This is a genomic window from Streptomyces resistomycificus (genome assembly GCF_001514265.1).
GTDB lineage: Bacteria > Actinomycetota > Actinomycetes > Streptomycetales > Streptomycetaceae > Streptomyces > Streptomyces resistomycificus.
Window position 1 is genome coordinate 56,652 of record NZ_KQ949002.1, and the last position, 57,671, is coordinate 114,322.

At 70.8% G+C, this 57,671-nt stretch carries 47 protein-coding genes and 2 pseudogenes (2 of these 49 cut by a window edge); 23 read left to right on the top strand and 26 right to left on the bottom strand.

Annotated features, from left to right (window positions below; translation table 11 throughout):
- The 8 genes from AQJ84_RS34245 to AQJ84_RS34275 all read right to left on the bottom strand — a co-directional run.
- Positions 1-233, bottom strand: partial view of a type II secretion system F family protein gene (locus AQJ84_RS34245; protein ID WP_030041907.1) — the beginning only. It extends 712 nt beyond the left edge of the window; the window shows 233 of its 945 coding nt (coding positions 1-233); the start codon lies at positions 231-233; the stop codon falls past the left edge of the window.
- Positions 234-243: 10 nt separating this feature from the next.
- On the bottom strand, positions 244-1,581 hold the full coding sequence (locus tag AQJ84_RS34250) for a CpaF family protein (protein ID WP_053192138.1): 1,338 nt from the start codon (positions 1,579-1,581) through the stop codon (positions 244-246).
- Between the two features lie 10 nt (positions 1,582-1,591).
- Positions 1,592-1,882: a TadE/TadG family type IV pilus assembly protein gene (locus tag AQJ84_RS44500; protein WP_225877310.1), complete on the bottom strand. Its 291-nt coding sequence runs from the start codon at positions 1,880-1,882 to the stop codon at positions 1,592-1,594.
- A 20-nt stretch (positions 1,883-1,902) separates the two neighbouring features.
- Entirely contained in the window at positions 1,903-2,064 is a 162-nt protein-coding gene (locus AQJ84_RS44505; RefSeq protein ID WP_225889231.1) for a hypothetical protein, read from the bottom strand.
- A gap of 32 nt (positions 2,065-2,096) precedes the next feature.
- Complete coding sequence (locus AQJ84_RS34260) at positions 2,097-2,474, bottom strand: TadE/TadG family type IV pilus assembly protein (RefSeq protein ID WP_030041905.1); 378 nt, start codon at positions 2,472-2,474, stop codon at positions 2,097-2,099.
- Positions 2,475-2,476: 2 nt separating this feature from the next.
- Complete coding sequence (locus AQJ84_RS34265) at positions 2,477-3,736, bottom strand: AAA family ATPase (protein ID WP_030041904.1); 1,260 nt, start codon at positions 3,734-3,736, stop codon at positions 2,477-2,479.
- 9 nt (positions 3,737-3,745) lie between these two features.
- On the bottom strand, positions 3,746-4,453 hold the full coding sequence (gene cpaB, locus AQJ84_RS34270; RefSeq protein ID WP_030041903.1) for a Flp pilus assembly protein CpaB: 708 nt from the start codon (positions 4,451-4,453) through the stop codon (positions 3,746-3,748).
- 109 nt (positions 4,454-4,562) lie between these two features.
- Positions 4,563-5,384 (bottom strand): hypothetical protein, encoded by an 822-nt coding sequence (locus tag AQJ84_RS34275; protein WP_225877309.1) that lies wholly within the window; start codon positions 5,382-5,384, stop codon positions 4,563-4,565.
- 362 nt (positions 5,385-5,746) lie between these two features.
- Here AQJ84_RS34275 and AQJ84_RS34280 point away from each other — a divergent pair, with 362 nt between their 5' ends.
- Positions 5,747-7,465 carry a chitinase gene (locus AQJ84_RS34280; RefSeq protein WP_030041901.1) on the top strand — a complete coding sequence of 573 codons (1,719 nt, stop codon included), beginning with the start codon at positions 5,747-5,749 and terminating at the stop codon, positions 7,463-7,465.
- Between the two features lie 126 nt (positions 7,466-7,591).
- Here the strand turns inward: AQJ84_RS34280 and AQJ84_RS34285 are convergent, their stop codons facing one another.
- Positions 7,592-8,137: an LppU/SCO3897 family protein gene (locus AQJ84_RS34285; RefSeq protein ID WP_225877306.1), complete on the bottom strand. Its 546-nt coding sequence runs from the start codon at positions 8,135-8,137 to the stop codon at positions 7,592-7,594.
- Between the two features lie 498 nt (positions 8,138-8,635).
- Here AQJ84_RS34285 and AQJ84_RS34290 point away from each other — a divergent pair, with 498 nt between their 5' ends.
- The 8 genes and pseudogenes from AQJ84_RS34290 to AQJ84_RS34315 all read left to right on the top strand — a co-directional run bounded on the left by AQJ84_RS34290 (position 8,636) and on the right by AQJ84_RS34315 (position 16,621).
- Positions 8,636-9,142 (top strand): hypothetical protein, encoded by a 507-nt coding sequence (locus AQJ84_RS34290; protein WP_225877308.1) that lies wholly within the window; start codon positions 8,636-8,638, stop codon positions 9,140-9,142.
- Positions 9,139-9,822, top strand: a complete 684-nt coding sequence (locus AQJ84_RS34295; protein ID WP_030041898.1) for a hypothetical protein — start codon at positions 9,139-9,141, stop codon at positions 9,820-9,822. The genes AQJ84_RS34290 and AQJ84_RS34295 overlap by 4 nt, the downstream gene beginning before the upstream one ends.
- Positions 9,822-14,381, top strand: a complete 4,560-nt coding sequence (locus tag AQJ84_RS34300; RefSeq protein ID WP_079022705.1) for a putative T7SS-secreted protein — start codon at positions 9,822-9,824, stop codon at positions 14,379-14,381. Before AQJ84_RS34295 ends, AQJ84_RS34300 begins: the two co-directional genes overlap by 1 nt.
- A 32-nt stretch (positions 14,382-14,413) precedes the next feature.
- On the top strand, positions 14,414-14,701 hold the full coding sequence (locus tag AQJ84_RS43270) for a hypothetical protein (RefSeq protein WP_128092308.1): 288 nt from the start codon (positions 14,414-14,416) through the stop codon (positions 14,699-14,701).
- A gap of 308 nt (positions 14,702-15,009) precedes the next feature.
- Positions 15,010-15,297, top strand: coding sequence for a hypothetical protein (locus tag AQJ84_RS34305; RefSeq protein ID WP_225877305.1), 288 nt, complete (start codon positions 15,010-15,012; stop codon positions 15,295-15,297).
- A gap of 379 nt (positions 15,298-15,676) precedes the next feature.
- A complete protein-coding gene (locus AQJ84_RS41620; RefSeq protein WP_078632070.1) occupies positions 15,677-15,967 on the top strand; it encodes a hypothetical protein in 291 nt (96 codons plus the stop codon).
- A 271-nt stretch (positions 15,968-16,238) separates the two neighbouring features.
- Positions 16,239-16,418: pseudogene (locus tag AQJ84_RS34310) on the top strand (Scr1 family TA system antitoxin-like transcriptional regulator); the annotation flags it as partial.
- An 11-nt stretch (positions 16,419-16,429) separates the two neighbouring features.
- The gene (locus tag AQJ84_RS34315; protein ID WP_030041893.1) at positions 16,430-16,621 is read left to right on the top strand and encodes a hypothetical protein; all 192 of its coding nucleotides are present in this window, start codon (positions 16,430-16,432) and stop codon (positions 16,619-16,621) included.
- A gap of 27 nt (positions 16,622-16,648) precedes the next feature.
- Here AQJ84_RS34315 and AQJ84_RS34320 read toward each other — a convergent pair whose 3' ends face one another.
- The gene (locus AQJ84_RS34320) at positions 16,649-17,086 is read right to left on the bottom strand and encodes a hypothetical protein (protein WP_059198894.1); all 438 of its coding nucleotides are present in this window, start codon (positions 17,084-17,086) and stop codon (positions 16,649-16,651) included.
- 141 nt (positions 17,087-17,227) lie between these two features.
- Between AQJ84_RS34320 and AQJ84_RS34325 the strand changes: the two genes are divergently transcribed.
- Positions 17,228-17,737 (top strand): SigE family RNA polymerase sigma factor, encoded by a 510-nt coding sequence (locus AQJ84_RS34325; protein ID WP_030045836.1) that lies wholly within the window; start codon positions 17,228-17,230, stop codon positions 17,735-17,737.
- Positions 17,738-17,794: 57 nt separating this feature from the next.
- Positions 17,795-19,057 carry a hypothetical protein gene (locus AQJ84_RS34330; RefSeq protein ID WP_030045834.1) on the top strand — a complete coding sequence of 421 codons (1,263 nt, stop codon included), beginning with the start codon at positions 17,795-17,797 and terminating at the stop codon, positions 19,055-19,057.
- 16 nt (positions 19,058-19,073) lie between these two features.
- Here the strand turns inward: AQJ84_RS34330 and AQJ84_RS34335 are convergent, their stop codons facing one another.
- The 4 genes from AQJ84_RS34335 to AQJ84_RS34350 form a co-directional block, all read right to left on the bottom strand.
- Positions 19,074-20,459 carry an Nramp family divalent metal transporter gene (locus AQJ84_RS34335; RefSeq protein WP_030045833.1) on the bottom strand — a complete coding sequence of 462 codons (1,386 nt, stop codon included), beginning with the start codon at positions 20,457-20,459 and terminating at the stop codon, positions 19,074-19,076.
- A gap of 173 nt (positions 20,460-20,632) precedes the next feature.
- Positions 20,633-21,115: an ATP-binding protein gene (locus tag AQJ84_RS34340; RefSeq protein ID WP_030045832.1), complete on the bottom strand. Its 483-nt coding sequence runs from the start codon at positions 21,113-21,115 to the stop codon at positions 20,633-20,635.
- A gap of 94 nt (positions 21,116-21,209) precedes the next feature.
- Positions 21,210-22,100, bottom strand: coding sequence for an MEDS domain-containing protein (locus AQJ84_RS34345; protein ID WP_053190430.1), 891 nt, complete (start codon positions 22,098-22,100; stop codon positions 21,210-21,212).
- Positions 22,101-22,645: 545 nt separating this feature from the next.
- Positions 22,646-25,132, bottom strand: coding sequence for an ATP-binding protein (locus AQJ84_RS34350; protein ID WP_059198895.1), 2,487 nt, complete (start codon positions 25,130-25,132; stop codon positions 22,646-22,648).
- Between the two features lie 305 nt (positions 25,133-25,437).
- On the opposite strand from AQJ84_RS34350, the gene AQJ84_RS34355 reads away from it, so the two are divergent.
- A complete protein-coding gene (locus AQJ84_RS34355; RefSeq protein WP_030044092.1) occupies positions 25,438-26,778 on the top strand; it encodes a M14 family metallopeptidase in 1,341 nt (446 codons plus the stop codon).
- A gap of 69 nt (positions 26,779-26,847) precedes the next feature.
- On the opposite strand, the gene AQJ84_RS34360 is transcribed toward AQJ84_RS34355, so the two are convergent.
- The 4 genes from AQJ84_RS34360 to AQJ84_RS34375 form a co-directional block, all read right to left on the bottom strand.
- Positions 26,848-27,432, bottom strand: a complete 585-nt coding sequence (locus AQJ84_RS34360) for a hypothetical protein (RefSeq protein WP_030044093.1) — start codon at positions 27,430-27,432, stop codon at positions 26,848-26,850.
- Between the two features lie 265 nt (positions 27,433-27,697).
- Complete coding sequence (locus AQJ84_RS34365; protein WP_030044094.1) at positions 27,698-28,108, bottom strand: RidA family protein; 411 nt, start codon at positions 28,106-28,108, stop codon at positions 27,698-27,700.
- The gene (locus AQJ84_RS34370) at positions 28,105-28,869 is read right to left on the bottom strand and encodes an IclR family transcriptional regulator (protein ID WP_030044095.1); all 765 of its coding nucleotides are present in this window, start codon (positions 28,867-28,869) and stop codon (positions 28,105-28,107) included. Before AQJ84_RS34370 ends, AQJ84_RS34365 begins: the two co-directional genes overlap by 4 nt.
- On the bottom strand, positions 28,866-30,011 hold the full coding sequence (locus AQJ84_RS34375) for a sugar kinase (protein ID WP_030044096.1): 1,146 nt from the start codon (positions 30,009-30,011) through the stop codon (positions 28,866-28,868). Before AQJ84_RS34375 ends, AQJ84_RS34370 begins: the two co-directional genes overlap by 4 nt.
- 134 nt (positions 30,012-30,145) lie before the next feature.
- Here AQJ84_RS34375 and AQJ84_RS34380 point away from each other — a divergent pair, with 134 nt between their 5' ends.
- The gene (locus AQJ84_RS34380; RefSeq protein WP_030044097.1) at positions 30,146-31,423 is read left to right on the top strand and encodes an amino acid deaminase; all 1,278 of its coding nucleotides are present in this window, start codon (positions 30,146-30,148) and stop codon (positions 31,421-31,423) included.
- A 20-nt stretch (positions 31,424-31,443) separates the two neighbouring features.
- Entirely contained in the window at positions 31,444-33,051 is a 1,608-nt protein-coding gene (locus AQJ84_RS34385) for an N-acyl-D-amino-acid deacylase family protein (RefSeq protein ID WP_053190421.1), read from the top strand.
- Positions 33,052-33,063: 12 nt separating this feature from the next.
- Here the strand turns inward: AQJ84_RS34385 and AQJ84_RS34390 are convergent, their stop codons facing one another.
- Together AQJ84_RS34390 and AQJ84_RS34395 are read right to left on the bottom strand one after the other, a co-directional pair.
- Entirely contained in the window at positions 33,064-33,954 is an 891-nt protein-coding gene (locus AQJ84_RS34390) for a S1 family peptidase (RefSeq protein WP_030044099.1), read from the bottom strand.
- 607 nt (positions 33,955-34,561) lie between these two features.
- The gene (locus tag AQJ84_RS34395; RefSeq protein ID WP_059198896.1) at positions 34,562-35,257 is read right to left on the bottom strand and encodes a hypothetical protein; all 696 of its coding nucleotides are present in this window, start codon (positions 35,255-35,257) and stop codon (positions 34,562-34,564) included.
- A 125-nt stretch (positions 35,258-35,382) separates the two neighbouring features.
- On the opposite strand from AQJ84_RS34395, the gene AQJ84_RS34400 reads away from it, so the two are divergent.
- Both AQJ84_RS34400 and AQJ84_RS34405 read left to right on the top strand, forming a co-directional pair.
- Positions 35,383-36,594: a pyridoxal phosphate-dependent aminotransferase gene (locus AQJ84_RS34400; RefSeq protein ID WP_030044101.1), complete on the top strand. Its 1,212-nt coding sequence runs from the start codon at positions 35,383-35,385 to the stop codon at positions 36,592-36,594.
- Between the two features lie 89 nt (positions 36,595-36,683).
- Positions 36,684-37,106 carry an SCO4983 family protein gene (locus AQJ84_RS34405; protein WP_030044102.1) on the top strand — a complete coding sequence of 141 codons (423 nt, stop codon included), beginning with the start codon at positions 36,684-36,686 and terminating at the stop codon, positions 37,104-37,106.
- 328 nt (positions 37,107-37,434) lie between these two features.
- On the opposite strand, the gene AQJ84_RS34410 is transcribed toward AQJ84_RS34405, so the two are convergent.
- Positions 37,435-39,258, bottom strand: a complete 1,824-nt coding sequence (locus AQJ84_RS34410; protein WP_030044103.1) for a phosphoenolpyruvate carboxykinase (GTP) — start codon at positions 39,256-39,258, stop codon at positions 37,435-37,437.
- Positions 39,259-39,538: 280 nt separating this feature from the next.
- Between AQJ84_RS34410 and trhA the strand changes: the two genes are divergently transcribed.
- The 5 genes and pseudogenes from trhA to AQJ84_RS34435 all read left to right on the top strand — a co-directional run bounded on the left by trhA (position 39,539) and on the right by AQJ84_RS34435 (position 43,421).
- Positions 39,539-40,252 (top strand): PAQR family membrane homeostasis protein TrhA, encoded by a 714-nt coding sequence (gene trhA, locus AQJ84_RS34415; protein WP_030044104.1) that lies wholly within the window; start codon positions 39,539-39,541, stop codon positions 40,250-40,252.
- 102 nt (positions 40,253-40,354) lie between these two features.
- A pseudogene (locus tag AQJ84_RS34420) lies at positions 40,355-41,527 on the top strand (MFS transporter); the annotation flags it as partial.
- Between the two features lie 130 nt (positions 41,528-41,657).
- Positions 41,658-42,287, top strand: coding sequence for a TetR/AcrR family transcriptional regulator (locus tag AQJ84_RS34425; protein WP_053192241.1), 630 nt, complete (start codon positions 41,658-41,660; stop codon positions 42,285-42,287).
- A gap of 33 nt (positions 42,288-42,320) precedes the next feature.
- Complete coding sequence (locus tag AQJ84_RS34430; protein WP_030044106.1) at positions 42,321-43,052, top strand: Mut7-C RNAse domain-containing protein; 732 nt, start codon at positions 42,321-42,323, stop codon at positions 43,050-43,052.
- Positions 43,053-43,100: 48 nt separating this feature from the next.
- Positions 43,101-43,421 carry a hypothetical protein gene (locus AQJ84_RS34435; RefSeq protein WP_051870201.1) on the top strand — a complete coding sequence of 107 codons (321 nt, stop codon included), beginning with the start codon at positions 43,101-43,103 and terminating at the stop codon, positions 43,419-43,421.
- Here AQJ84_RS34435 and AQJ84_RS34440 read toward each other — a convergent pair.
- From AQJ84_RS34440 to AQJ84_RS34460, 5 genes are all read right to left on the bottom strand, one after another.
- Entirely contained in the window at positions 43,408-45,810 is a 2,403-nt protein-coding gene (locus tag AQJ84_RS34440) for a galactose oxidase-like domain-containing protein (protein ID WP_030044108.1), read from the bottom strand. The genes AQJ84_RS34435 and AQJ84_RS34440 overlap by 14 nt on opposite strands.
- Before the next feature lie 11 nt (positions 45,811-45,821).
- Positions 45,822-47,024 carry a glycosyltransferase gene (locus AQJ84_RS34445; RefSeq protein ID WP_030044109.1) on the bottom strand — a complete coding sequence of 401 codons (1,203 nt, stop codon included), beginning with the start codon at positions 47,022-47,024 and terminating at the stop codon, positions 45,822-45,824.
- Positions 47,021-48,670 (bottom strand): ArnT family glycosyltransferase, encoded by a 1,650-nt coding sequence (locus AQJ84_RS34450; RefSeq protein ID WP_030044110.1) that lies wholly within the window; start codon positions 48,668-48,670, stop codon positions 47,021-47,023. The genes AQJ84_RS34445 and AQJ84_RS34450 overlap by 4 nt, the downstream gene beginning before the upstream one ends.
- Positions 48,667-49,935 carry a glycosyltransferase gene (locus AQJ84_RS34455; RefSeq protein WP_030044111.1) on the bottom strand — a complete coding sequence of 423 codons (1,269 nt, stop codon included), beginning with the start codon at positions 49,933-49,935 and terminating at the stop codon, positions 48,667-48,669. Before AQJ84_RS34455 ends, AQJ84_RS34450 begins: the two co-directional genes overlap by 4 nt.
- Positions 49,936-50,132: 197 nt before the next feature.
- Positions 50,133-52,166 (bottom strand): thioredoxin domain-containing protein, encoded by a 2,034-nt coding sequence (locus tag AQJ84_RS34460; protein ID WP_053192239.1) that lies wholly within the window; start codon positions 52,164-52,166, stop codon positions 50,133-50,135.
- A gap of 180 nt (positions 52,167-52,346) precedes the next feature.
- On the opposite strand from AQJ84_RS34460, the gene AQJ84_RS34465 reads away from it, so the two are divergent.
- Both AQJ84_RS34465 and AQJ84_RS34470 read left to right on the top strand, forming a co-directional pair.
- Positions 52,347-55,547 (top strand): tetratricopeptide repeat protein, encoded by a 3,201-nt coding sequence (locus AQJ84_RS34465; RefSeq protein ID WP_053192245.1) that lies wholly within the window; start codon positions 52,347-52,349, stop codon positions 55,545-55,547.
- 44 nt (positions 55,548-55,591) lie between these two features.
- A protein-coding gene (locus AQJ84_RS34470; RefSeq protein ID WP_157874993.1) for an adenylate kinase family protein crosses the window boundary here: on the top strand, positions 55,592-57,671 show its 5' portion. 413 nt of this gene lie beyond the right edge of the window; the window shows 2,080 of its 2,493 coding nt (coding positions 1-2,080); its start codon is at positions 55,592-55,594; its stop codon lies beyond the right edge, outside the window.

Genomic DNA, 57,671 nt, shown 5'->3' on the forward strand with positions numbered 1-57,671 from the left:
GCCAGGCGGAGTTCGAGTTTGCGGCCGAGGCTGGTGCCGCGCAGCCGGCGGTCCAGGTGGCGGAAGCGGCGTCGGCGGCCGGTGAACGGTATCTGGCCGGCGGCGGAGAGACGCTCGACGAGTGCGGCGCGCTGCGCCCTGCCCTTGGCGTAGGTGTGGACGCCGACGACGGCCAGGACACAGGTCAGCAGCGCGACACCGGTGGTGAGCGTGACGAGGGTCTGGAGATCCATGGGGGTGGTCCTACCTGGCTTCTCGGATGGCTAGCTGGTCTGCGGACTGGGCCACGCCGAAGGCCTGGGGCGTGGGCTGGCTCGCCATGTAGAGGCGGTCGACGGCGCGGCGCGGCAGCGGGTGGTACTCGAAGCGGCCGTAGATCCGGCCGTCGGGCGCCATCGGCTGGGCGTTGAAGCGGGCGACCGTGGCGATCCGGTACGGCTCGCTGCCGTGGCTGTCGAGCAGGGCGATCTCGGTGATGCGGCGGGCGCCGTCGGCGAACCGGGTCAGCTGGATGATCACGTCGATCGCGCTGTTGATCTGGTCGTGCAGCGCCTCGAAGGGGATCTCGACCTCGGACATCGACGCCAGGGTCTTGAGTCGCATCAGCGCGTCCTCCGCGCTGTTGGCGTGCACGGTGGCGAGGGAGCCGTCGTGGCCGGTGGACATCGCCTGGAGCATGTCGAGGGACTCGCCGCCGCGGACCTCACCGACCACGATGCGGTCGGGGCGCATCCGCAGCGAGTTGCGGACCAGGTCGCGGATGGTGACCCGGCCCTGGCCCTCCACGTTCGGCGGACGCGACTCCAGCCGCACCACGTGCCGCTGCTGGAGCTGGAGTTCGGCCGAGTCCTCGATGGTGATGATGCGGTCGCCCTCGGGGATCAGACCCGACAGCGCGTTCAGGAGGGTCGTCTTCCCGGTGCCCGTTGCGCCCGACACGATGATGTTGAAGCGTGCCTGCACCAGCCCGGCCAGCAGGTACAGCATGTGCTCGTCCAACGAGCCGAAGCCGGCCAGTTCCTGGAGTGTGAAGGAGCGCGGGAAGCGGCGGATGGTGAGGGTGGCGCCGGTGAGGGAGAGCGGCGGGATGATCACGTTCACGCGCTCGCCGGAGGGCAGCCGGGCGTCCACCATCGGGTTGGACTCGTCCACCCGCCGGTTGACCGTCGAGACGATCCGCTCGATGGTCTGCATCAGCTGGTCGTGGGAGGGGAAGCGCAACGGCAACTGCTCGACCCGGCCGCCCCGTTCGACGAAGATCGCGTCCGGGCCGTTCACCATGATCTCCGTGATCGAGGCGTCCTCGAGGAGTGGTTCCAGGATGCCCAGGCCGAGCGCCTCGTCGACCACCCTGCGGATCAGCTGGGAGCGCTCCACCGTCGACAGGACCGGTCCCTCGCGGCTGATGATGTGCCCGAGCACCCGCTCGAGCCGTGCCCGGCGCTCGGCCGCCGCCAGCGAACTCATCTCCGCGAGGTCGATCTCCTCCAGCAGCTTGGCCCGGTAGGAGGAGACCAGGTGGCCGTCCTCGCCCCGGCTGCCGTTCTCCTCGGGGGTGTTGATGCGTGACCGCAGGCTCATGGGTGCTTCCTCAGTGGTCTAGCGGCATGGTGGCGGTCTTCTGGGCGGTGCCGAAGTCCCAGCCGGGGACGATGGACGGGATGTCGACGGTGGCGGTGACGGTGACCTCTTCGGCGCCCTCGGCCGCGGAACACCCGACGGACAGCCAGTCGCTGATCGCGTTGACGCAGCCGTCCTGCGCGCTCTCCTGGAGCGAGGCGGCCCGCGCCCCCGACCGGGCCGCCGTACCGGCCTGTTGGGCGGTGTACGCGATCAGCCCGATCTGGATGCCCGCCATCGCGACGAGGATCAGGACAGGGATGAACCCGAGGTATTCGAGGGCTACTTGTCCGCGGTCACGGCGATCTCGGCGGCCGCGGTGGTCACGGCCGTCACGGCATTCACGGCCGTCATGGCCGTCGCGGCGGTCACGGCCGTCATGGCCGTCGCGGCGGTCACGGCCGTCGCGGCGGTCACGGCCGTCATGGCCGTCGCGGCGGTCACGGCCGTCGCGTCCTTTACCGTCGTACGCCATCTCAGTCCTTCACCTCCTCCACGGCACCGGCGTGGCCCTTCACGTCGAAGGGGAAGCCGATCGAGCCCGGGAAGAGGACGGGAACGTGGAGCGTGACGGTGGCTTTGACGTAGCCGCCCTCGGTCCCGCACTCCACCTCACCGCTCCACGCGTCCGGTAGCTTGTCCAGGCCCGCCTGCTGACACGCCCCCTGCCGCTGGCCCGGGGGCACCGCCGTCCCCGCCCGTACCGCCTCGTCCGCAGCATTCCCCGCGAGCGTGTACGTGTATCCCAGCAGCACGCACTGCCACATCAGCACCAGCGTCAGGATGATCAGCGGGGTCATGCCGAGGAACTCGATGGTGACCTGTCCGTCGTCCCTCCGCCCAGGCAGGCGCATTGCTACCTCCCGAGCTCTCGTCGGCGGCGGAACCCGATCGCCGACCGGTCGCCGCCCTTGAGTTTTCCGGCGCGGTGGCCGGGTCCCTCGGACCCCTTGAGCAGCCCCAGTTCGGCGGCCAGGCCCCACAGTGCCTGTCGCACCGTGCTGCGGCCGTCGAGGTCGTGGACGCGGCCGGCGTCCACCGCGCCCTGGAGTTCCTTGAAGTTGGCGGGGATCACGGTGCCGGCGACGGCGGTGCCGGTGATCTTCTGGATGAGCGGGGGCTGGATCTCCGTACCGCGGCTGTGGCGGTTGACGACGACCGTGGTCTCCTCGGCCTTGCGGATCTGCAGCCGGTCCCACATGCGTACGGTCCGCTTGGCACCCCGGACGGCGACCACGTCCGGCGTGGTGACCAGCAACGCGGTGTCGGCCATCTCCACGGCGGCCGCGCCGGCGCCGCCGATCTGGGCGCCGCAGTCGACGACGACCACCTCGTAGCGGGAGCGCAGGGCGCTGACGATCTGGCGGGCGGCGCGGTCGGTGACCTCCTCGCCGCGTTCGCCCTCGCCGGGGGCGAGCAGCAGGGCGACGCCGGTGTCGTGGGGGAAGACGGCGTCGGCCAGGACCCGGGGCGAGATGTCGGTGATGGCGGCCAGGTCGACGACCGAGCGGCGGAACTGGACGTCCAGGAACGAGGCGATGTCCCCGGCCTGGAGGTCCAGGTCGAGCAGCGCGGTGCTGCGGCCGGAGGCCTGGGCGGCGAGGGCGAGCTGGATGGACGTGAGGGTGGCGCCCACGCCGCCCTTGGCACCGCTGACGGTGACGACGGTCCCGCCGACGCCGGTGAACACGTCGCCGCCGGCGCCGAGGTGACGCCGTACGCCCACCGACCACTGGGCGACCGCCTGGACGCGGACCGCCAGCTCCTCGTACCCGAGCGGGAGGGCGACCAGGCCGCGGGCGCCGTAGTCCATGGCGGCCTGGAAGAGGCCGGGGCTGGCGTCGGAGGTGACGAGGATGACGCCCACGGCCGGGAAGCGGAGCGCGACTTCCCGGATGAGCTCCAGGGCCGGTACAGGGCCGATCCGCTCGTGCACCACCACGACCTCGGGCAGTTCGTCGATCGACTCGGCGGCGAGGCGGGCGAGGGTGTCGATGAGCTGCGTGGAGTCCACCACCGGGGGCACCGGCTCGGCGTCGGGGAGCTGGCTGAGGAGGGTGGTGATGGACCGGGCCGCGTCCGCGTCGCCGACAGCCGGGAGGATCCTCGTGGGCATGGCGGCCTCTCACTTGTCCTTGGCGAGTTCGTAGGTGCGGTCCTGCTCCGGGACGGTGGTGTCGGTGCCGGGCGCCACCAGGGCGAGACGGACCTCCTCGGCGAACGACTCCGCGTACGTGACGCGCTGGGCGTCGACGGTGGAGAGCGCGAAGGTGATCGGGACGGCTTCGGTGTCCTGCCGGGTGTTGTCGTCCTCGTCGGGCCTGAGGGCGGTCAGCTTGCCGACGTCGAGGACCCGGGCGTTGGTCACGATGATCTTGGACTGGGCGGGGTCGCCCTCCCGCTGGCCCTCGAAGGTGGCGTAGACGTTGACCGTCGCGCCCGGCGTGATCTTTCCCGCGACGCCGGTCGCCGCGTCGATCATGATGGCGACCTCCTGCTGCCCCGGCCGCAGGGCGGGCTGGTCGACGATCATGTCGCTCTGCAGGAGGGAGCCCTGCCGGAGGGTGGTCACGGCGATCTTGCCGCGGATGTCCTTGAGGTCGGTGACGGCGTTGTCCGACAGCCACCGCTCCGGCATCTCGATCTTCTCGAACTGGGCTGCGCCGAGGCTGGTGTAGGGCGCCACGTCCGACTTCACCCGGTACGCCGCGACCTCGGGGCCGACCTTGGACTTCACGTCGTTGATGACGGACAGCACGCCGGCGAACGCGCCGAGGGCGCACAGGACCGACAGGAGCAGGAGTATCACGCCGCGGCGCTGACGGGAGTTCATGAACCGTGCAACCTCATTGGGGGTTCGGTCGAGCGGAGTCGGTGGGAGCGGACGGCCCGGTCGGGGTTCGGTCCGGCGCGGTCGCCGGGAGGGAGCACCCCTCGCGGGCTCATCCGGCGGGCAGTTGGTTCTCGTGGACGGATGACACGGACGGCGCGGTGGCGGAGCAGAAGACGCAGCGGTCGCCGATCACGTCGATGCCGCACCAGTGACACCTGTTCTGCCGCACCGAGGTGACCAGTTGGTAGAGCACCGAGAGGTCGGGCAGGAAGGTGCAGAACTCGATCAGCCTGCCGGTCCCCCACCACCGCGCCGACTCGGCGGGCAGTGGACACTCACGCAGACCCCGCACGCTCCACGCCTTGGCCAGCGTGCCGGTGACCCAGTCGCTCTGGAGCTGCCCTCGGGCGACCAGCAGGGAGGTCGCGAACTCCGGGCCTTCGAGGGTGGCACCGGGCCCGATCCGCACCAGCTGCGGCTGCGGGTGCGCGAGCACGCCGAACTGGCTGCCCGGCACCCAGGACTTGGCGTGCGACTTCAGGTTCACGGGGACGCGGTCGAGCTTGGCCACCGAGCCGAGGAGGGCTCCGGCGTGGACGTAGTGGGTGAGCAGCCGGCCGGCCGAGGCGAGCACTCCCGGGCTGAGGTCGCAGGAGGCGAGCTGTCTCAGCTGGCGGGCCAGGACCGCCAGCCCGAGCGGGGGCAGGTCGGGAGAGAACAGGGCGATCCTGTCGCTCTCCAGCAGGGACCGTACAGTGTGCAGTCGCCGCCGGGTGGCCTGCGCGACGCCCTGCGAGCACACGACGATCACGTGTCCGTGCTGGTCGGTCAGCGCCTGCAGGGCGGCGAGCGACCGGTCGAGCGGCTCACGGTCGAGGTCCGGCAGAACCACGGCGGGCATGGTCCGTTCGTCCTGCGACGGCAGCGCCATGTCGGCACTGGTCACGGCGATGGCAGTTGGCACAGCAGCTCCCCGATTCCCATGCCCGACGGCCCGCCCGGCCCTACCCCGGCGCACCCAGTCGACTTCACTGCGTGACTTCCTGAGCACTGTATCCACGCCCCTGTGACCGGAGAACAGCGTTTCTGTGACTTCCTGCTGCCCTAGGGAGTGCAAAAGGGGGCTATTTCAGTCCAGATGGGGTGCATGTGCCACGAGATCATCCACCACGCGGGCGAGTTGGGACCGCCTTGGACTCACCCCCTTGACAGGCGTATTGGTCTGGACCAACTTGTACGTGCAGCGGTGGCCACCGTCGTCCTCGTCGTCCCTCTCCCCCACCGGAGGCCCCAGTGGACCGCGCACCAGGCATACCCAGACGTTCCCGATCCCGATCCCGTTCCCGGCTGTTGCTGCCGGGCGCCCTCGCCGCCGCGCTCGCCCTGGGGATGACGGCTGCGTCCCCAGCATCCGCCGCGGACGTCAACAACGCGAGGAACGCCGGCTTCGAGTCGGCACTCACCCACTGGACCTGTTCCGCGAGCAGCGGTACGACCGTCTCCTCCCCGGTCCACGGCGGCTCGGCCGCGCTGAAGGCGACGCCGGCCGGGCAGGACAACGCACGGTGCACCCAGGCGGTCGCCGTGAAGCCGAACTCGACGTACACGCTGAGCGCTTGGGTGCGGGGCGGGTACGCGTATCTGGGCGCGACGGGCACGGGCACGACGGACGTGTCGACCTGGACGCCGGACTCCTCGTCCTGGAAGCAGCTGACGACGTCCTTCACGACGGGTGCGTCGACCACCTCGGTGACGGTGTACACGCACGGGTGGTACGGGCAGGCGGCGTACTTCGCGGACGACGTGTCGGTGTTCGGTCCCGACGGGGGCGGGGGCGGCGACCCGGATCCGGTGGTCCCGGGTGTGCCCGCCGGGGTGTCGGTGACCGGCACTTCCACGTCGTCGGTGTCACTCGCATGGAGCCCCGTCTCGGGCGCGACGGGCTACAACATCTACCGCGACGGCACGAAGGTCACGGCGGTGACGGGAACATCGGCGACGGTGACGGGGCTGGCGGCCTCCACCTCGTACTCCTTCCAGGTCACGGCGACGAACGCGGCGGGCGAGTCCGTGAGGTCGACGGCCGTGACGGGGACGACGTCCGCGACGGGCGGAGGCGGGGGTTCCGTCCCGAAGCACGCGGTGACCGGGTACTGGCAGAACTTCGACAACGGAGCGACGGTCCAGAAGCTCGCGGCTGTCCAGTCCCAGTACGACATCATCGCCGTGGCCTTCGCCGACGCGACGGCCACTCCCGGCGCGGTGACCTTCAACCTGGACTCCGCGGGCCTGGGCGGCTACACGGTCGACCAGTTCAAGGCGGACGTGAAGGCCAAGCAGGCCGCCGGGAAGAAGGTCATCATCTCGATCGGCGGCGAGAAGGGGACCGTGTCGGTCAACGACTCCGCCTCGGCGACGAACTTCGCGAACTCGGTGTACGGGCTGATGCAGACGTACGGCTTCGACGGCGTCGACATCGACCTGGAGAACGGACTCAACGCGACGTACATGACGCAGGCGCTGCGGTCCCTGTCGGCGAAGGCGGGCCCCTCGATGGTCCTCACGATGGCTCCGCAGACCATCGACATGCAGTCGACCTCGAACTCCTACTTCCGGACCGCCCTGAACGTGAAGGACATCCTCACGGTCGTCAACATGCAGTACTACAACAGCGGTTCCATGCTGGGCTGCGACGGCAAGGTGTACAGCCAGGGCTCGGTCGACTTCCTGACCGCCCTGGCCTGCATCCAACTGGAGGGCGGCCTGTCCCCGTCCCAGGTGGGCCTGGGCCTCCCCGCTTCGCCGAGCGGGGCGGGCAGCGGCTACGTGTCGCCCTCGGTGGTGAACAACGCGCTGGACTGCCTGACGAAGGGCACGGGGTGCGGGTCCTTCAAGCCGGCTCGGACGTATCCGGAGCTGCGAGGGGCGATGACGTGGTCGACGAACTGGGATGCGGCTGCGGGGAACGCCTGGTCCAACGCTGTTGGGCCGCATGTGCACGGGTTGCCGTAGAAGGGGCGCCTCGCACTGGAAATACGTGACGAACAGCCCCTGCCCACGGTGACGTGGGTGGGGGTGTTCACGTCTACGCTCCGTGCGAGTTCGGGCTTCTGTGCGTGGGCCGGAAGCCGGACTCGCTCACCGCCCCACAGGATGCAGACACAGCGTCGTCGCACCGTCCGCGCTGTACTCCAGGTCTGCGAGGTAGTCCCCCGTCGCGCACCCTTCCGCCCCCGGTTCCGTCACCTCGAACTCCGCGTCGGGCGAACCGCAGGGCTCCTGCCGCAGATCCTGCGCGCTCCACGAACCGTCGTTGCGCGCACACGACCCGACCGTGAGCTTCTGCGGCGCCTCGTCTCCGACGAACAACCCGATGACGAGCAGCACCGGTATCGCCAGCAGCGCACATGCCACCGCGGCCAGCGGCACCGCGGCGACGAGACCGGCCGGTCGTCGCATCACCGGCTTACCGGGGTCGAGGGGCGGCCGCCAGCCCCAGGTGGTGGGCTCGGGCAGGCCGCGCAGGGCGGATCGCGCGCTGAGGTTCACCAGCAGGACGAAGGGCGTGATGAACACCGACAGCAGGCCCCACCAGCCCTGCAGCATGGTGTCCGCCTGCATCTCGCGGAAGAGGGCCGTACCGCAGGGACGACAGAACGCTCCCCGCCGACGCAGGGTGCGCATGATCACGATCATGCCCTGATGCCCACGGATGGTGACGGTCGCGGCGGGTGCGGCTCCGCACACCTCGCACGCGGGCCCGAACCCGGGCCCGGGCCCACCGGCCACGGCTCCCGCAGGCGCCGGCCCGGCGTACGCCTGGGAGTGCGGCGGCGTCGAGTGCGTGTACGCCGGGTGCGGGCCTGGAGGTTGCTGTTGATACGGCCACGGAGGCTGCTGTTGGTAAGGGGGTGTGGGCGGCGGTGTGTTCACGAAGTCTCCGTCGACGATCAATCGGCCGCTGGCACCTTACCGACACGCCGAACTGCCCCTCCCGACACCTGCGTCCAGCCAACACCCCCGTACCCACTGGTCGACAACCGGCCATCCTGAACGCGGCACCGCGTGTCCGCGTTGCGACCCACAAGATCCCGATGTGAAGATCCCGCCGTGGCGGATCCCGGGGGAAGCGAATCGACGGCGGGGCAGGTACCCAGGTCCCGCCTGTCCGACTACGCCGAGATGACGGCTCCGGACGCAGGAGGCGAGAGTCGCCCACTGGCAGACCCTTCTCCGGTGGACCAGCCGCCGCCCCCTCACGTCCCCGCCGGGCCGTCCATCAGCGGCGGTCTCACTCCATCAGAGGCTGATGAAGTGGCGCACAGGCGAGGTGAGTTCGCGGCGCTGCTCGGTGAGTTTCGTCGTTCCGCCGTGCTCGTACCGGTCACCGAGGACGAGATTCCACTGACCGCAGACCAGGGCGGAATCCGTTGGATCTACGCCTTCTCCGACGAGTCGGCGTTGGCTCGCTTCGCCGTCGCAAGGGGTGAAGGCGGGCGGGAGTGGGCGTACCGCCGTGTCCTGGGAGCCCGCCTGTTGGATGCCGCGATCCCGGCGGCGGGTGTCCCGTGTGGGGTGGCCCTGGATGTGGGGAGCGAGCGTGACGGCGTGTTGTTTCCGCCGGTTGTGGGGGTGGTGCCGGATGCGGTGGCGGTGGATGCGCAGGTGAGTGAGGGGGAGTCCCGGTGAGTAAGGACGCGGGCGGGGGCGGCGGCGGGGATCTGCGGGCTGCAGGGCTCGGTGAGATCGCCAAGGGCATCACGCTGACCTTGGAGGAGCTCAGGGAGCTGGGCATCGACAGCCTCGCCGGAGTCGGGCGCGGATTCTCGGAACTGCAGTTGTCGGGGCTGAAGTTGGGGCATGGCGACCTGACGTCGGCCTACACGTCGTTCTGTGAGCGGTGGGAGTGGGGCGTGCGCGCGCTGGTTGCCGAGGGGAACAACTTCGCGGAGGGCGTGCAGCTTTCAGCCGGTACCTACTACGAGACGGACCAGTACGTCGAGGGCGCGATGAAGATCGTCGTCAACTCGGCGGCGGGCAACCCGTACGCCGGTGAGGACGAGATCGCGCGGATGAGCTGGGGAGAGCTGCGGCACAACCATCCGTACGCGAACCCGGACTTCAGTGCGGAGTCCTTCGAGCAGGCGCGGGAGAACAGCGGGCAGGGCTGGAAGGACGCCGGCCGGGACGTGATGACCTCGCAGACGCTCGGTCCGGTTCCGGGGCTGACGCCGGAGAACCTGCGCGGTGTGGCAGGGGTGGGTGACGGCGAGTACGAGCAGGGGCTCGACGAGTCGTTCGGGCCGTCTGCTGAAGAGCGGGGACAGGCAGCCGAAGAGGGTTCTGGGCAGGGCGGGCACGCCGGCTGATGGGGTTTGGTGACTTCGTCGATTCCGGCCTCGGCAAGCTGGAGGACGGTCTCGATGCGGGTAAGAAGCTCGTCGGCGAGGGTGTCGACCGGGGCGCGAACGCGGTAAGCGGGGGCCTGGACGGCATCGGCGCCCATGACTGGGCCGACGCCGTGGACGTCGTGGGCGACGCCGTCGCCTCCGACCTCGGTGCGACCCCGGGTGAGCAGCAGCTCGGCCAGACCGGGCAGCCCGTCCTGTTGGTCCATGGTGACTCGGTCGGTATCCGGAAGGCGGCCGGCCATCTGAGGGACTTCCGCACCGCGTTCGACACGGTGGGTCAGGGCATGCGGAAGCTGGACTCCTCGAGCTGGAAGGGCGCGGCTGCCGAGACCTTCCGCGAGAAGTTCGCCATGCACCCCACCAAGTGGCTGCACGCGGCGGACGCCTGCGACCGGGCGGCCACTGCCCTGTCGGCCTACGCGGACACCGTCGAGTGGGCGCAGGGCCAGGCCCTGGATGCCATCAACCTCTACAGAGCGGGCAAGGCCGCCGACGACAAAGCTGCCGTCAAACGCGCCCAGGAGATCCTCGACGAGGCGCGCCGCCAGCGCGACGCCGCCGCGGGCACGGCGGCCGTGTCGGTCCGTGCCGCTCTGGCCCACGCTCCCGCCGAGCCGCCCCCTCTCAAGCGGCTGAAGTCCAACTGGGACGACGGCCTCGGCGCTGTCGGGACCGAACTCACCCACGTCGTGGGCGGCGTGGCCAAGGGCACTGCGGGCCTGGTCAACTTCGCCCGCGGCCTGAATCCGACCGACCCCTACAACGTCACTCACCCGGCCGCCTTCGCTCAGAACGTCAGCATGACGCTGTCGGGGCTGGTGTCCTCGGCCGCGCATCCGGAGCGGGCGGTGACGTCGGCGTGGGAGGGGTTCAGGAAGGACCCGGCGGAGGGCCTTGGCCGGTTGCTGCCGGAAGCGGTGGGCACCAAGGGGTTGGGGCTGGGCAGGGGCGGGCTGCGGGCCATGGTGAAGGAGGGACTGGAAGAAGCGGCGGAACGGGGAGCCCGCAACGACGGGAAGGGGGGCGTCGAGAATCCCGCCACGGACACCGCGAGAACCCGCCCGGAAGAACACGACACCGCCCATCCCAGCGAACAGGTCAAGAAGGACCCCACGGACCCGGTGGACCTCACCACCGGCAAGATGTACCTGCCGCAGACGGACGTGACGCTGCCGGGCGCTCTCCCTCTCGTCTTCAAACGCCGTGTGGAGTCGGGTTGCCACCACGGCCGCTGGTTCGGCCCCTCCTGGACCTCGACGCTCGACCAGCGCCTGGAAGTCGACGCCGAAGGAGTCGTCTTCGTCACCGAGGACGGCCTGCTCCTCGCGTACCCGCACCCGGCGCCCGGCCTCCCCACTCTCCCGAGCCACGGCCCGCGATGGCCGCTGGACCGCGAGGACGGCGGCTACACGGTCACCGACCCCCAGACCCGCCGCGTCTGGCACTTCGCCGACCGCGGCGACGACCGCGCGGTCCTGGAACAGATCGACGACCGCAACGGCAACTGGATCACCTTCGAGTACGACAGCGAGGGCGTCCCGCTCGGCATCGTCTCCAGCGCCGGCTACGACGTCCGCGTCTCCACAGCGGAGGGCAGGGTCACGGCCCTCCACCTCGGTGCTGCCGACCAGGTGCTGATGCGCTACGGCTACACCGACGGTCATCTCACCGAGGTCGTCAACTCCTCGGGCCTTCCACTGCGTTTCTCGTATGACGAGGCCGGCCGCGTCACCTCCTGGACGGACACGAACGACCGCGGCTACACGTACGAGTACGACGACCAAGACCGTTGCGTCGCTGAGGGCGGCACACACGGGCACATGGCCCTGCACCTCTCCTACGGCGAGAGAGACCCGGACACCGGCTTACGCGTCACCACCGCGACCACTGCCGAAGGCCACACTCGCCGCTACTTCGTCAACGACGCCTGCCAAGTCGTCACCGAGGCCGACCCGCTGGGTGGGGAATCCCGCTTCGAACGCGACCGCTACAACCGCCTGCTGTCCCGAACCGACCCGCTCGGCCACCGGACCACGTTCCGCTACGACGAGACCGGCAACCTCCTCGCGCTGACTCGCCCCGACGGGCGCGAGGCGAGGGCCGAGTACAACGAACTCGGCCTGCCGGTCAAGGTGGTGAACCCGGACGGGACGGTCGTCCGCCAGACGTACGACGAACGCGGCAATCGCACGTCCGTGACCATCCCTTCCGGTCAGACCACCGGGTTCACCTACAACGAGGCGGGCCACCTGACCTCGGTGACCGACCCGCTGGGCCACACGACAACAGTCGTATGCGACCGCGCGGGGCTGCCCCTCCAGATCACGAACCCCCTCGGCGCGGTCACCAGCTACGAACGCGACGCATTCGGGCGCCCCACCGCGATCACGGACCCGACGGGCGCGGTGACCCGCCTGGAGTGGACGACCGAGGGCCACCTGTCCCGCCGCACGGCACCGGACGGCACAACCGAAACCTGGACGTACGACGGCGAGGGCAACTGCACCAGCCACACGGACCCGATGGGCGGCGTCTCGGCCTTCGAGTACACCCACTTCGACCTCCTGACGGCCCGCACAGGCCCAGACGGCGTCCGCTACGAGTTCGACCACGACCTGGAACTACGGCTCACGAAGGTCACCAACCCACAGGGCCTGACCTGGACCTACGACTACGACGCGGCCGGACGCCTGGCCAGGGAAACGGACTTCGACGACCGCACGCTCACCTACACCTACGACGCGGCAGACCGTCTCGCCTCCCGCACGAACGCACTCGGCGAGGTGATGACCTTCGAGCGCGACGAACTGGGCCGCGCCGTACGCAAGGACGCCGCCGGCCAGGTCACCACGTACGCGTACGACATGACCGACCAACTCGCCCAGGCGACGGGCCCGGACGGCACCACACTGACGCTGCTGCGAGACCGCTTCGGACGGGTCCGCTCGGAGACCGTCGACGGCCGCCAACTGACGTACACGTATGACGAGCTGAGCCGTCGAACGGGTCGTACGACGCCGACCGGCGCGACGACGACATGGTCGTACGACGCGGCCGGCCGCCGCACCGGGATGGTGGCGTCCGGCAGAGCCATCGACTTCACCTACGACGTCGCCGGCCGCGAACTCGCACGCCACATCGGAGACACGGTCACCCTTGAACACGACTTCGACGAACTCGGCCGCCTGACAACCCAGTCGGTGAGGGGCGCGGGTGACCACACGGTCCAGCACCGCACGTACACCTACCGCGCCGACGGCAGCCTGACCGGCATCGACGACCTTCTGTCCGGCACCCGCCGCTTCGACCTGGACGCGGTGGGGCGGGTGACGGCCGTGCACGCCGCGAACTGGACGGAAACGTACGCCTACGACTCCGCCGGCAACCAGACCTCGGCATCCTGGCCGTCGAGCCATCCCGGCGGGGAGGCAACAGGCACACGCGTATACGTGGGCACCCGTATCACCCATGCGGGCAGCGTCCGCTACGAACACGACGCCCTCGGCCGCATCACTCTGCGCCAGAAGACCCGCCTGTCCCGCAAACCCGACACCTGGCGCTACGAATGGGACACCGAGGACCGCCTCACCTCCGTGACAACCCCGGACGGCACCCGCTGGCGCTACACCTACGACCCCCTGGGCCGCCGCACGGCGAAACTCCGCCTGGCCGCCGACGGCGAACCCGTCGCTGAACAAGTGGACTTCACCTGGGACGGCACGACCCTGTGCGAACAGACCACCACGTCCCCCGACCTACCGAACCCGGTCACCCTCACCTGGGACCACCAGGGCCTACGCCCCATCACCCAGACCGAACGCATCACATCGGCCGAAGCCCCGCAGGCCGAAATCGACTCCCGCTTCTTCGCCATCGTCACCGACCTCATCGGCACGCCAAATGAACTCATCGACGAACAGGGCGAGATCGCCTGGCACACCCGCAGCACCCTGTGGGGCACCACCGCCTGGTCGGCCAACAGCAGCGCCTACACACCCCTACGCTTCCCAGGCCAGTACTACGACCCCGAAACCGGCCTCCACTACAACTACTTCCGCCACTACGACCCCGAAACCGCCCGCTACCTCACCCCCGACCCCCTCGGCCTCGCCCCCGCACCCAACCCCGCTACTTACGTCCACAATCCACAGGCGGCCACAGATCATCTGGGACTTGCTCCCGGTGACTGCCCACCTGATGTTCCTCAGCGAGAACCGTCTGACAAGAACGGACCCATTGCTGTAATCGGAAGACGACCGGATACTAAAGCTGCCCTCGACTGGGAGGGGCACGATGTTCTCAACATGCCCGACAAACTCTGGAGGGAGGAAATTAACGACACATGGGTGCAGAATATTATTGACAACCGAAGAGATGTCTACTTGGCATCCGACCCGATCCCAAAAAATCGGCTCAATAAAGCAGGACTGCCAAATGTCTTCGATCGCGAGTTGATTCAACTAGAAAAGGCTGGATATATCCAATCCGGACACTATCTACTCTCTCCGGAGAGTTAGCCGAACTTGCAAGTTTACGTAAGGGGTATCTCGTGGAACTAACACCGCGCGTCAAGCGGAGAATCGCAAGGGATTACGCCGAGAAGGACCGAAAAGCCGTCGAGGAAGTTCTAGTTGAGCTCATGGAAAGCCTGGAAGGGGGTGGCGGCGAGGAAAGGATCGTAGCGGCTGCCATTCTATTCAGTCATGGGCAAGTTGATAAACTTCTGACTGCCGTGGAGGTAGCCCTTGAAGACTGGCGAGATATTTTGATGATTTCGGGACTGCAGCACGGAGACTGGCCCGAACGTTTGGATTCAGAGTTCGGCACAGATTCCTGAGGGTGTCCCCATGCCTTTCGGTCCTCCGCCCGCCGACTTCGGGTTTCCCGTATCGCCTCCCTGGATCGCACCGACCTAGATCGAGCAGGGCCTGTTCGAGGCCAGGCCCGTGGTGACTGGCTCGCCTACTACGGCGTGCTCCCCGGGGTTCGGCTTTACTATCGGGCGGCGCGTGAAGACCTTGACAAGGAACCGGAGAAGAATCCTCGGCTGTTCTTCCGTGATCCCCATACACACGCCTGGCGGTGGGAGCTGTTCACCGACGTAGTCGGAAGGCGACCCGATGCAAGATTGGCGAGGAAGGATCAATGATGGGACTGACCCCTCGCATCAAACGGCGAATCGCCCAGGATTACACTGGCGAAGATCGACAAGCGGTCGAGGAAATTCTCCACGAGCTCGTAAACGATCTGACGGGAGGCGCCGAGGAAAGGATCGTAGCGGCTACCCTCATTCGTAGCCAGGCGAAGGTGGAGAGGTTCCTGCTTGCAGTGCAGATTGCCCGTGATGACTCGCGAGGCATCCTGATGAGTTCTGGGCTGGAGCATGAGGACTGGCGTGAACGCCTGGATGCAGAGTTCGGTACAGATTCCTGAGGGTGTCCCCATGTCTTTCGGTCCTCCGCCCGCCGACTTCGGGTCTCCCGTATCGCCTCCATAAATCGCACCGACTGAGATCGAGCAGGCACTGTTCGAGGCCAAGCCCCGTGGCACTGGCTCGCTTACTACGGCAAATGTGCCGGATGAGCTCTACAGTAGAAAGCTCGACTACGAGTGGGTGCAAAATGTCATCACCGATCGCAGGGATGTTTACGTAGCTTCTAATGCGACGCCCGACCGACAATCTATTCAACGAGGTCGGGTCACCGAGACCTTTCAAGCGTGAAATTGATCAACTTGAAAGCGCCGGATATGTTCGCGTGGGGGACTACCTACTCTCCCCCCATCAATAGCAGCAACAAGAAAAGGATCAACAGTGGAGCTGACCCCTCGCATCAAACGGCGAATCGCCCAGGATTACACCGGTGGAGATCGAGAAGCTGTCGAGGGAATCCTTTTCGAGGTAGTGAACGATTACGACCGGGGAGTTGATGGTTCGGAAAGGGTCGCAGCGGCCACACTTATTCACGGCCAGGGTAAAGTAGACAGGTTTTTGCTGGCGGCACAGATCGCCCGCGAGGACTTTCGAGATATTTTGATGGATTCCGGGCTGGAGCATGAAGACTGGCGCGAACGCCTGGATGCAGAGTTCGGTACAGATTCCTGAGGGTGTTCCTATGTCTTTCGGTCCTCCGCCCGCCGATTTCGGGCTTCCGGTATCGCCTCCCTGGATCGCCCCGACCGAGGTTGAGCAGGCCCTGTTCGAGGCCAAGGCCCGTGGTGACTGGACGCGGAGGGCCGCGCGGCGCCGGGTGTCGCAGGCCGTGGCGAGGTGGGGTTGGGTGTGGCGCGGGTGGCTGTCGTAGGCGATCAGGCGGAGGGTGGAGCAGCGGTAGTGGAGGGAGAGGTAGAAGTCGGGGGTCTCCGTGAACTGGGCTGCGGAAGGAGCGGTCCCGCAGCTCGACACCGCCCAGATCGACAACTCCCATGGGCCGGAATTTCTGGGCGAGCGGGCGCAGTTGGACAAGTACCGTGCCCATCTGGACTGGATGGAGCGCATCGCCCTGTCTCCTGAGGACTCGCGCGACTTCATCCGGGGCATCGCCAACAGTCTTTGAGGAGGACCCCGATGGAAGAGATCACGTGGGAAGAACCCTTCTGCGGCGAGGGAGCGAGCTGTTTCCGCCTCGGCACCGACCTCGACGGCAACGCCTACATCGCCATATCCGGCTCCGAGGACTCCTACCTCACCGACTCCCGCGAAGCGCTCCGCACGATGATCCTCGACATCAAGGCGGGTAAGGCGGACCATCTCCTCTGACCCCGCCTGTCCCGGGCCGGGTCGGGCCTACCCCATCGGCCGGTAGTACCCCAGCACCGCCGCCAGTTGCCCGAACCACTCCCCCAGCCGCTCCCTCGGCCTCGCGTCCACCACGCACTCGTACATCTGGCCGTCGAGGTGGATGACGGCCATCATCAGGGCCTTGCCCGAGGGGCTCGCCTTGTAGTGGACGCTGCGGACCTCAGGCCAGGGGAACTCCGCGTCGTAGCCGTTGACCTCGAAGGCGACGCCGGACGCGTCGACGACGATGGAGTTGTGGCGGTCGACCGCCATGAACTCCGGGCCGGCGGTGGCGGGGGCCGGGTGGGGCGGGGTCGGGGCGTAGCCGTACTGCGAGGGCGGTGGGCCGAAGCCCGGGGGTGCCGACGGTGGGGGCGGGGGCTGGTTACCGTACGGCGGCTGGTTGCCGTGCGGCGGCTGGTCGCCGTACGCCGCGTGGTTCATGGTCGGTCCGCTCCTCGCGCCGCGCTGGGTGTTCGCTCGCAACCTACCCGGCGAGCCGCCCGGAAGCCGCTGTGAAACATTTCCGGGGGCCCACCGCGTCAATGAGGTGAGGCGGAGCGACAACGCGGGGCAGGGGAGCACATGAGGCAGGTTCTGGCGGATCAGTACGCGGAGTTCGCGGCGGCGCGCGCCGCGCACCTGTACCGGTCCGCCTGTCTGCTCACCGCCGGGGACACGCACCTCGCCGAGGATCTGGTGCAGGAGACCCTCGGGCGGCTCTACATCAGCTGGCACCGGGTGACCCGGGTCGGCAACCCCGCCGGGTACGCGCAGACCGTCCTGACCCGGACCTTCCTCACGCACCAGCGGCGTCGCAGCAGTACCGAGCGGGCCATGGACGTGCTGCCCGACCGGGCCGACGGTGCCGACGGCGACGTCTCGCTGCGGCTGACGCTCCTGGAGGCGCTGGCCCGGCTGCCCGCGAAGGACCGGGCGGTGGTCGTCCTGCGGTACTGGGAGGACCGGTCCGTCGAGGAGACCGCCGACGTGATGAACGCCAGCTCCGCCGCCGTACGGACCCGCTGCACCCGCGCCCTCGGCCGGCTGCGCCAACTGCTGGGCGAGGACCTCGCCGAGTACGTCAGCTCCTGACCACGGACCCCGCCCGGGGCTTCCACACCTTCGACCACGCCGGAACGGTGGTTTGCCATGCCCGTTGACCAGCACAGTGACCCTTTCGAGGACCGGCTCGGCGCCGCACTGCGTCAGACCGGCGACACCTTCGCCCCGGACGGTGCCGCGCTCGCCGCCGCCGGGCGGGCGCGCGGACGCCGGCTGCGGCTGCGCCGCCGGGCCGCCGTCGTGAGCGGGGCGGCGAGCCTCGCGCTCGTCGGCGCGGGCGCGGCGCTCGTGCTGCCCGGCGACGACTCCGCTGAGGCGGGACGCAGTTCCGTGGCCTCCGGGCCGACCGTCGGGTCGAGTCCGACGCCCACCGCCCAGGCGCTGTCCCGGACCGAGATGATCAGTACGCTCCGCACACTGCTTCCCGAGGGTCAGATCAGCGGCGGGGACGCGCGCGGCACGAACGAGGACCTGCCGCCGTACGCACAGGTCGTGTTCGACGACGGCAAGGGCGCCGGGAGCATCTCGCTGGGTCTCGACCGGATCGAGCCGGGCAGCGACCGGGCCCGTGAGGTCGCCGAGTGCCCGGACAAGACGCTGACGTCGTACGACAGTTGCACCTCGACCAGGCTGCCGGACGGCTCGCTGATCAAGATCTTCCGGGGGTACGAGTATCCCGACCGGCGCGAGGACACCAAGCTGTGGACCGCCGACCTCATCACGCCCGCCGGACAGTACGTCACGGTGAGCGAGTGGAACGCCGCCGCCGAGAAGGGCGCGCCGGTCAGCCGGCCCAACCCGCCGCTGTCCGAGGCGCAGTTGGAGAAGCTGGTGTCGGCCGAGGTGTGGCGTCAGGCCGTCGACGCGATGCCCGAGGACGCCGCGAAGACGGAGTCCTCGGCGCCCGTGACCGGTCCGGTCGCCGTCGACGGCGACACCATCGGGCAGACCCTCGCCGGTCTGCTGCCCAAGGGCGTCGAGGTGGTCTCCAAGGGGGGCCAGGACACCGAGTACGCCTATCTCGTCGTCGACGACGGGAAGGGCAGGAGCCTGGTCCAGATCAACGTCCAGCCCGACATGCGGGACGTCGCACACCAGCTCTTCGGCGCCGGCTCCGAGATCCGGCCCGACGGCACCCTGGTGGCCGTCCGGCAGGGGCTCGGCGAGAAGTCAGGCGCGGGGGTCGTCATGTTGACCGCCGACACGATGAGGACGAACGGCATGCGGGTCGTCGTCAGCGCCTTCAACACCGGCGACCAGAACAGCGACGCGACCCGCGCGACCCCCGCCCTCACGGTCGGACAGCTGAAGGAGATCGCCCTCAGCCCGAAGTGGGAGCGGATCGCCTAGCCTCCTCCCCCCGGTCTCAGAAGAAGTCCGCCCACGGCTGGTCCCAGATCTGCTTCACGCACAGCACCAGGAAGAGCAGGCCCGCGACGGCCAGCATGGCGTTGCTCAGCGGGCCGTTGCGCCACTCCCGCGGGGTGCGGGAGGTGTTCAGCAGCCACAGCAGCGTGCCGGCCAGGAACGGGAGGAAGGCGGCGCCGAGCACGCCGTAGAGGATGATGAGGCGGAACGGCTGGCCCTGGAAGATCAGCACGATCGGCGGGAAGGTCAGCCAGAGCAGGTACGCGCGGAAGGGCCACGAGCGCTCCCGCTCGCCGGACGCGACCTTCTCGCCCGAGGCGGCCTCCTCACCGGCAACCGACCGGGCCGCCGACTCCGACCCCGATGCCGATGCCGCCCTGTCCGCGCGGAAGCGGGCCACGAAGTCCGCGAACATCAGGCTCACGCCGTGCCAGACGCCGATCAGGGAGGTGAAGGAGGTGGCGAAGAAACCGATCAGGAAGAACTTGGCGGTCGCCGTCCCGTACTCGTCCTCCAGGATGTCGCTGAGCTGGATCAGACCCTTGTCGCCGCTCGCGATGGCGACATTGGCAGAGTGGAGGAGCTCCGCTCCCACGAAGAGCATCGAGACGACGAAGATGCCCGTGGTGGCGTACGCGACCCGGTTGTCGAGCCGCATGACCTTCATCCAGCCGGTGTTGGTCCAGCCCTTGGCGTTGACCCAGTAGCCGTACGCGGCCAGCGTGATCGTGCCGCCGACGCCGCCGATCAGGCCGAGGGTGTTGAGGACGGAGTCCTTCTCGTCGGGCAGGACCGGGAGGAGGCCGGCGAAGGCGTCGCCCAGGTTCGGGGTGACGCGGATCGCCAGATAGACCGTGACGACGAACATGACGCCCACCAGGACCGTCATGACCTTCTCGAAGACCGCGTACTTGTTGAACCAGACGAAGACCAGGCCGACCAGTCCGCACGCGATGGCCCACCACTTGAGGTCCATCACGTCCGGGAACAGCGCCTGCAGGGGCAGCGCGCTCGACGACATCGCCGCCGCGCCGTAGACGAAGCCCCAGATCACGACGTAGACGACGAAGAACCACGTCGTCCAGCGGCCGAGGCTCGCCCAGCCGTCGAAGAGGGTGCGGCCGGTGGAGAGGTGGTAGCGGCCGGCCGCCTCGGCGAGGGAGATCTTGACCAGGCAGCCGATGACGGCGGCCCACAGGAGGGTGTAGCCGAAGTTGCTGCCGGCGATGAGCGTGGCGACCAGGTCACCTGCGCCGACGCCGGTCGCGGCGACGACGATTCCCGGGCCGATGTACTTCCAACTGGATTTTCGGGGCGTGGAGATCGGGCCGCCCGACGAGTTCGGTGACTCGTTGCTCTTCGTGTTTCCCGTGGTGTCCGCCATGAGGGTCAAGAAAGCCCAAAGCCGCCGGTGGGACAAGAGGGCCTGCGCGGATCTTCACTCGATGTGCCTACCCGGGAGGCGAGGTGACGGGGCCCGTCGGCTGGGCGTGCCGGCGGGCCCCGGGCTGTGGTTCCGGAGCGTGGGTTCGGTGTGATCCGGAACTGGCGGGTGCGCTACGGCTGTCGCCGACCGCAGCCGTCCGACCCGCACGTGCCGAGCTCGAACCAGACGGTCTTGCCCGGCCCGTCCTGGTGGCAGCCCCAGCGCCTGGCGAGCGCATCCACCAGGAACATTCCTCGTCCGCTCTCCGAGGCGCCCGCGGCGAGCACCTGGGGAGTGCGGCGGCCGAAGTCCGCGACCTCGCAGCGCAGCACTCCGTGGGCGGCGGTCAGGGTGAGACGGAAGCGGCTCGCGGAGTGCAGCAGGGCGTTCGTCGCCAGTTCGCTGACCAGGAGCTCCGCCACGTCCAGTACCTCCTCCCGGTCCGCCAGACCCCATCCTTCCAACTGCCTGCGGACCTCGGCGCGGGCCTCGCGGACGGCGGACGGGCGGGGGTCGTACTCGACGCTCAGATGGCCGGCTCCCAGCGGAGGCTGGGGGTAGGTGCCGGTTCCGGGGTCGGGGTCCGGGAGGGCTCCCCCGGAGAGTCGCAGCATGCTGTCAGGGTGCCCTCCCCGGGCTGCCGGGACACGGGGAGGACTACCCGATTCCGTACCTGTACGGCTGGTACGGCTACGGCTGCTGCCGGAGTCACGCGTACTGCAGGCGCACCGTCGATCCGGTGCCGGCGTCACGGATGTCGACGTACGCGCACACCTGGCGGGCGAACCACAGCCCCTGGGCGGGTTCGAGCTCGCCGGTGGGTGGTGGCACGAAGCCCACGAGAGGGTCGTCGACGCGGCGGGCGGTGCGCAGTTCGCAGACGCAGGACGGGGCCTCGCCCCACAGCAGGGTGGCGGTGACCGGGCCGAGGGTGGCCGCCGCCGCGGTGACCGACTCGGCGAACAGCTCGGCGTCGGCGACGGCCAGCCCCCGCGCCCGGGCCCGCTGCCGTACCGGCTCGGCGTCCGGCCGCGCCAGGAGCTCCGCGCCGGGCGGGGGCGGTGGCAGGGGTACGGCGTCCAGCTCGGCCGCGATGCGTGCGGGGTCCTCGTAGACGCCGGTGCCGGGGTGGGTGCGGCGGACCGCGTCGACGACGGCGGAGCCGGCGGTACGGGTGTCGTAGGCGCACAGCGCGGTGGTGGTGAACGGGGCGAAGAGCAGGTTGGCGAGGGCCTCGTAGCGGATCCACTCGGCGGTCTCGCGTGGGGAGCGGCCGGCGCGGCCGTTCCACACGGGCTCCATGAGGAGGTGGACGCGACCGCCGGGGCCGGCGTGCGCTTCGAGATAGCCGGCGCCCTGTGCCACCGCGTTGGCTGCGGATCCGGTGTACCAGTCGGTGTGCGGGATGAGGCCGACGTGCTTGGCGTCGTCGCCGAGGGCGTCGTGCAGGAGGTCCAGCTTGTCCGGGGCGACGATGGCCACGGGCGGGGGTTCGCCCGGTGCGGTCAGGCCCTCGGCGAGGAAGGGGAGGGCGGCGGCGAGGAAGTCGTCGTCGGCGCCGAAGGCTGCCATGCGGTGGTCGAAGGCGGTGTGGGGCATGGGGGTCCCTGATGGTCGGTGGGTTGGGGGGCGGGGCGGTATGGCCAGGGGGTCGGTGGGTCGGTGGGGACGGCGGCTCGGTGGCGCCAGTAGGTCGTTGGGGCCAGTAGGTCGCTGGGGCCAATGGGTCGCTGGGGCCAGTAGGTCGCTGGGGCTAGTAGGTCGGCAGTGGCAAGTGGGGCGGCGGTCGGTGGGGGTGTCTGCGGCCGGGTGGGGGAACGGCGTCGACGGAGCGGAGCGGGGCCGGCTCCGGGGCGGGTTCCGGTGGCCGGGGCGCGGTGGCCCGTAGCCGGGGCGCACTGACCCGTGGCCGGGGCGCAGTGGCCCGTAGCCGGGGCGCACTGACCCGTAGCCGGGGCGCAGTGGCCCGTAGCCGGGGCGCACTGACCCGTAGCCGGGGCGCAGTGGCCCGTAGCCGGGGCGCACTGACCCGTAGCCGGGGCGCGGTGGCCCGTAGCCGGTGTGCGGTGCCCGGTGCCGGTCCAGGGCTGCGGCTTCGGCCCACGGCCGGCGCCTCGGTCTCGGCTCCCGCTTCGGCGTGGCGGTCAGCGTTGGGCCGTTACCCAGGCGGCGATCTGGCTGCGGTTGTTGAGGCCGAGTTTGCTGAGGATGCGTTCCACATGGCCTTCGGCGGTTCGGCGGGCGATCACCAGGCGGTCGGCGATCTGCTGGTTGGCGAGGCCTTCGGCGACCAGTTCGGCGACCTGGGCCTCTCGGCGGGTGAGGCGGATCTCTGCCGGGTCCGGCAACAAGGGGGTGACGGGCGGACGTTCGGGGAGGCCGGGTTCCTGGAGGGCGCAGCCGACGATCTCGGCGAGGGCGAGCCCGGCGCCGCGGTCGTAGGCATGGACGAAGGCGGGCCGGCCGATCGCCTCCAGGGCGCGCTGTTCGCTGTCCCGGCGGGTGGTGCACAGGGCCTGCGAGCCCCAGCGGTTGCGGTCGACGGCGGCCCAGACCCGGTCGGCGCCGCCGAGCAGGACGGCCGCGCGTTCGTGGGCGCCGACGTGGGAGGCGATAAGCGCTGCCAGGTCGAGGGTGAGAGCGATGCCGGTGACGTCGTGGACGGCGAGTTTGAGGCGGAGGGCCTCGCGGGCGTGCCGTTCGGCGCACGGCCAGTCCTGCTTCACGGTGTGGGCGAGGGCGAGCATCCGCAGGACGTAGGAGCGCACCCACTGCTCGCCGTGCTCCTCGCAGAGCCGCAGGGCCTTCTCGCACACCTCTACGGCACGGTCGGCCCGGCCCAGGAAGCCGAGGGCGCAGGCCAGTTCGACCTGGTCGAGGCCGACCAGGCTGAGGTGCTGACCGGGGACGCGGCCCCGGGAGACGCAGGCCTCGAAGTGGGCCAGCGCGGCGGGCAGGTCGTCGGCGAAGAGCCGGATGACACCGATGACGTAGTCCGCGTGGGCGGCCTCGGCAGCGTCACCGAGACGCTGGGCCAACGCCCGGGCGTCCTCGGCCATCCGGCGCCCCCGGGTGAGGTCCTCGGGGCAGCCGGCGAGCAGCCCGGCGCTCCACAGGCCGCGGGCCCGCTCACGGGTCGGCTCGGGGTTGGCGTCGAGGGCGCGGTCGAGCCAGTAACGCCCCTCGCGGGGCGCTCCGCAGGCGTGCCAGTAGAACCAGAGGGTCCCCGCGAGCCGAAGCCCGGCAAGACGGTCCTCCGGCGCCGAGGCCCCCTGACCGGACTCACCGGACCCGCCGGACTCACCGCCCGGCCCGAGCGGCCCCACGGAGGGCGCCACGGACAGCGCGAGCGTATCCGCACCCTTCACGCCCCCGCCCCCGCCCTCGCCCCCGCCTCCGCCTCCGCCCCCACTCCCCTCCGCAAGGCTGAAGTCCAGTGCCGCTCGCAGGTTGTCCTGGTCCGCCCGCAGGCGGGCGACGATCTCGCGTTGGCCCGGGCCGAACCACGCTTGTTCGCAGGCGGTGGCGAGGGTCTGCATGCGGTCGCGGTGGCGGCGGCGGGTGGCGGGTTCCTCGCCCGGGGTCTGTCTCAGGGTGTCCAGGCCGTAGTGGCGGAGGGTCTCCAGGAGGCGGAAGCGGACGCCGTCGGGACCGGGATCGCGGCACAGGACGGACTTGTCGACCAGGCCGGCGACGGCTTCGAGGACGTCGTACGAGCGGATGCGACGGCCGTCGGCGCAGACCGCCTCGGCCGTCTCCAGGTCGAAGCCGCCGGCGCAGACCGACAGCCGGGCCCACACCAGCCGCTCCCGCTCGGTGCACAGTTCGTGGCTCCAGTCGACGGCGGCGCGCAGCGTCTGGTGGCGGGGCAGGGCGGCGGGGCTGCCGGTGGCGAGGAGGCGGTAGCGGTCGTCGAGGCGTTCCAGGAGCTGCTCCACGCCGAGGACCCGCATCCGGACGGCGGCGAGTTCGATGGCGAGCGGCAGGCCGTCCAGGTGGCGGCACAGACGGGCCACGGCGGCCCGGTTGCCGGCGGTGAGACGGAAGCCGGGGGCGACGGCGGCGGCCCGGTCCGCGAAGAGGGCGAGGGACGGGTAGCCGTAGGCGGCGGAGAGGTCGCCGTCGGGGTCTGGGACGGGCAGTGGCCGTACGTCCAGGAGGTGTTCCTCGGTGAGGCCGAGGCGGTGGCGGCTGGTGGCGAGGACGCGGACGCCGGTGGTGCCGTGCAGCAGGGCGGCGGTGAGCCCGGCGCAGGCGGGCAGCAGATGCTCGCAGTTGTCGACGACGAGCAGCAGGCGCCGGTCCCGTACGTGTTCGACGAGGGCGTCCAGTGGTGGCCGGTCGGAGTGGTCGTGCAGGCCGAGGGCGTCGGCGGCGGCGAGGGGAACGAGCGCCGGGTCGTCGAGGCCCGCCAGGTGCACGAACCGTACGCCGTCCGGGAAGGCGCGTTCGACGCGGGCCGCGATGCGCGCGGCGAGCCGGGTCTTGCCGACACCGCCGGGCCCGGTGAGGGTGACCAGGCGTGCCCGGGCCAACAGCTCGCGGCCGTCGGCCTGTTCGCGGCGCCGGTCGACGAAGCTGGTCGTCTCGACCGGCAGGTGACAGTCCCGTCGTGGCGCTGATCCGCCCATGATCAGCCAGTCCTCTGGGGGTGTGTGGGTGACTCACCTTGTCCCCGGATCCGGCATATATGCACGCGCCCGTCACACCCACGAGTGCACTTCGCGCGCGACCGCACCAGCGGGTACCGACGCGCGTACACTGCGCGGCCTTTCAGAGGGACAGTTCACGCCACCACGCCTCCGCCGGTCTTGACCTGCTCATGCCATGCGCAGACGATGAGCGGCACAGCCGCACTTGTTCGTCGCTGAACCACCCCCCGCTCCACTCCCCGCCTCCGGAGATCCCGGAAGCCCTGGAGAACCTAGGAGACTTCATGCGACTTCGCATTCGCGCCTCGGGCGCCCGAGGCGGCAGACGGTACGCCGCGCTCGCCGCCCTGCTCGCCGTCGCCCTCGCGGCCCCGCTCTCCGCGAACGCCGACAGCGGCGCGAAACCGGCCGCGTCGGCGGACGACATCCGCCAGTACGAGGTGCACATGCACTCGGACTCCAAGTCCCGTACGGCACTTCAGCAGTCCGGCGTGAGCGTGGACGACGCCGACGACCACTCGGTCTTCATCTCCGGTCGCGCGGACCAGGTCAAGAAGCTGAAGAAGCTCGGCTACGACGTCACACCGCTCGGCGCGGTGCCGGACCGGTCGAACGGCGAGGGGGACGTACGGCTCCTCGACTTCCCGTCGGCGGACTCGCGGTACCACAACTACGCCGAGATGAACGCGGAGATCGACACCCGCCTGTCGGCGTACCCGAACATCATGAGCAAGCGCGTGATCGGGAAGTCGTACCAGGGACGGGACATCGTCGCGATCAAGATCAGCGACAACGTCGCGAGCGACGAGTCCGAGCCCGAGGTGCTGTTCACGCACCACCAGCACGCCCGTGAGCACCTCACCGTCGAGATGGCGCTCTACCTGTTGCGCGAACTCGGCGCCGGCTACGGCTCCGACTCGCGTGTCACCAGCATGGTGAACAACCGCGAGATCTGGATCGTGCCGGACCTCAACCCGGACGGCGGCGAGTACGACATCGCGACCGGGTCCTACCGTTCGTGGCGCAAGAACCGGCAGCCCAACAGCGGTTCCTCGTACGTCGGTACGGACATGAACCGGAACTGGAACTACCGGTGGGGCTGCTGCGGCGGGTCGTCCGGGTCGACGTCCTCCGAGACCTACCGGGGTTCGGCTCCCGAGTCGGCGCCCGAGGTCAAGGTCGTCGCGGACTTCGTGCGCAGCCGGGTGGTCGGCGGCGTGCAGCAGATCAAGGCGGGCGTCGACTTCCACACGTACAGCGAGCTGGTGCTGTGGCCGTTCGGGTACACCACCGCCAACACCACGACCGGGATGACGGCGGACGACCGCAACGCGTTCGCGGCCGTCGGACAGAAGATGGCGGCCAGCAACGGCTACACGCCGGAGCAGTCCAGCGACCTGTACATCACCGACGGGTCGATCGACGACTGGCTGTGGGGCAACCAGAAGATCTTCGGGTACACCTTCGAGATGTATCCCTCGTCCTCCGCGGGCGGAGGGTTCTACCCGCCCGACGAGGTGATCGAGCGGGAGACGTCCCGGAACCGGGACGCGGTGTTGCAGCTCCTGGAGAACGCGGACTGCATGTACCGGTCCATCGGCAAGGAGGCCCAGTACTGCGGCTAGCGGTCGTCGAGCCGCGGGTCGTGGGGAGCCGTGGGGCCGGCGCGGCCGGTCCCACGGCTCCCCGCGTCCCTACGCGGCGTCGTCCTCGGCGGCCTTGTCGCCCTCTTCGCCCTCTTCGAAGTAGGCGTCCAGGACCGCGTCCAGCTGCTCGTCCCACTCCGTGAACTTCGCCCTGGACGCCGCCTCGATCTCGATCGGGTACCAGCGGCGGTCGGGAGTGTGCACCGTGATGGTGAACCTCTTGCCGAACCGCGGGGACTCGGTCTCGACCGCGCCGATCTCGTCCCAGCGGAACTCGCACTGCTGGTCGTCGAGGGCGAGTCGTACGCCCTTGTGGTCGGCGACGATCCGGGCCCGGCGGTCGGAGGCCTCGAAGACGGGGCCGTCGGGAGCCTCCTCGTCGTCGGCCTCGTCGGCGCCTTCGGGTCCGCCGGGCTGCGCGGAGGAGGGCTCGCCGGACGTCTCGGCCTCGCCCGACGCCGTGTGCTCGGCGTCGTCGGCCTCCTCGACCCGTTCGTCCTGCTCCGCCTTGGCGTCCTCAGGCCCGTCGTCCGCCTTCGCGCCGGACCCGGGTGACGTGAGCCCGGGGATGAATGCCGGGTCGAATCCGGCGCCTTCCAGGGGCTGGCTGCTCGAACCTATGCGCTGCTCCACAGCGGGCAGTATGGTCGAAGATCCTGTGTCGGGCACAGTCGGCCCCAACTTCGTTATCAGACGCCTACACGGCGTCTGCCCCGTGCCTGCCGTGCGCCCGCCCCGTGCCTGCGGGAACAGGCCGGATACCGCCACCGCGAACCCCGCCACTGATGCGGGTCGAGGGTGATCCCCCCGGGAGGCACAGCCGGGCAGGGGGATCGCGGCGCGGTGCCCCGGAGGAAACCGTGCCGTTCACGGCGTGCGGGAAAGGCGAGAGGCGGCGTCAGCCGAGTACGGCGAGCGCGTCGATCTCGACGAGGAGCCCGGCGGGCAGGCCGACGTAGACCGTCGTGCGGGCGGCCGGGGGCGCGTTGAGGGCCTGCTCCTCGAAGTAGGCGTCGTACACGGCGTTCATCTCGGCGAAGTGGTCCACGTCGGTGAGGTAGACGCGGATCATCATCACGTCGTCCCAGCTCGCGCCGCCCTCCTCCAGGATCGCCTTGACGTTGGCGAGGGTCTGGAGGGTCTGCTCGCGCAGGGTGGGTCCGGCGGGCGTGGGCGGCCGGCCCTCCTCGGCGGGCAGGAAGCCGACCTGGCCGGCGACCTGGAGGATGTTGCCCTTGCGCACGCCGTGCGAGAACCTCGCGGGCGGGGTGGTGTGGGTCTTCGGGGTGAGCGCGGTCTTCTCTGTCATGAGGTGGCTTCCTTGACGGGTGTCTTGCCGGAGTACTCACCGCTGATCGCGTCCGCGGTACGGCGGACCAGCGGCAGCAGGGTGAGGAGTTCCTCGGCGGTGACGACGACGTTCGGCGCGGACACCGACATCGCGGCGACGACCCGGCCGTCGGCACCGCGGACGGGCGCGGCGACGCAGTTGATGGACTCCTCGTGGCCACCGAGGTCGGTGGCCCAGCCCTGTTCGCGCACCTTGTCCAGCTCCCGCAGGAACGCGGGGCCGTTGGGCGTCGAACGGGCCGTGTACATGGGGTAGTCGAGCTTGTCGGCGAGGGCCCGGCGCTCGGGTTCGGGCAGGTCGGCCAGGAGGAGCTTGGCGACGGCCGCGACGGTGATGGCGACGGGCTTGCCGATGCGCGAGTACATCCGCACCGGGTAGCGGCTCTCCACCTTGTCGATGTAGAGGACCTCGTCGTCCTCGAGGACGGCGAGGTGGACGGTGTGTCCGCACTGCTCGTTGAGGCGTACGAGGTGGGGGTGGCCGATCTCGCGGATGTCGAGGTTCTCCATCGCCTCCTGGGCCAGCGCGATGAGCCGGGCGCCGAGGCGGTAGCGCTGGTCGGACTGGCGGTAGACCATGCCGTGTTCGTGGAGTGTCCGCAACAGGCGCAGGGCCGTGGACTTGTGGACGCCCAGGCGCTCGGCGACCTGCCCGAGGTCGGCGGGGCCCTCGGCGAGCAGCGGCAGGATGCTCAGCGCGCGGTCGACGGTCTGGCTCATGGCGTACGTACCTCCTCCTCGGCCCGCTGTTCGGCCTGTGTCCAGCCGGGGCCGAGTCGCAGTCTCCCCCACGCGTCGTCGTCCAGGGCGGCGAGGCGGTCGGCGTGGTCGCGGGCGGGGGGTGCGGCGAGGTCGCCGGGGGTGGTCAGGGCGGCGGCGGCCCAGAGGTGGCCGTGCCGGAGGCGGTCCGGAAGGGGCAGTGCGCGCAGGGTGGCGGAGAGGAAGCCGGCGGCGAAGGCGTCGCCGGCACCGACGGTGGCGACCACGTCCACGTCGAGGGCCGGCACGAAGGCTCCGGCCGGGCCGGGCGGCTGCGGGGAGTGCGGGCGCGGGGAGAGCGACTGCGGGGAGGGCGGCCGCTGGGAGAGCGGGTGTGGTGAGGGTGACTGCGAGGAGGGCGGGTGTTCGAACGCGGTCGCCCCCCGCGCCCCCTCCTTCACCACCAGGACGGACGGTTCGGGGAGCAGTTCCCTGATCGGCCCCGGCCCGCCCGTCACGCCCCAGGTCTCCGCGGCCTCGTCCTCCCCGACGAAGACGATGTCGGCCCCGCGGGCCAGCTCCAGCAGGACCCGCGGCCCGTCGGCGGATCGCCACAGACCGGCGCGGTGGTTGATGTCGAAGGAGACGAGCGGGCGGTCGGTACCGCGGGTGGTCAGGTCGCGCAGCAGGGTCAGGCAGTCGTCGGACAGGGCGGCCGTGATGCCGGACAGGTGCAGGATCCGTCCCGCCCGTGCCGCTGCCACGTCCACGCTGTCCACCGCCATCGCGGAGGCCGCCGACCCGGCCCGGTAGTACGCAACCTCGTGGGCGTCGGTGGCCCGGTCACCCGCCGTACGGAAGTACACGCCGGTCGGCCGCACGGGATCCCGGCGTACGGCGGAGACGTCGACGCCGTACGCGCCGATCGCCTCGACGAGGTGGTCGCCGAACCCGTCGGCGCCGACCCGGCCTACCCACCGCACCCGGTGACCGGCGGCGGCCAGCGCGCACACCACGTTGGACTCGGCGCCCCCGATGCCCCGCTCGAAGGACGGGACGTCGGCGAGGCGGCCCGGCCGGGAGGGCAGGAAGGTGACCATGGACTCGCCGAGCGCGACGACGTCCACGACGTCGGGGGCGTTGCGGGGTCCCGTGACGGTCACGATCCTCGTAGCTCCTGAGCGTCGGGCGGGGCGGCGGCTCCGTTGACCCCGCGTTGGCCGAGATGTTAGACAGCAGCGAGTGCCATACGCAACGATCGTTGCGCATAGCGCAATAACCGAGACCAGGAGAGTCCATGGCCCGCGACACCGGCACCGAAGCCCTCGCCCGCCTCGCGGAGGAACGCGTCGACCACCGCTTCAAGGGCCTGCCCCCGGACGCCGACGGCCTCACCGTCGGCGAGCTGGCCGCCCAGCGCCGCAACCTCTTCACCGACGGCTTCGCCACCCCGGTGCTCGCCCTCTCCGCCGAGCGTCTGGAGCACAACCTGCGGCTCATGGAGACGTACGCGACCCGCCACGGTCTCGCCTTCGCCCCGCACGGCAAGACCTCCATGGCGCCGCGGCTCTTCCAGCGCCAGATCGAGCACGGGGCGTGGGGCATCACACTCGCGGTGCCCCACCAGGTGCGGGTGGCGCGGGCGTTCGGCTTCGAGCGGGTCTTCCTCGCCAACGAGCTGGTGGACGCGGCCGCGCTGCGCTGGATCGCCGCCGAACTCGACGCGGACGACGACTTCCGCCTGATCTGCTACGTCGACTCCGTGTCCGGGGTGCGGTTGATGGACGCGGCGCTACGCGGGGTCTCGCGCCCCCTGGACGTGGTCGTCGAGCTCGCCGCCGGCGAGGGCGCCCGCACCGGCGTCCGGACGGAGGCGGAGTGTGCGGCGGTCGCGGACGCCGTGGCGGCGACGCGGACCCTGCGGCTGGTCGGCGTGGCCGGCTACGAGGGCGAGGTCCCGCGGGCCGACGCCGAGCGGGTGCACGCCTGGCTGCGGCGGCTCGTCGCACTGGCCGTCGGCCTCGACAAGGCGGGGCGGTTCGCGCACACCGACGAGATCGTCGTCAGTGCGGGCGGCAGCGCCTGGTTCGACGTGGTCGCCGAGGTCTTCGCCGAGATCCCCGGCCTCTCCGCGCCGGTGCTGAAGCTGCTGCGCTCGGGGGCGTACGTCTCGCACGACGACGGCCACTACCGCAAGCTCACCCCCTTCAACCGGGTCCCCGAGGAGGGCGCCCTGGAGCCGGCGTTCCGGCTCTGGACCCAGGTGGTGTCCCGGCCCTCCGCCGAGCAGGCCTTCACCAACGCCGGCAAGCGGGACGCGGCCTACGACCTCGACCTGCCCTTCGCCCAGGTCGTCCGCCGGGACGGGGTGGAGCGCCCCGCCACCGGGATCGAGGTGAGCGGACTGTCCGACCAGCACGCGTGGCTGCGCACCGCCCCCGAGGCTGACCTGGAGGTCGGTGACTGGGTCGGCCTCGGACTGTCGCACCCGTGCACGTCCTTCGACAAGTGGCAGCTGATCCCGCTGGCCCAGGCGGACGGCACGGTCGTCGACTACATCCGTACGTTCTTCTAGAGACCGTCAGGAGGCCCCGCGTGGAAGAGCTCGTCATCCGGGACGCGGACGTCGTGGACGGCTCGGGCGGTCCGTCGTACCGCGCCGACGTGGTGGTGGACGGCGGCCGGATCGTGGCGATCGTCCAGGAGGCCGCGGCCGCCGGCTGCCAGCGCCCCAAGGCGCGCCGCGAGCTGGACGCGGAGGGGCTGGTCCTCTCCCCCGGTTTCATCGACATGCACGCCCACAGCGATCTGGCCCTGCTGCGCGACCCCGACCACAGCGCCAAGGCCGCGCAGGGCGTCACCCTCGAGGTCCTCGGCCAGGACGGGCTGTCGTACGCGCCGGTCGACGACCGCACGCTGGAGGAGGTCCGCCGGGCCGTCACCGGCTGGAACGGCCCCGGCGACGACGTCGACTTCACCTGGCGGTCGGTCGGCGAGTACCTGGACCGGCTCGACGAGGGCATCGCGGTGAACGCCGCCTACCTGATCCCGCAGGGCACGGTCCGCGCGCTCGCCGTCGGCTGGGAGGACCGCGAGGCGACGCCCGGCGAGCTGGACCGGATGCGGCACCTGGTCGCCGAGGGGATGGAACAGGGCGCGGTCGGCATGTCGTCGGGGCTCACCTACACCCCCGGCATGTACGCCAAGGACGCCGAACTCACCGCGCTGTGCCGGGTGGTGGCGTCCTACGGCGGCTACTACTGCCCCCACCACCGCTCCTACGGGGCGGGCGCGCTGCAGGCGTACGAGGAGATGGTGGCGCTCACCCGCGAGGCCGGCTGCGCGCTGCATCTCGCCCACGCCACCATGAACTTCGGCGTGAACAAGGGGCGCGCGCCGGAGCTGCTGTCCCTCCTCGATGACGCCCTCGCGGCCGGGGCCGACATCAGCCTCGACACCTATCCCTACACGCCCGGCTCGACCACGCTCGCCGCCCTGCTGCCGAGCTGGGCGGGCGCAGGCGGTCCGGACGCGGTCCTGGAGCGGCTGACCCGGGAGGAGAGCGCGGAGCGCGTCCGGCACGATCTCGAGGTCGTCGGCGCGGACGGCTGCCACGGGGTGCCCGTCGAGTGGGACACCGTCGAGATCTCCGGCGTCACGAACCCCGCGCTCGGGGACTTCGTCGGCCGCAGCGTCCAGGAGTCCGCCGACCTGCGCGGCGAGGCTCCCTGGTCGACCGCCCGCCGGCTCCTCCTGGAGGACCGGCTCGGGTCGACGATCCTCCAGCACGTCGGCCACGAGGAGAACGTGCGGGCGATCATGCGGCACCCGGTCCACACCGGCGGTTCGGACGGCATCCTCCAGGGCGGCAAGCCGCACCCGCGCGCGTACGGCACCTTCCCGCGGTATCTCGGCCACTACGTCCGGGAGTTGGGGGTGCTGTCCCTGGAGGAGTGCGTCGCCCACCTCACCGCCCGCCCGGCGGCCCGGCTGCGGCTGCCGGACCGCGGGCTGGTCCGCGAGGGATTCCGGGCGGACCTGGTGCTGTTCGACCCCGCCACGGTGGCGGCGGGGTCGAGCTTCGAGAACCCGCGGGTGCTCCCGACGGGCATCCCGTACGTCCTGGTCGACGGCCGTTTCGTCATCGAGGACGGCCGTCGGACCGACGTGCTGGCGGGCCGGGCGGTGCGCAGGACGCCGTAGGCCGTCCCGGGCCTACGGCTTGGGCAGGGCGCACCCGGCCGCGCTCAGGTTCAGCTGGTTGCCGGTCGTGAAGCAGGCCGGGAACAGGTAGGTCTCCTGGGCGTAGTTGATGCCCTGGCGGACGGTGACCTTGCCGGTCGCGTCGACCTCGCACGGGTTGTTCACCGTGCAGGACTCGCCGTCCTCGTTACCGGTGTTGTTGACGGCGACGACCTTGCCGGTGGCCTGGTCGACGACGGGCGAGCCGGAGGTCCCGCCGATGGTGTTGCAGGCGGAGGTGTAGCGGACCGAGTCCTTCCAGGTCCAGCTGCCCTCCTTCATGGTGTGCACGAACCCGTCGATGCTGCAGCTGTAGAGCCGCTTCCAGTAGCCGGAGGCGACGGTGATCGCGGTGCCGGCCGTGGGGTGCGTGTCCTGCACGGTCAGCGGGCTGATGCCGTACGAGCTGCGGATCGCCGCGTAGGTGGTGGTGAGCTGGTAGATCGCGGCGTCGGTGTCGGTCATCGTCGCGTAGGCGAGCTTGTTCGCACGCAGGGTCGCGATCCTGGTGCCGGCGCTGTTGAGCAGGCCGAAGGTGCGGCTGGACGCCCGGTTGACGAGCACCTGACCGGGCTGCGGGAAGCCGCTCTCCAGGCAGTGGCCGTTGGTGAGCACCAGCGCCGGGGCCGTGTCCGGGGAGTTCGGGAAGCGGACGACGGAGCCGGAACAGTTGCTGAGCGCGACGGTTCCGGCGAGGGTCACGGCCTGCAGCGTGGGCGAGGCGGCGGCCTTGGCATCGGCCTTGGTCGCGGAGGCGGCGGCCGCCGCGGGTGCGGCCGGCGACGCGGGCGCCGCGACCGCGGGCGCCGCGCCCGCCCCGGCGATCACCAGGGCGAAGAGTGCGGCGACGAGAGGCTTTCTCATGCGGGGGGTCCCCTCTATATGACGAGGCGACCGGAGATCTTCCGGCCACCCGCTGTTTTGTCATGCGCATTGTTAACGGAGGGGCGCGTGGCGGCAAGGAGTTGGTTTTGGCCGTGGGCGGCGGGAGTTGGCGGGATTTCGAGGGGTGGAGGGCACGGCGGAGCCGGGGGCACAGCCGGGCGGCGGAGCCGGGGGCACAGCCGGGCGGCGGAGCCGGGGGCACAGCCGGGCGGCACGACCGAGGGCGGATTCCGGGGGCGAATTCGAGGGGCGGATTCGGCGGCGGAGCGGACGGCGGGGCCCGGGGGCCCGGGGGCCCTGGGGGGAGCTCGGAGGGCAGGGCCCGGGGGAGCTCGGAAGGCAGGGCCCGGGAGGAAGAGCCCGGCAGCGGAGCCCGGCGGACAGGGGCCCGGGAGGCGAGAGGCAGGGCCGGGGGAACTCGGAAGGCAGGACCCCGGAAAGCCCGGGGTGGAGAGCCCAGGAGGGCAGGCCCGGGGAGGCGCCCCCGGGCGGCAGAGCCCGGGGGCGCCCAGCGGGATCCGGAGGGCGAATCCGGGGGGACCTCGGGGCGGGTCCGGGGGGAGGGGGTCCCCCCCCGGACCCGGGGCTACCTGGGCTTCTTCGTGGAGCCCTGTCCCCGCCCCTTGCCGTCGGAGTTGCCGGGGGCCGAACCGCTCGACGCGGAGTCGGTGGCCGTGGGGCTGCTCGTGGTGGGCGCCGGGGGCGTGGACGATCCAGCCGAGGGGGCGCCGGAGTCGTCGCCCGTCGGCGAGGCGCTCGCCGAGGGATCCGCAGCGGCGGACCCGGCTCCGCCAGGCCGCCGGGCGTCCGGGGTGCCGGAAACCGCCGGACCGGGCGCGGACGAGCCCCCCGGGCGGGCGGACCCGTCCGGCGTCGACCGCGTGCCGCCGTCCTTGCCCTGAGTGCCGCCTCCCGGGGACCCCGTGAAGGAGAACCCGGCGATCAGCGCGGCCGCGGACACCGCGCCCGCCGCCCCGGTGGCGACCACCAACCGCCGCGACCGCCACCGGCTCACCTTCCGCCGCGCACGCCGCCGCCCGGGGACGGCACGGCCGGCCGCACCAGGCTCGACGCCGGTCACCCGACCGCCGGCCGCCAACGGCTCGCCGGCGGGCACCGGAGGCAGCTCGCGCGTCTCGTCGTAGGCGTTCTGCCAGCCGTGCGCGGCGGCCGGGTCGACGTACGCCTCGTACGGGGGCGTCGGCTCGGCCGGCGGGAGGTACACGTTCGGCACCACCTGCGCGCCGGACGCCCCGTTCTCGTACTCAGGTGGCCTGGACATGGCCGTGGATTGTAGAGACGGAGGGGCCACCGGGACAGCCGTCGGCGATATCCACCCAAACCGACGCGTCTCGCGTGGCGGAAAACACGGCCCAAGGAGCCCTACCGGGCCGTAAGCTCCCAGACATGCAGGTGATCCAGTCGACCAAGCTCTCCAATGTCTGCTACGAGATCCGGGGCCCGGTTCTCGAGGAGGCGATGCGCCTGGAAGCGGCAGGGCACCGCATCCTCAAGCTGAACACCGGCAACCCGGCGGCCTTCGGCTTCGAGTGCCCGCCCGAGATCCTGGAGGACATACTCCGCAACGTGTCCTCGGCCCACGGCTACGGCGACGCCAAGGGCCTGCTGGCCGCGCGCCGGGCGGTCGTCATGCACAACCAGACCCTCGGCATCGAGACGGATGTCGAGCACGTCTACATCGGCAACGGCGTCTCCGAGCTGATCGTGATGGCGATGCAGGGGCTGCTGGACGACGGCGACGAGGTTCTCGTACCGGCCCCCGACTACCCCCTGTGGACGGCGGCCGTCTCGCTCTCCGGCGGCACGGCCGTCCACTACCGGTGCGACGAGCAGGCCGACTGGATGCCCGACCTCGCCGACGTGGAGCGGAAGGTCACCGACCGCACCAAGGCGATCGTCATCATCAACCCGAACAACCCGACGGGCGCGGTGTACGACGAGGCGATGCTGCGCGGGCTGACGGACATCGCCCGCCGGCACAACCTGCTGGTCTGCTCCGACGAGATCTACGACAAGATCCTCTACGACGAGGCCACGCACACGCCGACCGCCAAGGTCGCCCCCGACCTGCTGACCCTCACCTTCAACGGCATGTCCAAGGCCTACCGGGTCGCCGGATACCGGGTGGGCTGGATGTCGATCTCCGGGCCGCGCGCCCACGCCGACTCCTACATCGAGGGCCTGACGATCCTGGCGAACATGCGCCTGTGCGCGAACATGCCGGGCCAGCACGGGGTCGTCGCCGCGCTCAGCGGACGCCAGACCATCAACGACCTGGTGCTGCCGGGCGGGCGGCTGCGCGAGCAGCGGGACGTGGCGTACGAGCTGCTGACCCAGATCCCCGGCGTGAGCTGCGTGAAGCCGAAGGGGGCGCTGTATCTCTTCCCGCGCCTCGACCCGAAGGTCTTCAAGATCAAGGACGACCGGCAGATGGTGCTGGACCTGCTGCGGCAGGAGAAGATCATGGTCGTCCAAGGCACCGGCTTCAACTGGCCCGAGCCGGACCACTTCCGGGTGGTGACCCTGCCCACGGTGGGTGACCTCAGGTCGGCGATCACCCGCATCGGGACCTTCCTGGACGGCTACGGTCAGCCGTAAACGCGTCGGGGCCGGGGAATTTGTGGATCGCTCAACTTTAGACGAAATCTAAGCTAGGATGGCTTCCTGAGAACACAGGAGGCCCTCCCATGTACGAACCGATCCGCACCAAGTCGGTCCACAGCACGGTGGACGGCCCCAACCCCGACTTTCCCCATCGTTCCCGTGAGGAAGAGCTGGACATCCAGCTCGCGGGCCACCTCGCCGCGCTGCTCGCCGTCACGGACGAGCTGCGCCCGCTGGCCCCGTCCGCCGACCTGGACACCGCGGCCGACCGGCTCACCGAGCAGGTCACCCGGCTGCGGGGAGGCCGCACGCCGGCCCGGGCGTCGCTCACGGCCCCCGACAGCCGCGCGAACCCCGCCCCCCTGCACCAGCGGGCGCACGCCCTCGCGGGGCGGGCCCTGGTCGTCGCGGCGTCCCGCGCGGACACCGCGGCGGCGATCCTGGCCGCCGAGCGCATGGACGCGCACGCCGCGGCGCTGGAGACGCGGGAACTCGCGTCCCGCTGAGCCCTACGGCTCCTCGAACGGCCCCGGTCCGCGTGCACCCGCAGCGACGCGCGGACCGGGCGCCCCGCACGGCGTTGACCGGAGCCGGCGGTGACTCACCGAGCCGGCCGCGCTGCTGGACCCCGGCTGGCTCGAAGTGGCCGTACAGGCGAAGGGCCCGCCGTCACGTGTCTCCCGTCGGGGCGGACGAGAACGTGACGGCGGGCCCCGGGTTCCGCACGCCGTTGTACGGAACCTCGCCGGTACTGGGTGCTGTCACCGCGGCCGACCGTGACGATTGCTGGTCAGGGCACGATCGGAGCCGGCCGCGGCGTTCTCGGGGGCTGGGTCAGCCCAGGCGCTGCACCAGGGCGCGGTACTCGTCCCACAGTTCCTTGGGCGTGTGCTCGCCGAAGGTGTTGAGGTGCTCGGGGACCAGGGCGGCCTCCTCGCGCCAGACCTCCTTGTCGACCGTGAGCAGGAAGTCGAGGTCGGAGTCGGCCAGTTCGAGGCCCTTGGTGTCGAGTGAGCCCTTGGCCGGCAGGATGCCGATCGGGGTCTCGACGCCCTCGGCCTTGCCCTCCAGGCGCTCCACGATCCACTTCAGAACGCGGCTGTTCTCGCCGAAGCCGGGCCAGACGAACTTGCCCTCGTCGTTCTTGCGGAACCAGTTGACGTAGTAGATCTTCGGGAGCTTCGCCTGGTCCTTGCCCTTGGCGACGTCGACCCAGTGGCCCATGTAGTCGCCCATGTTGTAGCCGCAGAACGGCAGCATGGCGAAGGGGTCGCGGCGCAGCTCGCCGACCTTGCCCTCGGCGGCGGCGGTCTTCTCGGAGGCCACGTTGGCGCCCAGGAAGACGCCGTGGTTCCAGTCGAAGGACTCCGTCACCAGCGGTACGGCGCTGGCGCGACGCCCGCCGAAGAGGATCGCCGAGATCGGCACGCCCTTGGGGTCCTCCCACTCGGGCGCGATGATCGGGCACTGGGCGGCGGGGGTGGTGAAGCGGGCGTTCGGGTGGGCGGCCGGGGTGCCGGAGTCCGGCGTCCAGTCGTTGCCCTTCCAGTCCGTGAGGTGGGCCGGAGTCTCCTCCGTCATGCCCTCCCACCAGACGTCGTTGTCGTCGGTGAGGGCGACGTTGGTGAAGACGGAGTTGCCCCACAGCGTCTTCATCGCGTTGGCGTTGGTGTGCTCACCGGTGCCGGGCGCGACGCCGAAGAAGCCGGCCTCGGGGTTGATGGCGTAGAGGCGGCCGTCCTCGCCGAAGCGCATCCAGGCGATGTCGTCACCGATCGTCTCGACCGTCCAGCCCGAGATGGTGGGCTCCAGCATGGCGAGGTTGGTCTTGCCGCAGGCGCTGGGGAAGGCGGCGGCGACGTACTTCGCCTCGCCCTGCGGCGGGGTCAGCTTGAGGATCAGCATGTGCTCGGCGAGCCAGCCCTCGTCGCGGGCCATGACGGAGGCGATGCGCAGGGCGTAGCACTTCTTGCCGAGCAGGGCGTTGCCGCCGTAGCCGGAGCCGTAGGACCAGATCTCGCGGGCCTCGGGGAAGTGCGAGATGTACTTGGTGCTGTTGCACGGCCAGGGGACGTCCTCCTGGCCCTCCTCCAGCGGCGCCCCGAGGGTGTGGACGGCCTTCACGAAGAAGCCGTCGGAGCCGAGCTCGTCCAGGACCGGCCGGCCCATGCGGGTCATGGTGCGCATGGACACGGCGACGTAGGCGGAGTCGGTGATCTCGACGCCGATCGCGGACAGGTCGGAGCCGAGCGGGCCCATGCAGAAGGGGACGACGTACATCGTCCGGCCGCGCATCGAGCCGCGGAAGACGCCCTTCTCGCCGGCGAAGATCTCCCGCATCTCCGCGGGAGCCTTCCAGTGGTTGGTGGGGCCGGCGTCCTCTTCCTTCTCGGAGCAGATGAAGGTCCGGTCCTCGACGCGCGCGACGTCGGTCGGGTCGGAGGCGGCGTAGTACGAGTTGGGGCGCTTGATCGGGTCCAGTTTCCGGAAGGTGCCCTTGGCGACGAGTTCCTCGCTCAGTCGCTCGTACTCGGCTTCGGAGCCGTCGCACCAGACCACGTTGTCCGGCTGCGTCAGTTCTGCGATCTCGTTCACCCACGAGACCAGTTCCTTGTGGGTGGTGGGAACGACGGAGGGAGCCGCGATGTCGCGCGCCACGATTGCTCCTAAATGAGGGATTTGTTGTTGGAGGCCCCGTGGGGGCTGCGGCCCGGATGCTTCGTGATGGTGACCTTGGCGCTCATCCGGTGCCGACCGCACTCATTTGATCATCCGACGAGAGTGCCCATCTGTCCAGAGGGCCTCACAAGTGAGCGACGTGAGGATGGCCACGTTCCGTCCCGCCCCCGCCAGGGCACCGTGAGACGAAGGCCACTCTTCGCCGGCCAACGTGTCTCGCCGATCCGTGACTTACGGCCACGTAGGTACGATGGCCCTCATGACTGCGTCCGCCCCCGACGCGCCCACGGACCCGCAGCCCGGCGGCCGCGGTCCTGTCGCGCTCTCCCTGCCGCACCCGGTCAAGCCCAAGCTCCGCGGCTGGCTGCACCTGGGCATGTTTCCGGCCGTACTCATCGCGGGCCTGGTGCTCACCGCCCTGGCCGACTCACCCCGGGGCCGCATCGCCTGCGGGATCTTCGCCCTGACGGCCTGCCTGCTCTTCGGCGTCAGCGCGCTGTACCACCGGGGCGACTGGAGCCCCCGGATGGACGGCGTCCTGCGGCGCCTGGACCACGCCAACATCTTCCTGATCATCGCCGGTACCTACACCCCGCTGACGATGCTGCTCCTGCCCGACTCCAAGGGGCAGTGGCTGCTGTGGGGCATCTGGGGGGCGGCCCTGGCGGGCATCGCCTTCCGGGTGTTCTGGGTCGGCGCCCCGCGCTGGCTGTACACGCCCTGCTACATCGCGATGGGCTGGGCGGCCGTCTTCTTCCTGCCCGACTTCATGCGCGCCGGCGGCATCGCGGTCCTGGTCCTGGTGGTCGTCGGCGGCCTCCTCTACAGCGCGGGCGGGGTGATCTACGGCCTCCAGCGCCCGAACCCCTCACCGCGCTGGTTCGGCTTCCACGAGGTGTTCCACTCCCTCACCCTGGCGGCGTTCATCACGCACTACGTGGGCATCTCGCTGGTCGCCTACCAGCACGGGTAGCCCCCAGCCCCCTCCGGGAGACGACGGCCACGGCTTTCGAGCCGTGGCCGTTTTTCGTCTACCTTCTGACAGTCACTTGATTTTGACAGTTACTCTCATTTCATGGTCACTCCAGATCCCCGCCGCTGGTGGGCCCTCGCCGCCCTGGTCGCGAGCATGCTCACCCTCGGCTTCGACATGACGATCCTGAACGTGGCGCTGCCGACGATGGCCGGCGATCTCGGCGCCACCACCGGGGAACTGCTGGGGGTCCCCCCAGGCGTTTAGCACTGGGGGAGGACGGCGGACGCGTACGTCATCGTCTTCGCGGCACTGATGCTCCCCGCCGGACTGCTCGGCGACCCGTTCGGGCGACGCCTGACGCTGATCGCGGGACTCGGTGTCTTCCTGGCCGGCTCGGTCGTCGGAGCGCTGGCCGGCGACGTGAACGCGGTGATCGTCGCCCGTGCGGTGATGGGCGTCGGCGCCGCCCTGGTCAACCCGCTCGCCCTGTCCGTGCTGCCCTCGCTCTTCGCTCCCGACGAGCGGGCCAAGGCCCTCGGCTTCATCTCCGCCGCCTCCGCGCTCGGCCTGCCGCTCGGCCCGATCGTCGGCGGCTGGCTGCTCGACCACTTCTGGTGGGGCTCGGTCTTCCTGGTCAACGTCCCGATGGCCGCGATCGGCATCGCCGCCTGCGTCCTCCTGCTGCCGGAGACCCGCGACCCCTCCTCCCCCGGCGTCGACGCCCTGTCCACCGCGCTCACGGCGACCGGTCTCGGCGCCCTGATCTTCGCGATCATCGAGGCGCCCACCCGCGGCTGGGGCGACCCCCTGGTCCTCGCCGCGTTCGGTGCCTCCGTCCTCCTGCTCGGGTGGCTGGTGCTGCGCGAACGCCGGGTCGCGCGGCCGATGCTCGACATGACGCTGCTCGCCCAGCGAGGTTTCCTGTTCAACAGCGTCGCCGCGACCCTGGTGATGTTCGTCCTGTCCGGCCTGCTCTTCGTGCTGCCGCCCTACCTCCAGGCCGTCCTGGGCAACGACGCCCTCGGCACCGGCGTACGGCTGCTGCCGATGATGGGCGGACTGCTGGTCGCCGCCCGGGCCGCCCAGCCGGTCCTCGTCCGGCTCGGCGCCCGCGCGACGGTGAGCGCCGGCCTGGTGGTCCTGGCCTTCGCCGCGTTCCTCGGCAGCCGTACCACGGTGGACTCCGGCTACGGCTTCACCGCGCTGTGGCTCTCGGTCGCCGGGCTGGGCTTCGGCTTCGCGCTGATCCCGGCGATGAACGGCGCCCTGGGCTGGTGTGCGGCGTCGCCGCCCTCGTCTCGGCTCTGGCGGCCGCCGCCTTCCTGCCGAACGCACCCGTCACCAAGGACCCGGGGACCCCGGACTTGGGTGCCGTCGAGGCCGATGCCCGACAATGAGCGTCATGACGCCCGCACGTACCTCACCCCCCACAGACGCGCCCCAGCTGGGACTTCGCGAGCGGAAGAAGATCAAGACCCGGATGGCGATCCGTGACGCGACGTACGCCCTGATCGAGGAGCAGGGATACGACGCCACCACGATCGAGCAGATCGCCGAGCGCGCCGAGGTGTCGCCGTCCACCGTCTTCCGGTACTTCCCGACCAAGGAGGACATCGTCATCACGGACGAGTACGACCCGGTCCTGCTGGCGGAGTTGCTCCGGCGGCCGGCGGACGAGCCGTGGACGGACTCGCTGCGCCACGTGCTGCGGGAGGCCATCGGCGTCGGCATGGAGGAGGAACCCGAGGTCACCCGGCTGCGGTCACAGCTGATGGTCCAGATCCCCGCGGTGCGCTCCCGGATGGTGGCGAGCATGGCGGCCACCGGAAGGATGCTCTCCGCGGCGGTCGCCGAGCGCACCGGCCACGACCGGGACAGCCTGGAGGTGCGGGTCTTCACGATGTCGCTCGTCGGCGGCCTCGCGGAGATCTCCCAGTACTGGGCCGAGAACGGCTTCCGGGACGAGCTCCCCGACCTCGTCGACCGCGCCCTGGACGTCATCGAGCACGGTCTTCCCACGAGAAAGCCCTGAGGCTCCTCCCCTCTCCCATGGCATCCTGACCGCGTGAGCCCAGCCGAGATCCACGTCGAATTCGCCCCCGAACTCGCCCTGTTCGTCCCCCACGGACGACGCTCCGGCGCCACCCCACTCGCCACCGACGGCGTCTCCACCCTCGGGCATGTCGTGGAGTCCCTGGGCGTCCCGCTGACCGAGGTCGGCGCCCTGGTCGTGGACGGCCACGAGGTCCCCGTGTCGCACATCCCGGCAGCCGGCGAGTCGGTGCGGGTACGGCCCGTCGAACGCCCCCAGCACGTGCCCGGCGCCCCGCTGCGCTTCCTCCTCGACGTCCACCTCGGCACGCTCGCCCGTCGGCTGCGCCTGCTGGGCGTGGACGCCGCCTACGAGTCGACGGACATCGGCGACCCCGCGCTCGCCACCCGCTCGGCCGCCGAGAAGCGGGTCCTGCTCAGCCGCGACCGCGGCCTGCTGCGTCGCCGTGAGCTGTGGGCCGGCGGATACGTCTACAGCACCCGCCCCGAGGAGCAGCTCCAGGACGTCCTGGACCGGTTCCGCCCCGAGCTGAGTCCCTGGACGCGGTGCACCGCCTGCAACGGCACGCTCCGCAAGGCCACCAAAGAGGAGGTGGCGCACCAGCTGGAGGGCGGGACGGAGCGGTCGTACGACGTCTTCGCGCAGTGCCGGGAGTGCGGGCGGGCGTACTGGAAGGGCGCGCACCACGAGCAGCTGGAGGCCATCGTGGAACGCGCGTTGAGCCTGCGTACTCAGCAGGGTTGAGTACCCGGACCGATCATGCGGGGCCGGTCGGCGCGATGGGATGGCGGCATGAACACCACGCAGCCGTCCGGCTCCCGTCTCCTCACCGGCTGGTCCGTCGCCGGACTCGTCCTTCTGCTGCCCACCGTCGTCCTCGCGTGGATCGCGGTGCTCGCCTCCGAGCGCGGCAGCCGTTGTCTGATGTACGGCGAGGAGTGCTCGACGATCCCTGGCGGGCTCCTGTACGGCCTGTTCTGCGCCGCCCTCGCGGCCGGTGTGCTGGCACTGGCGTGGCCCCGCACCCGGGCGGAGTCCGCCCGGGCCGGGGCCGTGGTGGTGCAGTGGGGTGCTCAGCTCACGCTGGGCGCCATGATCCTCAGCGGCGCCTGAGATCCGTCTTCCCGCAGGCGATGCCGTCCTTGCCGGGGTCCAGCCCGAGCGGGTCGTCCCTGCCGTTGATCTTCAGCCGCCCGTAGTCGTTCTCCTTCAGCCAGGCGCAGCGGGCGGCCGTCGTCTTCTTCACCTCGTCCGGGAAGGCGGTCGGCACGCAGACGTTGATCGAGCCGTAGTGCCGGTCGCAGCCGGAGACGGTCGGGCTGACCTTCTGCGAGGCCCTCTTCTTGCCGGGCTTGGCGACCTTGCCCTCCAGGGAGTCGGCGAAGGAGTGGACGTGCGCGGAGGCGTCCGTGGCGCTCAGCGCCTGCGGGCCCTGGAGGTGCACCCACTTGGCCACGGACGGCACCCCGTTGGCGTCGACCGCGAAGAGCATGTACCAGCCGGGCGGGGCCATGTCGGGATTGCTCGTCACGTTCAGGTCGACGTTGTTGCCGTCCACCGACAGCGGCAGGTCCACGAACCGCTGGTTGGGGTCGGAGGAGTGGGTGACGGCGGCCGGACGGATCAGCTCGGCCTTGGCGATGGGCCGGTCGACGGTGATCCGCTGGGTGTCGCCGTAGTTCCACTCGGTGTCGATCACCGAGGTGATCGTCGGGCGCTCGCCCTTGAGGAGATAGGGCGGCGTGTAGATCGACACGTTGTGGTTCCAGGTGCCGTTGCCCGGGTTGTCGCCGGTGGTCATCACCCGGCCGTCGGGCAGCAGGAACGCGGAGGAGTGGTAGCCGCGGGCCTCCGGGTCGACGGCCACCGGGTCGAAGGTGTTGGTGGCCGGGTCGTAGAGGGACGTCTCGTAGACCGGGTTGGCGCGGTTGTGCAGCGCGCCGCCGGTCTCCAGGACCTTGCCGTCGGGCAGCAGGACGGCGGAGACGTACATCTTGCCCTGGTTGCCGGTCTGCGGGACCGGGCCGTTGCCGAGGTCGACCGTGCCCTGCGGGATGGGCGGCCCGGCCACGTAGGACGGGTTGGCCGACTTGAGGTCGATGACGTCGGTCAGCCGGTTGCCCTCCGGGTTGGAGTCGATGTTGCCGCCGCCGAGGGTGAGGACCTTCTGGTCCTGCGCCGGAGGCAGCAGCACGCTCGCCGACTGGTCACGCTCGTCCTTGTTCTGCAGACCCGCAACCTGCGTGATCGTGTTGGCGTCGTAGTCGTAGATCGCCGCACCGGTGCCCGGGATGTTGTTGCCGAAGACATGGCTGCCCGAGTAGAAGAGGCGGCCGTCCTGCATGAGGATCATCGACGGGTACAGGCCCCAGTACGACCAGGTCTGGTTGACCTTCCAGGTCGGCAGCCACCGCTGCTCGGCGTCGGACCACAGCTCGGCCGTCACCGAACCGGTGGAGTCCTCGCGCAGACCCCCGAAGGAGATCACGTCACCGTTGCCGAGGGCCGTCGCCGACGGGTACCAGTGGCCGTCGTTCATGTCGTTGGTCTTGCTGTACGTCTCGGTGACCGGGTCGAAGACGTACGAGTCCTTGTAGCCCTCGTAGCCGTGTCCGCCCGCCACCGGGTACGCCTTGTTGCCGCTCATCACCAGCACCCGGCCGTCCTGCAGCTGGACGTGCCCGGAGCAGAACATGTCCTTCGGCGTGGGGATGACCTTGTAGGTACCGGCGACCGGGTCGTACACCGCGGAGGTGAACGTGCCCGCCTCGAACATCGACTCGTCGTTGCCGGAGCCCGCGATCAGCAGCACCTTGCCGTTGTGGAGGACCACCGAGTGCATGGAACGCACCGGGTTCTGCGTGGGCAGCACGTCCCAGCGGCCGTTCGCGCACTGTTCGGCGGTGCCGGTGCACTCCGGGTCGGGAACCGGGTCGGCGACCTGTTCCATCGTGTAGTCGTCGGTGGTGGCCGAGCCGGTGCCGTAGACGGAGACGCCCCAGGTGATGCGGTCGGTGCCGGCCGGAACCTCCGGGGTCCGGACCGTCGCCTCCGTCCAGTTCCCCGCCATGTCCAGCGTCTTGAGGTCGGTCCAGTACTGCCAGCCCGCCGTGGTGTCGTGCCGGAAGAGGGTGACGGACGCGTCCGGGGTGGTCGTCTTGTACCAGAGCCCCAGGTCGTACTGCTTGCCAGCCGTCACCACCGGCGCGCACTGGGTCGACTCGGTGATCAGCGCCTTGCGGTCGCCGTCGACCCGGCGGGTCAGCTCGACCTTCATCGCCTTGGAGCCGGAGTGCGCGTCGGAGGTGGTGGTGAAGCTGAAGTCGTTGTCGCCCCAGCCGGACTTCTCCCAGCAGTAGGGCATGTCGTCACCGCCGGCGGTCTCGAAGCCGGGGTTCTTGATGAGGTTGGCGGCGGAGGCGGGCTGGGGTGAGGTGAGCAGCAGGCCCCCCGTCAGGCCGGCCACGGCCAGGAGGGCGGATCTTCTACGGCGTCGGTTCACACGGCTGTCGTTCACACGGCTCTCCCTGCGGTACGGCCGCCATCGAGGCCCCCGCGGCCCCTGCGCGGCAGATAGACCAGCGCTTCGGTCCCCACGAAGCGCAGGACGAAGGTCGTCACCAGGGCGAGGGCGGTCGCGGACAGCACACCCATACCGAACCGGTGGACGAACAACGCGATCAGCGGGATCCGCAGCACCAGGTCGGCGTTGGCGAGCAGCGCGAACCGGCCGGCCCGGTCCCACCACCTCCGGTGCCGACGGCGGTCACGGAACAGCAGATGCTCGATGAGCAGGAAGTTCCAGGCGACGCCGAACTGGTTGGCGACGATCTCCGCCGGTACGTAGTGCATGCCGAACACGGTCAGCGCCCACAGCCCGAGCAGGTTCGGCACGAACCCCGTCGCGCCGATCAGGCCGAAGCCGACCATCCGGGCCACCGGGGAGGCGGTACGCAGGCCCGCCAGATGGCGCAGGAACCGGAACCCCTCCTGGGCACTGGACTTGGACTCGCCGGCGAAGCGGTCCTGGAAGACGAACGGGACCTCGGTGACCCGGCGCGGACGGCTGCGGACGGCGAGTTCGAGGAGGATCTTGTAGCCGAGCGGCTGGAGCACGTCGGCGGTGACCGCGCTGCGCCGGATGGCGAAGAAGCCGCTCATCGGGTCGCTGATGCCGTGCAGCCTGCGCGGGAAGAGGGACTTGGTCAGCCAGGTCGCCGCGCGCGAGACGGCGACCCGGTAGCTGCCCGCGAGCCCGGCGCGGCTGCCGCCCTTGATGTAGCGGGAGGCGACGACCAGGCCGGCGTTCGCCCGCTCCCCCGTGGCCACCAACTCCGGCACCAGCGAGGGCGGATGCTGGCAGTCGCCGTCCATGACGACGATCCAGTCCGACCCGGCCGCCTTCATGCCCTCGACGACCGCGCCGCCCAGCCCGCCGACCGGCTCGTCCCGGTGCAGGACGGTCACCGGGAAGGGGCAGTCCCGCGCGGCCTCGCGGATGACCTCGGGGGTGTCGTCGGTGGAGTCGTCCACGAAGACGACCTCACAGGGCAGCCGGGACGGCACCGACTCGGTGATCTGGTGCAGCAACTGCCGTACGTTGGCGGACTCGTTGAAGGTCGGTACGACGATGGTGACGGCGCCCGGCTCAGGTACCTCGGCAGCCCGCACGTCCGGATCGCCCAGCTCACCGGGGACGGTGTACTCGTGGGTCATCGCGCGCCTCCGGAGGTCGCCTGGATCTGCCGGATCTCGATCCGGTCCTCGCCGGTGCCGAAGACGGCGACCGGCTTGGAGTGCTGGATGGCCGCCTTGACGTTGGGCAGGTCGACCGCGTCACGCCGGACCGTCGGGGAGGCCACGACGTAGTCGATGTCCTTCCAGCCGCCCGGCATCGTCTTGGTGACCGCCGGGTCGAGGTCGGCCTTGTAGAACCAGATGACGCCGAGGCCGGGCCGGTACCCCGCGTGCACCAGGTCCAGCCAGAGCGCGTCGTCCACGAGCACCCGGGTGTCCTCGGGGTTCTCCACCTCACTGCTCAGCCACTTGGAGGCGGCCTTGTAGGGGGCGTTGGCGTCGAGGGTGACGGCGGTGCGGTCGCCGTCGTACCACTTCGGTACGACGTAGGCGCCGGCGGCGATCGCGAGGACCGCCGCGAGGGCGTACCGCCCGCCGGTGAGGAAGCGTTTCTCCCCCTCGGTCCGCCACCTGCGCAGCACGCCGTGGGCGACCGAGGCGGTGCCTCCGGCCAGCACCAGGGCGAGGAACGGCAGCGCCTGGATGACGTACATGGCGGGCAGGTAGCCGTTGGGGCGCAGGGCCAGCGCGGCGAGGATCGCCACCGTCAGGGCCGGTCCGGCCAGTGCGCGGGCGGTGACCGACCAGCGCCAGGTGGCCAGCAGCAGGAGAGCGCCGGCGAGGCCGCCGAGGGGCAGGACCCGGTCGTAGTAGAGCCACGACTGGAAGACGCCCCAGGAGCCGGAGCCCTGGTCGAGGATGAAGCCCGAACCCGGCCTGGTCATCTGGTACTTGACGCCGTCCCACAGGGAGACGTGCCCGCCGCCGGGCAGCAGCTCGCCCTTGAGCAGGGCGAAGAGGGGGTAGGAGAAGCCGATCAGCGCACAGGCCGTGATGGCGCCGGTGACCGCGAACTTACGGGTGTCGCGGTGGCTGTGGCGCCAGAGGGTGACCAGGAGCGCGGGCAGGATGACGAGCATCGTCTCCTTGGTCAGGACCGCCGTGGCGGCCGCGATGCCCGCCCCGAAGTGGTGCCAGAGGTGGCGGCTCGGGGAGGCGGCGAGGGTGAACGCCAGAAGCGTCCACATCACCGCGAGGTTGTCGAGGAAGATCTCCCGCTGGAGGACGACCGACAGGGGCGAGAGCCCGAAGAGGACCATGCCGAGCCCGGCGGCCCAGCGGGGCAGGGCGAGCCGGCGGCCCAGGACGTAGACCAGCACGGCGCTGGTGCCGCTGACCACCAGCATGATCCCGCGCATCGAGCCGACGGTCATCGACTCGGGGCTGATCAGCGAGGGTATCCAGGTCAGCAGCGCTATCTGGATCCAGCCGAAGGGCGGGTGGTCGTACCAGTAGGTGTAGTGGGCGAGGCCCTTGCCCTCCTGGACCGCCCAGGCCTGCGCGAGGTAGGTGCCCTCGTCGTCGCTGAGGGTGGGGTAGTCGGCGATGTTCCAGCCCTGCACGACCAGGATCGCCACGAGCAGCAGACCGCACAGCAGCAGGTCGGGGCGGGAGGACCGCAGCCGTCTCGGCGGGGTCGTTCGGCCGGCCGAACCGGGATCAGGCGCAGGCTTCCGCTGCGCGGGGACCGTGGGAGTGGTCACCGCGGGGAGGGTGGAGGTCACGCGGGGACGTCCTCTCGGGTCGCTTCGGCCGTGTTGAGATGCGCGCCGACATGAGTGGTCAGCTCCCAGTCGTTGCGGCCGCGCTGCTCGCGCCAGACGGCGCGGACGGCGGCTCCGGCAAGGAGGACCTGGTAGAAGGGGCCGCCCACGACGAGCTTGACGTAGTGGACGAACCGGACACGGAGCCCGTACTGCCTGCCGAAGTCGTGCAGTCCGACGAGCTCGAAGACGAAGGTGACCAGGGCGGTCACGGCCGGGAGGAACGTGATGAACGCGATGCCCACGGGCACGTCCATGAAGAGCGCGATGGCCACGTTCAGCGGGATGACGAGGCCGGTGAAGGCCTGCATGAACGGCGTCATGAGGGTGTAGCGGGCCAGCAACCGCTGCCCGAATCCGGGCAGTTGCTTCCAGTCCTTCTTCCGGTACACCTGGAGGAAGCCCTGGTTCCAGCGGGTGCGCTGCTTCAGCAGCGACATCAGCGAACCGGGGGTCTCCTCCTTGGTCACCATGTCGGAGTCGTAGGCGACGACGACCTTCTTGCCGACGCTGGACAGGCGCACGCCCAGGTCGCAGTCCTCGGCCAGGCACTCCGGGTCCCAGCCGTCGGCCTCCCGCAGCACGTCCGTCCTGACGAAGACGGTGTTGCCGCCAAGCGGGATGAACCCTTTCTGCGCATGCAGGTGCAGCCGGGAGCGGAACCAGAAGAAGTACTCCAGGCAGTTGCGCAGGCTGTACCAGCTGGAGTGGAAGTTGATCAGCTGGACGCCGCCCTGGACGACGTCCGCGCCGGTCGTGCGGAAGGCGTGGTCGACATGCGCGAGCAGTTCCGGGTGGACCTGGTCCTCGGCGTCGAAGACCCCCACGACATCGCCTCGGCAGTGCGGCAGTGCCGTGTTCATCGCCTTCGGCTTGTTCTTCTTCTCGTGCGTGTCGACGACGACCCGGACGCGTGGATCGCGTTCCGCGGCGTCGCAGGCGACGGCCGTGGTCTCCGGGTCGTCATGGCCGACGATCACGATGATCTCGAAGTCGGTGTGACTCGACTCCAGCAGCCGCTGGATGGTGTGGTCGAGCACGGCCTGCTCGTGCCGTGCCGGAAGCAGCAGCGAGAAGGAGAGACTCTCGCCGCCGTCCGGTCTGTGGAAGCGGGTGGAGGCGAGCACTTCGGGCGTACGCCACGCGTGCATCTGCCACCACAAGGTGAACGCGGCCATCCAGAACAAGGCAAGCGAGATGGCAGCGATGAAGACGGACGTCAGCAACAGATCCCCCCAGATCCCAAACCCCCTGTCGCGACGGCCCCTCCCGTCGCGCCACTGTGCAGAGATTAGGGGGGAACTGTGAAGCGCGGGAGCTGTTCCGATAAATAGCGTGTTTCGGAACGGCGAGGCGGGTAGCGGGAGTTATCCGAACACCTGGCCCATTTGGGCAGACTGAACGAACCCTTCCGTTCCGCCTCTCAGTCGGTCAGGGCCGAGCGCAAACGCTCCGGATCGGTCGTCGGGGCGTCGCAAGTGAAGTTACGGCAGACAAACGCGGTCGGTTCACCGTCGACGAGCGGCCGGCCGGCGAGCAGCGGGAACTCCTCACTGTCCGGAGTGCCGACCGCGACGACCGCTCCCGGGGCGGTGCCCAGAAGTGCCGTACGGTGCAGGGCCCTTGTACCTTCGTCGGTCAGTCCCGGCCCCACGACCGCCACCTCGCGCGGCCCGTCCAGCAGCGCCTCGGCGACCGCGAGCCCCCAGCCGACGAAACGGGGCACGCGCGGGCCGAGGGCCTTGACGACACCGAGCGCCTTCTCGGCGGCGGTGCGATGGGCTTCGGCGCCGGTCTGGGCCGCATAGCTCAACAGGGCACCGGCGGCGGCGGTCCAGCCGGACGGCGTGGCGTTGTCGGTGGGGTCCTGCGGCCGGCGGATCAGCTTCTCGGCGTCCAGTGCCGTGTCGAACAGGGCGCCCGACTCCGGGTCGGCGAACCGGGTCAGCACATGGTCGAGGAGGAACCCGGCGAACTCGAGCCACACGCCCTCACCGGTCACGGAGGCCAGCGCCAGGAAGCCCTCCGCCACGTCGGCGTAGTCCTCCAGCACCCCGGCGTTCGCGCCGGCCTGCCCGTCCTTGCTGGTACGGGCGAGACGGGCATGCTCGTCCAGATGCAGCCGCACGAGGAGGTCGGCGGCACCGAGCGCGGCCTCGACCAGGTCCGGGCGGTCGAAATAGGCGCCGGTCTCGGCGAGCGCGGCGATCGCGAGTCCGTTCCAGGCGGCGACGACCTTGTCGTCACGGCCGGGCGCGGGGCGGCCGCTCCGCGCCCGAAGCAGCCGCTCGCGGACGGAGGCGACACGGTCGGCGTCGAAGTCCTGCTCCTGTTGCGGGAGTTGGAGAACGGACAAGCCCTCCTCGAAGGTGCCCTCCTCGGTGACACCGAAGTACCGCACGGCGAGCTCGGCGTCCTCGTCGCCGAGCACCTCCCTCAGCTGGGCGGGCGTCCAGACGTAGTAGGCGCCCTCGACGTGCTTACCCGTGCCGTCGTCGCTGTCGGCGTCGAGCGCGGAGGAGAACCCGCCCTCGTTCGTCCGCAGTTCCCGCACCATGAAGTCGGCGGTCTCCAGCGCCACCCGGCGAGCGAGCTCGGAACCGGTCGACCGCCACAGGTGCGCGTAGACACGGCAGAGCAGGGCGTTGTCGTACAGCATCTTCTCGAAGTGCGGCACGACCCAGTCACGGTCCACGGAGTACCGCGCGAACCCGCCCCCGAGCTGGTCGTAGATCCCCCCGCGCGCCATCCGCTCACAGGTGTCCCGGGCCATCTGCAGGGCACCCTCGGCGCCGGTGCGCGCGTGGTGCCGCAGCAGGAACTCGACCACCATGGACGGCGGGAACTTGGGCGCCCCGCCGAACCCGCCGCGCTGCGGGTCGTACTCCCGGGTGAGCCCGAGCAGCGCCGCGGCCAGCTGCTCCTCGCCGGGCGCCCGGCTGTCACCGTAGGAGATCTCCCGCCCGGCGAGATCCCGCACGATCTTCCCGGCGACCTCGGCGACCTCGTCCCGCCGGTCGGCCCAGGCGCTGTGCACCCCCTCCAGCACCTGCTGGAACGAGGGCATGCCGTGCCGCGGGGCGGGCGGGAAGTAGGTACCGAAGTAGAAGGGCTCGGCGTCCGGCGTCAGGAACACGGTCATGGGCCAGCCACCCTGCCCGGTGGCGGCCTGGACGGCCTCCATGTAGACGGCGTCCACGTCGGGGCGTTCCTCGCGGTCGACCTTGACGCTGACGAAGTGGGCGTTGAGCTGGTCGGCGGTCTCCTGGTCCTCGAAGGACTCGTGCGCCATGACGTGACACCAGTGACAGCTGCTGTAACCGACGCTGAGCAGCACGGGTACGTTCCGCTTCCGCGCCTCCTCAAAGGCCTCGGCCGACCACGGCCACCAGTCGACGGGGTTGTCGGCGTGCTGAAGAAGGTATGGGGACGTCTCGTGCGCCAGTCGGTTCGGCATGAGGTCCATCCTGCCGCAGTACCCCGCCCATCACCCGGCAGGCGTCTCCCGGACAGTCGCCTCGGACCGTGCCGTGCCCGTGCCCGTCGGGTGATCGAAGGCCGCCCGCCCCCTCGCCCCCACGCGCCGTCCGCAGCACACTTGACCAAGAAAGCCGTTGCGCCGGAGGGGGACATGACCATGCGGGCCAGTCATCGTGCGGAGGCCGAGCGGCTGTTGGTGCGGGCCGTGGAGGAAGAGGTACGGCGTTCGGGCGGGCGTACCGACGGGGGTGTGCTGCTGTCGCGGGCGCGGGCGGCGTTGGACTCGATGGCGCAGACGGCCGCCGAGGAGTACACGGCGTACACCCGCGCGCTGGACGAGGTGGCCGCCGGTCAGCTCAGCTTCGGGCAGCGGTACGCCAAGGAGGGATCCGGCACTCCGCTGCTGGTGGCGGGCGTGGCGGCGGTCGCGGCCACCGTCGCCGACCTGGCCCTGGGTACCGGCGCGGGTACGGCGCTGGGAGCCGGGGTGACCGTGGGGGTCGTGGGCGCCGCGGCGACGGTGGTGAAGGTGGCCGGTTCGCATCTGCCCGCCGCACACCACCGCGCGGGGGCGATGGGCCAGCCGGGCGGCCCCGAGCAGCTGCGGTTGCAGTGGCTGACGGCTCTGGAGGTGCGCGGGATCCGCCCGTATCTCGACCAGCAGCGGGTACGCAACGCCTCCACCGGCCCGAAGCAGACGGGGCCGCGGCTGAAGGGCTCCGACAAGAGCGCGGCGGCCCGCGGCCGGAACGTACTGGAGCAGTCCTTCGGGCAACTCCCGGAACCGGTGGGCGCGTTCGCGGGCAGACGGCAGGAGGCGGCGCGGATCCGGCAGTGGGTGCAGGCGGCCCGGGCCAGTACCGAGACCCGGCCGACGGTGGTCGTGCTGCACGGGGCGCCGGGCAGCGGACGTACGTCACTGGCGGTGCGCAGCGCCCACGACCTGAAGGACTACTTCCGGGGCGCGTGCGTGGTGGACCTGCGCGGCGACACCCCGAACGAGCCGCCGCTGCCGACCCGGGACGCGCTGCTGCACCTGCTGAACCGGCTCGGGGCGCCGCGCGAGCAGTTGCTGTTCCGTGAGCGTTCCTCCGCGGACCAGCAGGTCAAGCGGCTGAGCGAGTTGTACCACCAGCATCTGACGGGTCTGCCCGTCACCATCGTCCTGGACGACGCGAAGGACCCCGAGCAGGTCCGTGCCCTCGTTCCGGAACGCTCCGACAGTCTGGTCCTGGTCACCGCCCGCGCCCCGCTCGACCTGCCCTCCGACCTCGCCGCCCGGGTGCACCAGCTGCCCGTGGAGAGCCTGGACGGGCCCGGCGCGGAGGAGCTGCTGGCGGCGGCCGCGCAGGACGGCACCGGTCCCTACGACGCCGAATCCATCGAGCGGATCGGCCGGTTGTGCGGCGGTCTGCCGCTGGCGCTGCGCATCGCCGGTTCGTCCCTGGGCCCGCGCTCGCCCCGTCAACTGGCCACGGATCTGGACGCGTACGGCCCGGTCGAACCGGCCGAGAGAGTGCTGTGGCTGCGCTACACCGACCAGACGGACACGGCCCGCCGGCTGCTGCGCCGTCTCGCCCTGGCCGGCCGGGCCTCGCTGGGAGCCGCCGCGGCCGCCGCCCTGCTGGCCACGGACGAGACGGAGGCGACCCGTCATCTCGTCGCCCTGGCCCGGGCGGGCCTGATCGACCACGTCCGCGGCAGCCGCTACCGCGTGCACGACGTGGTCCGCGCCTTCGCCCACGCCCGCCTCCTGGACGAGGAGGAGCCGACGGAGCGTACGGCCGCGCAGGAACGACTGATCGTGAACTACGCCGATCTCGCGGACTCGGTGCTGCGTCTGGTCGACGGCAACATGTCGACCCGCTCCGACCGTTTCAGTCCGCACGGCTTCCACTCCCTGGACGAGGCGCTGCGCTGGCTGGACGACGAGTCGAGCTTCATCACGGCCGCGCTGCGGCACGCGGAGGGCGTGAACCAGGCGGCCGTACTGAACCTTCTCGGCGCCCTGTGCGACTACTGCCTGCTGCGCGGCGACCTCTACCGCCTGGGCGAGATCAGCGAGCTGGCGCAGGCGGTCGACCAGGGTCTGCTGGTGCGGTCGGTGCAGTGGCGTACGGGTATCGCGGCCCGGCAGCTGGGTGAGCTGGACAAGGCGCGCACCACGCTGACCTCGGTGGTCGACCTGTACATGGAGGCCCACCACGACGCCGGCGCGGCCCGCGCCCTGTGCTCCCTCGGCATCACCCTGCACCACCAGGGCAACCTGACGGAGGCGGCGGCCAGGCTCCGGGAGGCGCTGGATCTCCAGGCGGCGCCGGACCTGGCCACGGACCGCGCCTGGACCATGCACGCGCTGGCGGCGGTCGAGCGCGACCGGGCCCGTCTCGCCGAGGCCATGGAGCTGCTGACCCAGTCCCTCCTCCTGCACCGCGCGGGCGAGTCCGTGCACGGTGAGGCGTGGGCCCACTTCCAGCTCGGCCAGCTGGGTCTGCGGATGGGGGACGTACCGCGCGCGGAGGCCGAGCTGCGCACGGCCCTCGATCTGTACGGCCGTACCCGCGACGCCCGTGGCGAGGCCTGGGCCCTGACCCAGCTGGCCCGGGCCCGGCTGGTCGCCGGCGACGCCTCGGCGGCCGTGGACGCCCTGCGGCAGGCAGCCTCGCGGCACCGCGACAACGAGGACGCCCGCGGTGAGGCCTGGACGGTGTACTACCTGGGCCAGGCGCTGGAGGAGACCGGCAACCTGGACCTCGCGGTCCGCGAGCTGGAACGCTCCCGCACGATGTTCTCCCGAATGCGCGACGTCTACGGTCTGGCCTGCGCCCGCCACCACTCGGCCCGGGTCACCCGCGACCAACGGGCCGCACAGACCGGGTCGTTGCGCAACTCCGGTTTCGCCCGTCAGCTCCTGGTCGACGCCCGGGCCGACTTCCAGCGCATCGGGGTCGCCCACGGCGAGGCGTGGACCTGCCTGGAGCTGGCGGTGGTGGACGCGGGCAACGCCCGTACCCCGCAGGCTCTCGCCCTGTGCGACGAGGCGGTGGGGCTGTTCACCTCGTACGGGGACCGTCGTGGGGAGGACTGGGCGCGCTTTCTGCGCTGCACGCTGTTGCCGTACGCGGCGCCGGGCGGCACGGAGGTCGGTACCGCGGTGGCGCAGGAGGAGCTGACGCAGCTGGGCCGGGCGGCTCATCCGAGCCGGGACGAGAAGCTGGACGACTACGTCGGGGCGTACCAGCTGTTGCTGGAGCGCGGGGTCAGCCTCGAAGCGGGGTGGCAGGCCTGGCGGTTGGGCATGGTGCCGGGGAGGCATTCCCGGGAGGTCATGGGCGTGGCGGTCGCCGCGGCGTCGTGAGCGGGTAGGGGTGGGGAGCCGGGTGTCGTCCTGAGGGGGGTGCGGTGGACAGGTCGCGAGCGAGGTTGGGGGCCGATGCGCTGCGCCTGCGGGGTGCCCTGGAGGGCGGCTGCCGGGTGCTGGTGCTGCACGGACCGGCGGGCGGCGGGAAGTCGACGCTGGCACGGCAGTTGGCGGACTTCCTCGGCGAGGACCGCCGAAGGCCGATGCGACGGCTGGCCATCGGCCGTCGGCCCGCCCGTCCGATCCACCTGATGCTGCGGACGCTGCTCGCGGTCGGGGTTGCGCACGACCGGCTGCGTACGGCGCTGCTGGCCGAGGGCGAGGACTGGACCGGCCAGGTCGGGGCGGCCTGCCGGGAGGGGCTCCGGGCCGACGCCCCGGCGGTGGTCGTGCTCGAGGACGTGCCGCCGGGTACCCGCGGTCAGTACCTTGTGCGGGCTGTCGCCGAGATGCTCGAGTACACGGAGTGCGTGCTGATCGCCACGACCGGTACGGACACCGCTCCGGCCGCCGGTGATCCGGACGTCCTGTGGCACCGGGTGGCCCCGGAGCCCGGGGAAGCCCGGGCACCCGGTTTTGAGGAGCGGCGCGCTCTGCTCCCCGGCCCGGAGGCGGCGCTGCTCGACATCTTCGCGCTCTGGGAGCGGACCGAGTTCCCGCTGGACACGTGGTTGCCGGTCAAGGGGCTCACCGCTTCCGAGCGGCGCGACATGATCGAACGCCTGCACCGGAAGGGCTTCTTACGGAAGGTTCGCCCCGGCTGGTACGAGCTGCGCCCCGTCGTACGCGACGAGCTCGTCGGCACCGCTCCCGACCCCGAAGTCAGAGGCGTTTCGGCGTTGTTCGACGCCCGCCTGGCCCAACGGCTGCTGGACGAACCCCGGGTGCTGGGCGACACGGCGGAACACTGGGTCGAACTCGCGCTGCGTCTGCTGCGATCCGATCAGCCCCACGCCCCCCTCTTCCTCAACTGGTTGGCGAGCGGGCTGGCCGGCGAGGGAGCTCTGATCCCGCTGCTCATGCTGAAGGCCGGGCTGGAGCACCACACCGGCGGCTGGGACGCCCTCACGGTCCCGCTCGCCGCGGCCGCCCGCCAGGCGGGCCTGCCCGTGGCGGCTGCCGAAGCCCTGACGGCGGCCGCCCGCCGGACACCCGGGGCAGCGGTCGCGGGCCGTACTCGGCCGGAGGCGGCCGTCCTTGGCGAACTCGCCCTCACCCAGCATCATCTGGGCCGGCTGCGCGAGGCCGAGGACACCCTCGACCGGCTTCCGGCCGGGGTCCCGGACGGCTGGGCGCTGCACGTCCGCGCAGCGATCCGCACGGACCGCGGCCGGCTGCGGGAAGTCGGCCGTCTTCTGCGGCTCGCGATCGAGACCCACCAGGTGCACGGTGACCGGCGCGGCGAGGCCTGGGCCGTCTTCCACTACGGGCGGCTGCGGCTGACGCGCGGTGATCTGGAGGAGGCACGCAAGCGTCTCGACACCGCGTGGCACACCTTCCAGGACGTCGGCGACGTGGTCGGGGCGGCGTGGGCGGCCACCGAGCTGTGCCGGGTCGCTCTGCTGCACAACGGTCCCGAGCCGGACGTCCTGCGAGAGCTGGAGGCGGCCCCCGCGGCGCATCGGGAACACGGCGACGCACGCGGGGAGGCCTGGGCGACGCTGTGGTCGGGGGTGGCGTACGCGGATGCCGGGGATCCGCGGGCGGAGGCCGTACTGGAGCGGGCGTTGCGCCTCTTCCTCCTCCTGCCGGACCGACTGGGCGCTGCCTGGGCGTGGCACCACCGCGCGGCACTGGCCGGCGCCACGGCCACGCTGCGGGACGCGTTGTCCGCCTTCACCGACGCCGACTGCGTACCCGGCGTCGCCTGGACGCTGCTTCAGGCCCCGGTGCAGGCCGGCTCCCTCCGGCCCCCCGCCGACACCCTGCTGTCCGAGGCCGGGGACCGGTTCGAGGCGATCGGGGACCTGGCGGGCGAGCTGTGGGTGGCCGCCGTACGGCACTGGTCTGACGCCGGCGCGAGCGCCCGGGCGGTCCAGGCGCTCGGCCGGTGCTACCCGGGCCATGTCCTCGCCGACGTCGACTGGCGTGGGCCGCGGGACGGGATTCCGCATGCCGTCC

Bases quoted from the DNA above. Each gene is read 5' to 3' on its own strand.
- AQJ84_RS34250 (WP_053192138.1), bottom strand. From the start codon at position 1,581: ATGAGCCTGCGGTCACGCATCAACACCCCCGAGGAGAACGGCAGCCGG.
- AQJ84_RS34260 (WP_030041905.1), bottom strand. From the start codon at position 2,474: ATGCGCCTGCCTGGGCGGAGGGACGACGGACAGGTCACCATCGAGTTC.
- AQJ84_RS34265 (WP_030041904.1), bottom strand. From the start codon at position 3,736: ATGCCCACGAGGATCCTCCCGGCTGTCGGCGACGCGGACGCGGCCCGG.
- cpaB (WP_030041903.1), bottom strand. From the start codon at position 4,453: ATGAACTCCCGTCAGCGCCGCGGCGTGATACTCCTGCTCCTGTCGGTC.
- AQJ84_RS34275 (WP_225877309.1), bottom strand. From the start codon at position 5,384: ATGGCGCTGCCGTCGCAGGACGAACGGACCATGCCCGCCGTGGTTCTG.
- AQJ84_RS34285 (WP_225877306.1), bottom strand. From the start codon at position 8,137: ATGCGCACCCTGCGTCGGCGGGGAGCGTTCTGTCGTCCCTGCGGTACG.
- AQJ84_RS34290 (WP_225877308.1), top strand. From the start codon at position 8,636: ATGACGGCTCCGGACGCAGGAGGCGAGAGTCGCCCACTGGCAGACCCT.
- AQJ84_RS34300 (WP_079022705.1), top strand. From the start codon at position 9,822: ATGGGGTTTGGTGACTTCGTCGATTCCGGCCTCGGCAAGCTGGAGGAC.
- AQJ84_RS34305 (WP_225877305.1), top strand. From the start codon at position 15,010: ATGATGGGACTGACCCCTCGCATCAAACGGCGAATCGCCCAGGATTAC.
- AQJ84_RS34315 (WP_030041893.1), top strand. From the start codon at position 16,430: ATGGAAGAGATCACGTGGGAAGAACCCTTCTGCGGCGAGGGAGCGAGC.
- AQJ84_RS34320 (WP_059198894.1), bottom strand. From the start codon at position 17,086: ATGAACCACGCGGCGTACGGCGACCAGCCGCCGCACGGCAACCAGCCG.
- AQJ84_RS34325 (WP_030045836.1), top strand. From the start codon at position 17,228: ATGAGGCAGGTTCTGGCGGATCAGTACGCGGAGTTCGCGGCGGCGCGC.
- AQJ84_RS34330 (WP_030045834.1), top strand. From the start codon at position 17,795: ATGCCCGTTGACCAGCACAGTGACCCTTTCGAGGACCGGCTCGGCGCC.
- AQJ84_RS34335 (WP_030045833.1), bottom strand. From the start codon at position 20,459: ATGGCGGACACCACGGGAAACACGAAGAGCAACGAGTCACCGAACTCG.
- AQJ84_RS34340 (WP_030045832.1), bottom strand. From the start codon at position 21,115: ATGCTGCGACTCTCCGGGGGAGCCCTCCCGGACCCCGACCCCGGAACC.
- AQJ84_RS34345 (WP_053190430.1), bottom strand. From the start codon at position 22,100: ATGCCCCACACCGCCTTCGACCACCGCATGGCAGCCTTCGGCGCCGAC.
- AQJ84_RS34350 (WP_059198895.1), bottom strand. From the start codon at position 25,132: ATGGGCGGATCAGCGCCACGACGGGACTGTCACCTGCCGGTCGAGACG.
- AQJ84_RS34355 (WP_030044092.1), top strand. From the start codon at position 25,438: ATGCGACTTCGCATTCGCGCCTCGGGCGCCCGAGGCGGCAGACGGTAC.
- AQJ84_RS34365 (WP_030044094.1), bottom strand. From the start codon at position 28,108: ATGACAGAGAAGACCGCGCTCACCCCGAAGACCCACACCACCCCGCCC.
- AQJ84_RS34370 (WP_030044095.1), bottom strand. From the start codon at position 28,869: ATGAGCCAGACCGTCGACCGCGCGCTGAGCATCCTGCCGCTGCTCGCC.
- AQJ84_RS34380 (WP_030044097.1), top strand. From the start codon at position 30,146: ATGGCCCGCGACACCGGCACCGAAGCCCTCGCCCGCCTCGCGGAGGAA.
- AQJ84_RS34390 (WP_030044099.1), bottom strand. From the start codon at position 33,954: ATGAGAAAGCCTCTCGTCGCCGCACTCTTCGCCCTGGTGATCGCCGGG.
- AQJ84_RS34395 (WP_059198896.1), bottom strand. From the start codon at position 35,257: ATGTCCAGGCCACCTGAGTACGAGAACGGGGCGTCCGGCGCGCAGGTG.
- AQJ84_RS34400 (WP_030044101.1), top strand. From the start codon at position 35,383: ATGCAGGTGATCCAGTCGACCAAGCTCTCCAATGTCTGCTACGAGATC.
- AQJ84_RS34405 (WP_030044102.1), top strand. From the start codon at position 36,684: ATGTACGAACCGATCCGCACCAAGTCGGTCCACAGCACGGTGGACGGC.
- trhA (WP_030044104.1), top strand. From the start codon at position 39,539: ATGACTGCGTCCGCCCCCGACGCGCCCACGGACCCGCAGCCCGGCGGC.
- AQJ84_RS34425 (WP_053192241.1), top strand. From the start codon at position 41,658: ATGACGCCCGCACGTACCTCACCCCCCACAGACGCGCCCCAGCTGGGA.
- AQJ84_RS34435 (WP_051870201.1), top strand. From the start codon at position 43,101: ATGAACACCACGCAGCCGTCCGGCTCCCGTCTCCTCACCGGCTGGTCC.
- AQJ84_RS34445 (WP_030044109.1), bottom strand. From the start codon at position 47,024: ATGACCCACGAGTACACCGTCCCCGGTGAGCTGGGCGATCCGGACGTG.
- AQJ84_RS34460 (WP_053192239.1), bottom strand. From the start codon at position 52,166: ATGCCGAACCGACTGGCGCACGAGACGTCCCCATACCTTCTTCAGCAC.
- AQJ84_RS34465 (WP_053192245.1), top strand. From the start codon at position 52,347: ATGCGGGCCAGTCATCGTGCGGAGGCCGAGCGGCTGTTGGTGCGGGCC.